The organism is Williamsia herbipolensis (assembly GCF_036153515.1).
GTDB classification, from domain to species: domain Bacteria; phylum Actinomycetota; class Actinomycetes; order Mycobacteriales; family Mycobacteriaceae; genus Williamsia_A; species Williamsia_A herbipolensis.
Map to the genome: position 1 here is coordinate 1,153,253 of NZ_CP108021.1, position 57,134 is coordinate 1,210,386.

General features: G+C 69.6%; 55 protein-coding genes, 2 tRNA genes and 1 pseudogene (1 of these 58 cut by a window edge). 16 read left to right on the forward strand and 42 right to left on the reverse strand.

The features are described 5' to 3' along the window. The 5 genes in view from OG579_RS05225 to OG579_RS05245 are tightly spaced (at most 26 nt apart) and all read right to left on the reverse strand, a layout consistent with a single transcriptional unit that may run on beyond the window. A protein-coding gene (locus tag OG579_RS05225) for an MCE family protein (RefSeq protein ID WP_408068751.1) crosses the window boundary here: on the reverse strand, positions 1 to 162 show its start. Its footprint begins 861 nt before the window's first position; the window shows 162 of its 1,023 coding nt (coding positions 1-162); it begins with the start codon at positions 160 to 162; its stop codon lies beyond the left edge, outside the window. Then, positions 159 to 1,361: an MCE family protein gene (locus OG579_RS05230; RefSeq protein WP_328858336.1), complete on the reverse strand. Its 1,203-nt coding sequence runs from the start codon at positions 1,359 to 1,361 to the stop codon at positions 159 to 161. Before OG579_RS05230 ends, OG579_RS05225 begins: the two co-directional genes overlap by 4 nt. A gap of 4 nt (positions 1,362 to 1,365) precedes the next feature. Then, on the reverse strand, positions 1,366 to 2,187 hold the full coding sequence (locus tag OG579_RS05235) for an MlaE family ABC transporter permease (RefSeq protein ID WP_055790905.1): 822 nt from the start codon (positions 2,185 to 2,187) through the stop codon (positions 1,366 to 1,368). A 26-nt stretch (positions 2,188 to 2,213) separates the two neighbouring features. Further along, on the reverse strand, positions 2,214 to 3,005 hold the full coding sequence (locus tag OG579_RS05240; protein ID WP_328858337.1) for an MlaE family ABC transporter permease: 792 nt from the start codon (positions 3,003 to 3,005) through the stop codon (positions 2,214 to 2,216). After that, entirely contained in the window at positions 3,005 to 4,954 is a 1,950-nt protein-coding gene (locus tag OG579_RS05245) for a multicopper oxidase family protein (protein ID WP_328858338.1), read from the reverse strand. The genes OG579_RS05240 and OG579_RS05245 overlap by 1 nt, the downstream gene beginning before the upstream one ends. Before the next feature lie 126 nt (positions 4,955 to 5,080). On the opposite strand from OG579_RS05245, the gene OG579_RS05250 reads away from it, so the two are divergent. Both OG579_RS05250 and OG579_RS05255 read left to right on the forward strand, forming a co-directional pair. Beyond that, positions 5,081 to 5,866, forward strand: a complete 786-nt coding sequence (locus OG579_RS05250; protein ID WP_328858339.1) for an esterase/lipase family protein — start codon at positions 5,081 to 5,083, stop codon at positions 5,864 to 5,866. Positions 5,867 to 5,897: 31 nt separating this feature from the next. Continuing rightward, positions 5,898 to 6,464, forward strand: coding sequence for a TetR/AcrR family transcriptional regulator (locus tag OG579_RS05255; RefSeq protein WP_328858340.1), 567 nt, complete (start codon positions 5,898 to 5,900; stop codon positions 6,462 to 6,464). A 39-nt stretch (positions 6,465 to 6,503) separates the two neighbouring features. Here OG579_RS05255 and OG579_RS05260 read toward each other — a convergent pair whose 3' ends face one another. The 4 genes from OG579_RS05260 to OG579_RS05275 form a co-directional block, all read right to left on the reverse strand. Beyond that, complete coding sequence (locus OG579_RS05260; protein ID WP_055790214.1) at positions 6,504 to 7,352, reverse strand: transglutaminase family protein; 849 nt, start codon at positions 7,350 to 7,352, stop codon at positions 6,504 to 6,506. After that, complete coding sequence (locus OG579_RS05265; protein WP_045823200.1) at positions 7,349 to 8,335, reverse strand: alpha-E domain-containing protein; 987 nt, start codon at positions 8,333 to 8,335, stop codon at positions 7,349 to 7,351. Before OG579_RS05265 ends, OG579_RS05260 begins: the two co-directional genes overlap by 4 nt. Next, positions 8,332 to 10,176 carry a circularly permuted type 2 ATP-grasp protein gene (locus tag OG579_RS05270; RefSeq protein ID WP_328858341.1) on the reverse strand — a complete coding sequence of 615 codons (1,845 nt, stop codon included), beginning with the start codon at positions 10,174 to 10,176 and terminating at the stop codon, positions 8,332 to 8,334. Before OG579_RS05270 ends, OG579_RS05265 begins: the two co-directional genes overlap by 4 nt. Before the next feature lie 94 nt (positions 10,177 to 10,270). Continuing rightward, the gene (locus OG579_RS05275) at positions 10,271 to 11,392 is read right to left on the reverse strand and encodes a sulfotransferase family protein (RefSeq protein WP_328858342.1); all 1,122 of its coding nucleotides are present in this window, start codon (positions 11,390 to 11,392) and stop codon (positions 10,271 to 10,273) included. Between the two features lie 323 nt (positions 11,393 to 11,715). Between OG579_RS05275 and rpsT the strand changes: the two genes are divergently transcribed. Then, positions 11,716 to 11,976: a 30S ribosomal protein S20 gene (gene rpsT / locus OG579_RS05280; RefSeq protein ID WP_328858343.1), complete on the forward strand. Its 261-nt coding sequence runs from the start codon at positions 11,716 to 11,718 to the stop codon at positions 11,974 to 11,976. A gap of 105 nt (positions 11,977 to 12,081) precedes the next feature. Here the strand turns inward: rpsT and holA are convergent, their stop codons facing one another. From holA to OG579_RS05350, 14 genes are all read right to left on the reverse strand, one after another. Beyond that, positions 12,082 to 13,032: a DNA polymerase III subunit delta gene (gene holA / locus OG579_RS05285; protein WP_328859164.1), complete on the reverse strand. Its 951-nt coding sequence runs from the start codon at positions 13,030 to 13,032 to the stop codon at positions 12,082 to 12,084. Next, complete coding sequence (locus tag OG579_RS05290; protein ID WP_328858344.1) at positions 12,917 to 14,659, reverse strand: ComEC/Rec2 family competence protein; 1,743 nt, start codon at positions 14,657 to 14,659, stop codon at positions 12,917 to 12,919. Before OG579_RS05290 ends, holA begins: the two co-directional genes overlap by 116 nt. Beyond that, positions 14,656 to 15,744: a ComEA family DNA-binding protein gene (locus tag OG579_RS05295; RefSeq protein ID WP_328858345.1), complete on the reverse strand. Its 1,089-nt coding sequence runs from the start codon at positions 15,742 to 15,744 to the stop codon at positions 14,656 to 14,658. The genes OG579_RS05290 and OG579_RS05295 overlap by 4 nt, the downstream gene beginning before the upstream one ends. A 95-nt stretch (positions 15,745 to 15,839) precedes the next feature. Then, entirely contained in the window at positions 15,840 to 16,700 is an 861-nt protein-coding gene (locus OG579_RS05300) for a DegV family protein (protein WP_328858346.1), read from the reverse strand. A 24-nt stretch (positions 16,701 to 16,724) separates the two neighbouring features. Then, the gene (gene octT / locus OG579_RS05305) at positions 16,725 to 17,492 is read right to left on the reverse strand and encodes a diglucosylglycerate octanoyltransferase (protein WP_328859165.1); all 768 of its coding nucleotides are present in this window, start codon (positions 17,490 to 17,492) and stop codon (positions 16,725 to 16,727) included. Between the two features lie 40 nt (positions 17,493 to 17,532). Next, positions 17,533 to 18,195 carry a histidine phosphatase family protein gene (locus tag OG579_RS05310; protein WP_328858347.1) on the reverse strand — a complete coding sequence of 221 codons (663 nt, stop codon included), beginning with the start codon at positions 18,193 to 18,195 and terminating at the stop codon, positions 17,533 to 17,535. A 35-nt stretch (positions 18,196 to 18,230) separates the two neighbouring features. Further along, complete coding sequence (rsfS, locus tag OG579_RS05315; protein WP_045823206.1) at positions 18,231 to 18,593, reverse strand: ribosome silencing factor; 363 nt, start codon at positions 18,591 to 18,593, stop codon at positions 18,231 to 18,233. Beyond that, entirely contained in the window at positions 18,590 to 19,498 is a 909-nt protein-coding gene (gene nadD / locus OG579_RS05320) for a nicotinate-nucleotide adenylyltransferase (RefSeq protein WP_328858348.1), read from the reverse strand. The genes rsfS and nadD overlap by 4 nt, the downstream gene beginning before the upstream one ends. A 44-nt stretch (positions 19,499 to 19,542) precedes the next feature. Further along, positions 19,543 to 20,991, reverse strand: coding sequence for a vWA domain-containing protein (locus OG579_RS05325; protein ID WP_328858349.1), 1,449 nt, complete (start codon positions 20,989 to 20,991; stop codon positions 19,543 to 19,545). Further along, a complete protein-coding gene (locus OG579_RS05330; RefSeq protein ID WP_328858350.1) occupies positions 20,988 to 21,917 on the reverse strand; it encodes an AAA family ATPase in 930 nt (309 codons plus the stop codon). Before OG579_RS05330 ends, OG579_RS05325 begins: the two co-directional genes overlap by 4 nt. Continuing rightward, positions 21,914 to 23,227, reverse strand: a complete 1,314-nt coding sequence (locus tag OG579_RS05335; protein ID WP_328858351.1) for a glutamate-5-semialdehyde dehydrogenase — start codon at positions 23,225 to 23,227, stop codon at positions 21,914 to 21,916. The genes OG579_RS05330 and OG579_RS05335 overlap by 4 nt, the downstream gene beginning before the upstream one ends. A 33-nt stretch (positions 23,228 to 23,260) precedes the next feature. Then, positions 23,261 to 23,959: an HNH endonuclease family protein gene (locus OG579_RS05340; RefSeq protein ID WP_328858352.1), complete on the reverse strand. Its 699-nt coding sequence runs from the start codon at positions 23,957 to 23,959 to the stop codon at positions 23,261 to 23,263. A 45-nt stretch (positions 23,960 to 24,004) separates the two neighbouring features. Further along, positions 24,005 to 26,257 (reverse strand): ATP-dependent DNA helicase RecG, encoded by a 2,253-nt coding sequence (recG, locus tag OG579_RS05345; protein WP_328858353.1) that lies wholly within the window; start codon positions 26,255 to 26,257, stop codon positions 24,005 to 24,007. Beyond that, positions 26,254 to 27,897 carry a DAK2 domain-containing protein gene (locus tag OG579_RS05350; RefSeq protein ID WP_045823362.1) on the reverse strand — a complete coding sequence of 548 codons (1,644 nt, stop codon included), beginning with the start codon at positions 27,895 to 27,897 and terminating at the stop codon, positions 26,254 to 26,256. The genes recG and OG579_RS05350 overlap by 4 nt, the downstream gene beginning before the upstream one ends. A gap of 205 nt (positions 27,898 to 28,102) precedes the next feature. Here OG579_RS05350 and rpmB point away from each other — a divergent pair, with 205 nt between their 5' ends. Next, a complete protein-coding gene (rpmB, locus tag OG579_RS05355; protein ID WP_045823212.1) occupies positions 28,103 to 28,294 on the forward strand; it encodes a 50S ribosomal protein L28 in 192 nt (63 codons plus the stop codon). Between the two features lie 13 nt (positions 28,295 to 28,307). Next, a complete protein-coding gene (locus OG579_RS05360; protein WP_328858354.1) occupies positions 28,308 to 29,117 on the forward strand; it encodes an enoyl-CoA hydratase/isomerase family protein in 810 nt (269 codons plus the stop codon). 18 nt (positions 29,118 to 29,135) lie between these two features. Here the strand turns inward: OG579_RS05360 and OG579_RS05365 are convergent, their stop codons facing one another. Genes OG579_RS05365 through OG579_RS05375 form a run of 3 tightly spaced genes read right to left on the reverse strand, consistent with a single transcriptional unit; the run spans position 29,136 to position 31,433 of the window. Further along, positions 29,136 to 29,828, reverse strand: a complete 693-nt coding sequence (locus tag OG579_RS05365) for a uracil-DNA glycosylase (RefSeq protein ID WP_045823214.1) — start codon at positions 29,826 to 29,828, stop codon at positions 29,136 to 29,138. Further along, entirely contained in the window at positions 29,828 to 30,349 is a 522-nt protein-coding gene (locus tag OG579_RS05370; RefSeq protein ID WP_045823215.1) for a gamma carbonic anhydrase family protein, read from the reverse strand. The genes OG579_RS05365 and OG579_RS05370 overlap by 1 nt, the downstream gene beginning before the upstream one ends. A gap of 34 nt (positions 30,350 to 30,383) precedes the next feature. After that, entirely contained in the window at positions 30,384 to 31,433 is a 1,050-nt protein-coding gene (locus OG579_RS05375) for a thiamine-phosphate kinase (RefSeq protein ID WP_328858355.1), read from the reverse strand. Between the two features lie 139 nt (positions 31,434 to 31,572). Between OG579_RS05375 and OG579_RS05380 the strand changes: the two genes are divergently transcribed. After that, a complete protein-coding gene (locus tag OG579_RS05380; RefSeq protein WP_045823364.1) occupies positions 31,573 to 31,818 on the forward strand; it encodes an Lrp/AsnC ligand binding domain-containing protein in 246 nt (81 codons plus the stop codon). Beyond that, positions 31,815 to 32,345: a DUF3515 domain-containing protein gene (locus OG579_RS05385; protein ID WP_238981281.1), complete on the forward strand. Its 531-nt coding sequence runs from the start codon at positions 31,815 to 31,817 to the stop codon at positions 32,343 to 32,345. The genes OG579_RS05380 and OG579_RS05385 overlap by 4 nt, the downstream gene beginning before the upstream one ends. A 44-nt stretch (positions 32,346 to 32,389) precedes the next feature. On the opposite strand, the gene OG579_RS05390 is transcribed toward OG579_RS05385, so the two are convergent. Then, positions 32,390 to 33,385: an NAD(P)H-dependent glycerol-3-phosphate dehydrogenase gene (locus tag OG579_RS05390; protein WP_328858356.1), complete on the reverse strand. Its 996-nt coding sequence runs from the start codon at positions 33,383 to 33,385 to the stop codon at positions 32,390 to 32,392. A gap of 101 nt (positions 33,386 to 33,486) precedes the next feature. Here OG579_RS05390 and cofC point away from each other — a divergent pair, with 101 nt between their 5' ends. The 3 genes from cofC to OG579_RS05405 are packed head-to-tail and all read left to right on the forward strand — an operon-like array spanning position 33,487 to position 37,511. Next, the gene (gene cofC / locus OG579_RS05395; RefSeq protein WP_328858357.1) at positions 33,487 to 34,263 is read left to right on the forward strand and encodes a 2-phospho-L-lactate guanylyltransferase; all 777 of its coding nucleotides are present in this window, start codon (positions 33,487 to 33,489) and stop codon (positions 34,261 to 34,263) included. Between the two features lie 25 nt (positions 34,264 to 34,288). After that, on the forward strand, positions 34,289 to 36,547 hold the full coding sequence (locus tag OG579_RS05400) for an RNA degradosome polyphosphate kinase (RefSeq protein ID WP_408068800.1): 2,259 nt from the start codon (positions 34,289 to 34,291) through the stop codon (positions 36,545 to 36,547). Positions 36,548 to 36,587: 40 nt separating this feature from the next. Continuing rightward, on the forward strand, positions 36,588 to 37,511 hold the full coding sequence (locus OG579_RS05405) for an NUDIX hydrolase (RefSeq protein ID WP_328858359.1): 924 nt from the start codon (positions 36,588 to 36,590) through the stop codon (positions 37,509 to 37,511). An 85-nt stretch (positions 37,512 to 37,596) separates the two neighbouring features. Here the strand turns inward: OG579_RS05405 and OG579_RS05410 are convergent, their stop codons facing one another. The 3 genes from OG579_RS05410 to leuC all read right to left on the reverse strand — a co-directional run bounded on the left by OG579_RS05410 (position 37,597) and on the right by leuC (position 40,455). Beyond that, positions 37,597 to 38,214: an HU family DNA-binding protein gene (locus tag OG579_RS05410; RefSeq protein WP_045823218.1), complete on the reverse strand. Its 618-nt coding sequence runs from the start codon at positions 38,212 to 38,214 to the stop codon at positions 37,597 to 37,599. A gap of 158 nt (positions 38,215 to 38,372) precedes the next feature. Continuing rightward, positions 38,373 to 38,960: a 3-isopropylmalate dehydratase small subunit gene (gene leuD, locus OG579_RS05415; protein WP_045823219.1), complete on the reverse strand. Its 588-nt coding sequence runs from the start codon at positions 38,958 to 38,960 to the stop codon at positions 38,373 to 38,375. A 49-nt stretch (positions 38,961 to 39,009) separates the two neighbouring features. Beyond that, a complete protein-coding gene (gene leuC, locus OG579_RS05420; protein WP_328858360.1) occupies positions 39,010 to 40,455 on the reverse strand; it encodes a 3-isopropylmalate dehydratase large subunit in 1,446 nt (481 codons plus the stop codon). Positions 40,456 to 40,573: 118 nt separating this feature from the next. On the opposite strand from leuC, the gene OG579_RS05425 reads away from it, so the two are divergent. Further along, positions 40,574 to 41,281, forward strand: a complete 708-nt coding sequence (locus OG579_RS05425; RefSeq protein ID WP_045823220.1) for an IclR family transcriptional regulator — start codon at positions 40,574 to 40,576, stop codon at positions 41,279 to 41,281. A 91-nt stretch (positions 41,282 to 41,372) separates the two neighbouring features. Then, the gene (locus OG579_RS05430; protein WP_328858361.1) at positions 41,373 to 41,870 is read left to right on the forward strand and encodes a pyridoxamine 5'-phosphate oxidase family protein; all 498 of its coding nucleotides are present in this window, start codon (positions 41,373 to 41,375) and stop codon (positions 41,868 to 41,870) included. 42 nt (positions 41,871 to 41,912) lie between these two features. Here OG579_RS05430 and OG579_RS05435 read toward each other — a convergent pair whose 3' ends face one another. Beyond that, a complete protein-coding gene (locus OG579_RS05435) occupies positions 41,913 to 42,845 on the reverse strand; it encodes a class I SAM-dependent methyltransferase (protein ID WP_328858362.1) in 933 nt (310 codons plus the stop codon). A gap of 38 nt (positions 42,846 to 42,883) precedes the next feature. Between OG579_RS05435 and OG579_RS21950 the strand changes: the two are divergent. Together OG579_RS21950 and OG579_RS21955 are read left to right on the forward strand one after the other, a co-directional pair. Beyond that, a pseudogene (locus tag OG579_RS21950) lies at positions 42,884 to 43,504 on the forward strand (hypothetical protein); the annotation flags it as partial. Between the two features lie 66 nt (positions 43,505 to 43,570). Next, positions 43,571 to 44,038 carry an LGFP repeat-containing protein gene (locus OG579_RS21955; protein ID WP_408068801.1) on the forward strand — a complete coding sequence of 156 codons (468 nt, stop codon included), beginning with the start codon at positions 43,571 to 43,573 and terminating at the stop codon, positions 44,036 to 44,038. 39 nt (positions 44,039 to 44,077) lie between these two features. Here the strand turns inward: OG579_RS21955 and OG579_RS05445 are convergent. From OG579_RS05445 to OG579_RS05465, 5 genes are all read right to left on the reverse strand, one after another. After that, positions 44,078 to 44,150 (reverse strand) — tRNA-Glu (locus OG579_RS05445). 108 nt (positions 44,151 to 44,258) lie between these two features. Then, positions 44,259 to 44,330, reverse strand: a tRNA-Gln gene (locus OG579_RS05450). 101 nt (positions 44,331 to 44,431) lie between these two features. Next, on the reverse strand, positions 44,432 to 45,916 hold the full coding sequence (gltX, locus tag OG579_RS05455; RefSeq protein ID WP_328858364.1) for a glutamate--tRNA ligase: 1,485 nt from the start codon (positions 45,914 to 45,916) through the stop codon (positions 44,432 to 44,434). Positions 45,917 to 45,921: 5 nt separating this feature from the next. Beyond that, positions 45,922 to 46,722, reverse strand: coding sequence for an alpha/beta fold hydrolase (locus OG579_RS05460; RefSeq protein WP_328858365.1), 801 nt, complete (start codon positions 46,720 to 46,722; stop codon positions 45,922 to 45,924). A 32-nt stretch (positions 46,723 to 46,754) separates the two neighbouring features. Next, positions 46,755 to 47,534 carry a fumarylacetoacetate hydrolase family protein gene (locus OG579_RS05465; protein WP_328858366.1) on the reverse strand — a complete coding sequence of 260 codons (780 nt, stop codon included), beginning with the start codon at positions 47,532 to 47,534 and terminating at the stop codon, positions 46,755 to 46,757. 131 nt (positions 47,535 to 47,665) lie between these two features. Here OG579_RS05465 and OG579_RS05470 point away from each other — a divergent pair, with 131 nt between their 5' ends. Next, positions 47,666 to 48,889 carry an MFS transporter gene (locus tag OG579_RS05470; protein WP_328858367.1) on the forward strand — a complete coding sequence of 408 codons (1,224 nt, stop codon included), beginning with the start codon at positions 47,666 to 47,668 and terminating at the stop codon, positions 48,887 to 48,889. On the opposite strand, the gene OG579_RS05475 is transcribed toward OG579_RS05470, so the two are convergent. The 3 genes from OG579_RS05475 to serA are packed head-to-tail and all read right to left on the reverse strand — an operon-like array spanning position 48,870 to position 52,363. Further along, positions 48,870 to 49,721, reverse strand: coding sequence for a class I SAM-dependent methyltransferase (locus OG579_RS05475; protein WP_328858368.1), 852 nt, complete (start codon positions 49,719 to 49,721; stop codon positions 48,870 to 48,872). The genes OG579_RS05470 and OG579_RS05475 overlap by 20 nt on opposite strands. A gap of 39 nt (positions 49,722 to 49,760) precedes the next feature. Then, positions 49,761 to 50,771: a 3-isopropylmalate dehydrogenase gene (locus OG579_RS05480; RefSeq protein ID WP_328858369.1), complete on the reverse strand. Its 1,011-nt coding sequence runs from the start codon at positions 50,769 to 50,771 to the stop codon at positions 49,761 to 49,763. After that, entirely contained in the window at positions 50,768 to 52,363 is a 1,596-nt protein-coding gene (serA, locus tag OG579_RS05485) for a phosphoglycerate dehydrogenase (protein WP_055790267.1), read from the reverse strand. Before serA ends, OG579_RS05480 begins: the two co-directional genes overlap by 4 nt. A gap of 239 nt (positions 52,364 to 52,602) precedes the next feature. Between serA and OG579_RS05490 the strand changes: the two genes are divergently transcribed. Further along, positions 52,603 to 53,265, forward strand: a complete 663-nt coding sequence (locus tag OG579_RS05490; protein WP_055790269.1) for a chymotrypsin family serine protease — start codon at positions 52,603 to 52,605, stop codon at positions 53,263 to 53,265. Between the two features lie 290 nt (positions 53,266 to 53,555). Here OG579_RS05490 and ilvC read toward each other — a convergent pair whose 3' ends face one another. From ilvC to OG579_RS05505, 3 genes are all read right to left on the reverse strand, one after another. Beyond that, positions 53,556 to 54,557, reverse strand: coding sequence for a ketol-acid reductoisomerase (ilvC, locus tag OG579_RS05495; protein ID WP_200932790.1), 1,002 nt, complete (start codon positions 54,555 to 54,557; stop codon positions 53,556 to 53,558). A gap of 98 nt (positions 54,558 to 54,655) precedes the next feature. Next, a complete protein-coding gene (gene ilvN, locus OG579_RS05500) occupies positions 54,656 to 55,159 on the reverse strand; it encodes an acetolactate synthase small subunit (RefSeq protein ID WP_045823234.1) in 504 nt (167 codons plus the stop codon). Next, entirely contained in the window at positions 55,156 to 57,054 is a 1,899-nt protein-coding gene (locus tag OG579_RS05505) for an acetolactate synthase large subunit (protein ID WP_408068752.1), read from the reverse strand. The genes ilvN and OG579_RS05505 overlap by 4 nt, the downstream gene beginning before the upstream one ends. Positions 57,055 to 57,134: the final 80 nt, after the last annotated feature.

The following is a 57,134-nucleotide window of genomic DNA, read 5'->3' on the forward strand; positions in this document are numbered from 1 at the left end:
CCGGTCGCTCGATCGCAGCCCGGACACGTCGGAGAACTCGGCGTGGAATCCGCGGGTGCTGATGAACCGGACGTCACCGAACACCACGAACAGACCGCCGAGGACGAGGGTCGTGACCGTCACGAACACACCGAGCCGCAGCCACCGCCACCGCGTCATCATCGCCGACCCGCCCAGTCGCTGCCCAGGAGCAGCTGCAGGATCGGACCGTTGACCAGGCGCGGGGAGGTCGGCCGGTCGGCGTACGGGTTCGCGCCGGTGTCGGCCACGACGTACGGCGCCGGGATGTCGCCGGCACCGAGCCGCGGCAGGGCCCCGCAGCGTGGTCCTCCCCCGGCCGAGACCTTCGGCAGGTTGCCGGGATAGGTGTACGGCGCGGCACCCAGGACGATGGTCGAGTTGAGCAACATGGTCGAACCGTTTCCCCCACTCACCTTCTCGGCGTTCTCCGAGGCGAGGTCGGCGCCCTTGAGGAAGCAGCTGAACTCCGGCGAGTACCGCGCCAGGAGTTCGGCGGTGGGTTGCAGCAACTGGATGGCCGAGACCAGCGCACCCGAGTTCGGCGAGAGCACGCGGTTGCCGCTGTCGCCGAGGCCGATCGCCGACATCAGCACCGCGTCGAGATCGCCGGATCGTTCGTCGAGGGTGCGGGCGGTCGGTGTGAGGTTGCGCAGCGACGCCATGAGGTCGTCGGCCGAGCCGGCGTAGATCTGCGCGGTCGTCGCCCCCGACCGCAGGTCCCGGTTCAGCGCGGGCAGTCGTGCGTTCACCGACCGGACCACCGCGTCGGTGTCGTCGATCGCGGCACCGATGCGTGCGCCGTTGCCCCGCAACGCCCCGGCCAGCGCGCCGAGCACGGAGTTCAGCTTGGCGGGCTCCACCGCGCCGAGAACCCGGGTGAGCGACTCGAAGACGGTGTCGACCTCGACGCTCACGGAATCGGCGTCGATCGTCTGGCCACGGGTCAGTCCCCGGGCCCGGGTGACGGGAGGATCAATCAGCGCAACGGCTTTCGCGCCGAAGACCGTCGGCGAGGAGATGTCGACCCCGGTGTCGACGGGGACCGAGCGCGCGGCGTCGGCGGCCACCGCGATCCGCACGACGGCGCCGTCACCGGTGTCGTCGACGGAGGTGACGCGACCGACGGCCACCCCGTGGCGCGTGACGAGCGAACCCGGACTCATCGCGAGGCCCGCTCGCGGGGTGTGGACCGACACGGTGACGGTGTCGGCGAGATCGCCGCGGAACGAGGCGACGGTGACGTAGCCGACGGCGGCGAGCAGACATGCCGCGGCGAGTGCGCAGGCCCTGGTGATCAGGGTGTCGGAGACCCTGGTTCTCGAGGTCGTGGCGGTGGTCATGGCGTCATCCGGCGAGACGCAGTTGACGTGCACTGCCGTACAGGGCGAGCGCGATGACGAGGGTGACCGTGACGACCGCGAGCAACGACAGCCGCACCGCACGCCCGGTGGCCATGCCGACCCCCTCGGGTCCGCCGGTTGCGTGGAACCCGTAGTAGGTGTGGATGATCATGACGATCGCGGCCATCACCAGTGCCTGCAGGAACGACCACATCACGTCGGTCGGGATGAGGAACGTCGCGAAGTAGTGGTCGTAGACGCCGGGCGACTGGCCCATCACGACGACGGTCACCACCCGGCTGGCGAGGAACGACGTGATGAGGCCCAGTGCGTAGAGCGGGATGATCGTCACCATCCCGGCGACGATGCGGGTGCCCACGAGGTAGGGCACCGACGAGATGGCCATCACCTCCAGGGCGTCGATCTCTTCGCTGATCCGCATCGCACCGAGTTGGGCGGTGGTGCCGGCGCCGATGGTCGCGGCGAGACCCACGCCCGCGGTGACCGGGACGACGACACGGACGTTGACGTAGGCGGCGAGGAACCCGGTGAGCGCGTCGACGCCGACGTCGCCGAGTGTGCTGAACCCCTGTACGGCGACCGTCGCGCCGGCGAAGAGGGTGAGGAACCCGATGATGACGACGGTGCCGCCGATCATCGCGAGAACCCCTGTCCCGAGGCTCAGTTCGGAGATGATGCGCAGGGTCTCGACGCGGTGGCGGCGGACGGCGCGCCCGGTCGAGGCGACCGACACCACGGTGAACCGCGCGAGCGCGCCGAACCGGTCGATCGAATCCCCCACGCGTCGTAGCTGTGTGGTCATCATGCGTGCGGACGGCCGCTGTGCGAGCGTCACAGCACCGTCCCGCCGAGGGCGACGCCGATCGCGGTGAGGACGAGATTGAGGACGAACAGGGCGGCGAAGGCGAACACCACGGTCTCGTTGACCGCGTTGCCGACGCCCTTGGGGCCACCCGACACCGAGAGTCCGCGGTAGCAGGCGATGAGCGCCGCCACCAGACCGAACAGAGCGGCCTTCACCTCCGACAGCACCAGCTCGGGGAGCCCGACCAGCAGCGTGACCCCCGACGCATAGGCGCCGGCCCCCACGTGTTGGACGTAGACGGAGAAGACGAACCCGCCGACGATGCCGATCGCGCAGACGGTTCCGTTGAGCAGCACCGCGACCACCGTCGAGGCGAGCACGCGAGGCACCACGAGGCGGGCGACGGGATCGATGCCGAGCACCTCCATCGCGTCGATCTCCTCGCGGATGGTCCGTGACCCGAGGTCGGCGGTCATCGCGGTCGCCCCGGCACCGGCGACGACGAGAACGGTGACGAGCGGGCCGATCTGGGTGATCGCGCCGAACCCGGCTCCCGCACCGGCGAGGTCCTTCGCACCGATCTCGCCCAGCAGCGAGTTGAGGGTGAACACCACGAGGACGGTGAACGGGATGGACATGAGGATGGTGGGGATCAGCGACACCCGCACGAGGAACAGCGCCTGCGCACCGAACTCGTCGACCTGCACCGGTCGCCGGAAGATCGCCCTCGCGGTGTCGGCGGACAGGGCGTAGAACTCTCCGATCGCACCGAAGGCGCCCCGTGTCGCCGCCACGACCGACGTCGAGGATGCGGCCATCAGGCCCTCACGCGGTAGCGCAGCATCATGTCGTGGTCCTCGTGGTCGAGGATGTGGCAGTGCCACACGTAGCCCTGCAAGGTGGACGGGTGCATGTGCGGTCCGGAGGCGGGATGCATGCCGTCGTGCATCGAGTGGTCGGATGGTGGGGTCACCGATGGTGCCGGCGCGGAGGGCATCTCGGCCGGCGTGGTGCCGGGAGCCATGGGGGCCGGCGGCGCGGACACGGGTGCCGCGGGCGAACGCCCGCCCGTGGTGTCGAGGGTGCCCGCGAGGGGGTCGGCGGCGAAGGTGGCGTCGGGGTCGAAGCCGAGTTCGTCGGCGGCCGGGAAACGGACCACCACCTGGGTCACCGTCCCGCCGTCGGTGCGCACGGTGTCCTTCCAGCCGGCCTCCCACGGTGCGGGGCCCAGACTCGGCCCTGCGTAGAACCTGTCGGGGGCCGGCGCCCAGCGGGTTCCGATCGCCGGTTGTGGATGTGCGGCCTGGTATTCCACGGTGCGCAGAGGTCGCCGCCCGAGGATGCGGAACGTCACGAGGTGGATGTGGATGGGGTGCGGATCCGGGGTGACGTTGATGATGTTCCAGATCTCGGTGGTCCCCTGTCTCGGCATCTCCAGCTGGGGATCGGAGTAGCGGAGATTGTTGAGCGACATGATCGCCGGCGGCAATCGCAGTGCGTAGGGCTGGCTGACCGTCACGTTGCGGACCGACGTCGCGGTCGCGATGGGCGGCAACACATCCGGCAGCCCGGGACGGCCACGGAGACGGCTCGGCACCCGCCCGCGGAAACCGGTGCGCGACGACGCCACGAACCGCCCGAAGACCGGCATGCGGACCTCGCCGAGCATCGCCGCCTGGAACGGCGGGTCCTCGCGGTTGCAGAGGTCGACGGTGTCGCCGGGGCGCAGTCCGGAGAAGTCGACGAGGACGTCGTACCGCTCCCCCGGTGCGATGCGGAACGATCGCACGCGGACCGGTGCGTCGAGCACCCCGCCCTCGTTGCCGATGACCCACATCGGGGTTGCGTCCGAGAGGTGTAGGGTCCACACGCTGTACGACCCCGCGTTGAGGATGCGGAACCGGTAGAGCCCGCGGTCGACGGTGATCTTCGGCCACACGGTCCCGTTGATCATGCCGACGTCGCCGACGGCCCCGCCCTCCCAACGGCCCTGTGGCACCACCGGTGTCGAGCGCAGGCTCATGTGGCCGTCGGCGGTGAAGATCTTCTCCTGCAGGATCAATGGGTACTCGTACTCGCCGGACGGCAGTCCGAGCCGGTTCGAGGCGTCGCCGGTGTCGTGGTCGTCGCGCAGGAGGAAGTTGCCCGCGAGTCCGGCGTAGACGTTCGTGCGGGTGATGCCCATCGCATGGTCGTGGTACCAGAGGTGTCCGGCCTCCTGCCGGTTCGGATAGTGATGCACGGCGGTTCCGACCCGCGGCATCAGCAGCCGTTCGGGGTTGCCGTCGCTGTCGGGTGCGGTGACCGCGCCGTGCAGATGCAGGCTGTTCGGCGGGCGGTCCCGGTAGCTCTCGCTGACGCCGTGCAGCGTGGTGTCGATGTCGGCGGCGAAGGGGTGGCGCAGGAGTTCGTTGCGGTAGCGGAAGGTGGTCGGTTCGCCGATACGACCGTCGATCGTGGCGCCGAGATAGGGCATGTCGGAGTAGCCGAACGACGGCACCGACGGCAGGTCACGGTGCATGCGCGCGCGCCCGGATCGAGCGGTCACCGACAGGTCGCCGACCCCGGATCGCACCGGTGGCGGGACCATCTCGTCGACGAACTTCGCCAGCGGCGGCGAATGGAAGATCGTGGGCAGCGGGAACGGGTACGCCGGCGGATAGTCGGGACGGGCGGCGGCTCGAGGTGCGAGTCCACCGACGGCGGCGAGGCCTCCGATGGCCGCGGTTGTCCGAAACAGCTTCCGTCGACTGATCTCCTGTGACACCGAATCCTCATCTCGTCGGTCCGAACTCCGGTGACAGTACCATTCGGTATGGTCTGGTCCGTGACGTATCGAGAACTCCTCCGAGACCTTCGACGATCCCGCCGGCGTGCAGGCCGGTGGTTGGTGATGCTCCCGATCGCGATCGTGGCCATCGTCTCGAGCCCATCGGGGTACGGACCGGCGGCCGCCCGCCCGTCGTCGTGCGACCGCCCGGTGGTCCTCGTCGGCGAGGTCACCTCCGACACCGCATCCCTGGCGGGCCTGCGCCGCGATCTCGACCGAGCCGGTATGTGCGTGACCGTCCTCGACTACGGGAGAACTCCTCTCGCAACAGATCTCGCACGCGCCGGCGGGCCGCGGTTGAACGGCCTGAGGTCACTGGAGGACTCGGGCCGCGAGCTGGTCGGCCCCCTGCGATCGACGAGTCCCGACCGACCACTGACCGTCGTCGCGCACGGCGGTGGCGCGCTCGCCGTGCAGTACGCGCTGACCCATGGAGTCCCCGCCGGACGCGTGGCCCGGCTCATCACCCTCGGCCCACTCTGGAACGGCACCGGGATCGCCGGGCTGGCCGACATCGAACAGATCAGTCGCCGCCTGGGCACCTACGACACCGTCCTGCGACTCGAGCGCCCGATCGTCGACCCGATCTGCGCGAGCTGCCGACAACTCGTCACCGGCTCGGACTTCCTCGTCGCGATGCGACGCACCGCGTTCCCCACACCCGGCGTGGCCTACGTCGACATCGTCTCCCGCACCGACGGTCTCGCCGGCGACCCCCGCACCTCCACCGCACCGGGGTCGCGCGTCATCGTCCTGCAGTCGATCGACCCACGGGCGAACGTCGATCATTTCCGACTCCCGGCCGATACCCTGGTGCGATCGCTCGTCGTCGACAACACACGCGGGTGATCCCATGTGACCGCGAGCGAAAGCGAGAGATGTGACCACCGCCGGGTCGACAGGGCGCAAGACCCCACGGCTCAGCGCCGACGACTGGATCGCGGCCGCATTCGACCTGCTGACCGACGAGGGTGTCGCGGCGGTCAAGATCGTCACCCTCTGTAAGCGGTTGCGGGTCACCAAGGGCAGCTTCTACTGGCATTTCGCCGACATCAACGGATTGTTCGAGGCCATGTCGGCGGCGTGGACCGCCGAGTCCGACGCCTATCTGCGCGGCCTCACCGAACTCGGCGCCGCACCGCCCGCCGAACGTATCGAACAGATGACGCGACGCCTCGTCGACCACCAGACGTGGGCGCGGGAATCGGCCGTGCGCGAATGGGCTCGCACCCACCCGGTCGTCGCCGACGCGGTCGCGCAACTCGACAACCGGATCTTCGAGGTCGTGCAACAGACCCTCACCGAACTCGGGCTGACCCCCGAGGACGCCCGCATCCGTGCGGGACTCCTCGTCTACGCCGGCATCGGCTTCGTCGAGAGCAGGGGAAGTCTTCCCACCCCCACCCCCGAGGACATCCACAAGATGATCGAGGTCATCTTCACCTGACCCGGCGCTGAGCCCCTACGCCAGTCGGATACCCGGCCCTCACGCCAAGCGGGTGATCTCCACCACGACATCGAGGTCGGTGGCACCGCCACCGGTGTAGATCCCCTTGAGCGGCGGCACATCCGAATAGTCGCGGCCGATTCCGACCGACACGTGCTGCTCGTTGATCGGGACGTCGTTGGTCGGGTCGTACCCCCACCACGCGCCGGTCCACGCCTCGATCCACGCGTGGCTCTGGCCCTCCACGACGTCATCGATCTCCGCGTCACGGTTCGGGTGCAGATACCCCGAGACGTAGCGGGCCGGGATGCCCAGGCTGCGCAACATCAGCAGCGTCAGGTGCGCGTAGTCCTGACACACACCCTTGCGCTCACTCCAGGCGTCGACCGCGCTCGTGTGCACGCCGGTGGTACCGGGTACGTACTGCATCTCGGCGTTCACCCAGCTGCAGATCGCGACCACCGCCGCCTCGGGATCGAGTCCCTTGGCGAGCTTGCGGGCGGTCGCGGCGAGCGGACGGTTGCGCGGGACGTAGTCGGTCTTGCCCAACACCTCGTCGAAACGGTCGATCACGTACTCCGACTTGAGATCGTCCCAATCGGTCTGCTCGGACTCGTTCGGGCGTTGCCCGGCCTCGGTCTCGACCACCGATGACCCCGACACCTCCAGCTCCTCGTGCGGCGCATGGAGATCGAACGCCGTCACCGCGGTGCCCCAGTAGTCGGTGTAGCGGTAGGAACGGGTGGCCGGGACGGTCTCGACGCGGTTGACGATGACGTTCTGTCGGTTGTCGCTGCGCGGGGTCAACCGCGCCTCGTTGTACGACGACGTCACCGGCGCGTTGTAGGCGAATCCGGTGGAATGGACGACCCGCAGACGCCAGCTCACAGTTCACTCTCCTCGATGAAGTGCTCCTCGGCGGAGCTCGCGCGCACGTCGGCCCACGCCACATAGGGCGAGACGTGGAAATACTGCAGCGTGACAGCCTCGTTCAGGTCGCGGCACGCCTCCTGCAGGGCCAGCAGTCGATCCTGCAGATCGTCGAGCAACAGGCCCGGCTGCATGAACTCCAGTGAGCTGCGGGCACGTCCGAGGACGCGCTGGGCCTCCGCGCGCGCACCCACACGACTGTTCGGGCGGTTGTCGAGTTCCATCAACGACTGCTCGGCGAGCGTGATCGCGTGGAACACCGACCGCGGGAAGAGCCGGTCCAGCAACATGAACTCGACGACGCGACTCGCGTCGAGAGCGCCGCGATAGGTGCGCAGATACGTGTCGTGCGCCCCGGCGGACCGCAGGACCGTGACCCACGCCGGCGAACCCGACCGGTCCCCCGCTCGCGACAGCAGCATCCGGACGGTCATGTCGACCCGCTCCACAGAGCGCCCCAGCAGCAGGTAGCGGTACCCGTCGTCGCGGCTCAGCGTCGCGTCCGCCAGCCCGGCGAACATCGCCGCACGGTTCTTCACGTACGAGAGGAACTCGTACGGACCCAGTTTGCGTGCCGAGCGCTCGGCCTCCGACAGGCCGTTGTAGGTGGTGTTGAGGCACTCCCACATCTCACTGGAGGTGACCTCGCGTGCGCCGCGGGCGTTCTCGCGCCCGGCGGCGATGCAGTCGACGATCGAGCCGTGGCCCTTCTTGTCGTAGGCCACCCGCTCGGTCAGCGACCACACGTCGAGTTCGACGTCGTCGTCGGGAGCCTCCATGCCCAACACCTGCAGCACCAGCCGACAGGTGCGGTCGGGGTTGACCGTGGCGTCCTCGAGCAACTGGTGCACGGCCACGTCGAGGATGCGCGCGGTGTCGTCGGCACGCTCCACGTATCGACCGATCCAGTACAGCGACTCGGCATTGCGCGCCAACATCATTCGGAGACCCCCTGCGAACCGAACCGGGTCTGCGACCGGCCCTGTTGCTGTTGCTGTTGTTGCTGTTCCATCGGATTGGCCGTCGCCTCGGGACCCTGCTCGGTCTGCTGAGCGGGCGGGAGGTCCTTGCCGCTCACCAATTCGTCGCCGCCGAGTTCGCGTTCGGACTCCGACGCACGCGACGCGAGCACCCAGGTGTCCTTCGATCCACCACCCTGGCTCGAGTTGACGACCAGCGACCCCTCCGGCAGCGCGACACGCGTCAACCCGCCGGGCAGGACCCACACCGACTCACCGTCGTTGACCGCGAAGGGCCGCAGGTCCACGTGGCGCGGCTGCAGCCGGTCGCCGATCTTGGTCGGCACGGTCGACAACTGCACCACCGGCTGCGCGATCCAGCCGCGCGGATCGGCCCGCACCTTGCGGGCCAGCACGTCGAGTTCGTCGCGCGTGGCGTCGGGTCCGAACACGATGCCGTAACCACCGGAGCCCTCAACGGGTTTCACGACGAGTTCGTCGATCCGGTCGAGGACCTCCTCGCGCTCGTCGTCGAGCCAGCACCGCAGTGTGTCGACGTTGCCGAGGCTGGGCTTCTCGCCCAGGTAGTACTCGATGATCTCCGGCACGTAGGTGTAGACCAGCTTGTCGTCGCCGACACCGTTGCCCACCGCGCTCGAGATCACCACGTTGCCCGCGCGGGCGGCGTTGAGCAGTCCCGCCACCCCCAGCATGGAGTCGGGCCGGAACTGCATGGGGTCGAGGAAGTCGTCGTCGATGCGTCGGTAGATGACGTCGACGCGCTGCTCGCCCTGGGTCGTGCGCATGTAGACGACGTTGTCGCGGCAGAACAGGTCGCGACCCTCGACGAGTTCGACGCCCATCTGCCGGGCGAGCAGTGAGTGCTCGAAGTAGGCCGAGTTCGCGACACCCGGTGTCAGCACCACTACGTTGGGATCGGCCTCGTTGAACGCGGCCGAGGCGCGTAGCGCCTTGAGCAACTGGCTCGAGTAGTCCGCGACGGCCCGCACCCGATGGCTCGAGAACAGGTCGGGGAACACGCGCGCCATGGTGCGGCGGTTCTCCATCACGTACGAGACGCCCGACGGCGACCGCAGATTGTCCTCGAGCACACGGAAATCGCCCTGCTCGTCGCGGATCAGGTCGATCCCGGCGACGTGGATCCGGACGCCGTTGGGGGGCTTGATGCCGACGGCCTGCCGGTGGAAGTGCTCACACGAGGTGACCAGACGCTTGGGGACGACACCGTCGCGCAGGATCTCCTGCTCGCCGTAGATGTCGTCGAGGAACATCTCCAGCGCCTTCACACGCTGGGTGATCCCCCGCTCCAACTTGGCCCACTCGGTGGCCGAGATGACCCGTGGCACAACGTCCAACGGGAACGGCCGCTCCTGGCCCGAGAGCGAGAAGGTGATGCCCTGATCGACGAACGCGCGCCCGAGGGCGTCGACACGGTTGTTCAGGTCGGCGCGGTCCGACGGCGCCAGCGCCTTGTGGATGCCCTTGTACGGTGCGCGCACCTCGCTGTTCGCATCGAACATCTCGTCGAAGGCGTTCTCGTACGGGCCCTTGGAGTAGCCGGAGAAGATACCGGTCGCACCGTTCGCGGTCTTCGCACCCGACTTCTCGATACGGCCGTTCTTCGGGCCGACCGACCGACGCGCCGCCGGGGCGCTGCTCGGCTTGCGGTCGGGGGCGGCGATCTTGCCGCCCTTGGCGGCCGGCGACGCCTTCCTTGCGCCGGACGCCGATGCCTTGGTGGGACGCTGTCGTCCGTCCGAGGACCGTGTGTCGGTGTTCTCGGAGGAGGTTCCGGGGCTCATAACCAACCATGTTGCCCCACATGGGCCGAGTCGGCAGGAGGTTGCCGCCGACGCGGGGGTCGCGTCGCAGGTGGACACACTGTTCGCGGTGCCGTCACCGGGCGCGGCGGCGCAGCGCGAGTGCCGCGGCCCGTCGCCGACCGCCGCGGACGACGGCCCCCAGCCGGGAGCGCGCACCGCGACGGTGTGCCGGCATCGGCATCGTCGCGAGGATGCGCGCCAGGGCGGCGGTCGCCACCTCGAGGGTCTCCTCCGGTGTCGGTTCACCCGTCGCGCCGGTGTCGGTGGTGGGTGCGACCCGGAGATCGCCGGTGTCACCGACGATGTCGAATCCGGCATCTGCGACGGCGGCGATCATCGCCTCGGAACGCTCCGCCGCCCACCGGGACTGGTCGGCGGTGAGGGTCCGGCCGTGCCGGTCGACGCTGTCGAACAGGATGTCACCGATGAGGTGCCGTTTGACGGCCCACTCGTACCGGTCCCACGCGACGGTGTCGGGTTGTAGGTGGGTGTTGAGTCGGCGCAGCAGTTCCACCTGTGCCGGGGTGAGAGCGGCATTGCTCGGCGGCACCGGGACGTCGAGGTCCGCGCCGTCCACCCCGAGAACCGAGGTGAACCGATCCCACAGCGACGCCGCCGGGCCGGACCCGGATGGCGGCACCGTGACCAGATGGACCCGTTCGGCCGGCAGTCCGTCACCCCACGTGCGCAGGATGCGCACGAAATCCTGGAACTCCCAGAACGGTTCCTGCTCGTCGACCGGGTCGTGGCGCAGCGATCCGATGAACTCGTCGAGAGAGCTGGTGTGCTGGTTCTTGACGTTCTCCTGCCACACCGACGGCAGCTGTCGCGCGAGATCACGCACGGTCGCGACGACGTGGACGTCGGCGAAGTCGAGATCGGCGAGAACACTTCGCACCTGATCGGACGTGGCCGTGGAGAACAGCTCGTGCGACACCAGCGACGTACCCGGCCAGGCCCGCATCTGGGCGACCATGCGCCCCCAGGCGTCGGCGTGCGCCGGGTCGACCCAGTCGAGGTAGCGCTCCGGCTGCAGGTGCACCGCGGCGTGGAAGTGATCGCTCATCTCCACCCCGGGGTAGAGCAGACCACCGACCCGCAGGGCGGTGTCGCGGTTGCGCCACAGTCGGTCCTGAAGATAGGTCGTGCCCGTCTTGGGCAGGCCCACATGGATGACGACGGTGGGACGGCTCATCGGGGCGCGACCCACAGGGTCCGCACGGCGTGGTCACCCGACACGGCGAAAGCGGTCGAACCCGGGGAAAAGGACATCGCCCTCGACTGTATCGGACACTCCGGGCCCCTCCCGGGGGCTGCGCGGACGCCGCGCGGATTTGGGTGGTCACCGCGGCGTGCGGTAAAGTCCATCGCTGGTGCTCACGACGTGTCCGGCTGGTCCGGAGAGGTCGGCGAGAGCAGGTGAGGGATCACCACATTCTTCGCAGTACGACACAGAGATTTCCGTAACTGATGCGCATCCCGTGGGGCGCCGCATCGAAGATCAAGAGGTAGTGACGCGTGGCAAACATCAAGTCGCAGGTGAAGCGCAACAAGACCAACGAGGTCGCCCGTCGGCGTAACCAGTCGGTCCGGTCGGCGCTGCGTACCGCGCTCCGTAACTTCCGCGCGGCCGTCGACGCCGGCGAGAAGGAGAAGGCGACCGAGCTCCTCGCCGCCACCGGCCGCCAGCTCGACAAGGCCGCCAGCAAGGGTGTCATCCACGCCAACCAGGCCGCCAACAAGAAGTCGGCCATGGCGCTCTCGCTCAACAAGCTCTGACGCGCCGCGACGCACCCTCGCCGGGTGCGTCGTCGGCGGGTACGACCCCGGATGGTGCAGGTCCGACCGTCCGGGGTTTTTCGTGTCCGGACGGCGCGGTGACACCTAGCGGCGGGCTCCCGACGGCTTGAGCTCGGCCACCTCGACGACCGCGCGCTGCAACGCGTAGTCGGCGTTGGCGGCCTGCCCTTTCACGTCACCGTTGAGGACCGCGACCACCGACATCGCCCGCGCGATCGACGGCGCATCCCAGGCCTGGGCCTGCGACTGCACCTTCCGCACCCGCCACGGCGGCATGCCGAGTTCGGCGGCGGCGGAGTTCGCGTCGCGACCGCCCACACTCTTCACCCGGGCGATGCTGTGCACGGCCTCCGCGAGCGCATCGGCGAGCAGCACGTGCGGGACGCCGTGATGGCCGGCCCACGCCAACGCCTCCAGCGCCCCGGCTCGATCACCGGTGACCGCGCAGTCCGCGATCTCGAACCCCGTGACCTCCGGACGACCCGAGTAGTAGGTGGCGACCGCGGCGGCGTCGACCTTGCCACCGGTGTCGGACACCAGCTGACTGCATGCGGCGGCGAGCTCCCGCAGATCGGCGCGAACGGCCTCGACGACCTGGGTGACGACGTCGCCCGAGACCCGCACCCCGTGGGACGCGAACTCCTTCTTCACGAAGTCGATGCGGTCGCCGACGCGGGTCGAGCCCACGCAGTCATGGGTGCGTGCACCGGCCTTGCGCAGCGCCGCGACCATCGACTTCGCCCGGCCACCACCGGAGTGCACCACCACCAGGGTGATGCCCTCGGGGAGCTCCTCGGCCGCCGAGGTGACCGCCGCCGCGGGTTCCTTGCCGGCGTCGCCGGCCGCCTCGACGACCACCATCCGTTCGTCGGCGAACAACGACGGGCTGAGCAGCTCGGCCAGTTCGTGTTCGCTGACGTCACCGGCGCGCACGCGGGTCACCGGCAGGTCGGCGCCCCCGGCCGCGGCGATCGCCTCGGCGCGGACGGCGGCCGTCGCGCGTTCGACCAGGAAGTCGTCGTCGCCCAGCAGCAGGTGCAGTCGGTCGCTCACGCCGGTCATGCTGCCAGACCGCTGTGACATGAGACCAACAGCGGACAGGAGACCATCGACGCTCCCCCGGCGGCGACCCCCGTGCCGACCGCGAGACCGCGCGGGCGACGGACCGCACCGCAAACACGACGACCAGGACGACCACGGCCGCCAGGGCGGCTCCCCCGACACCGTCGGGCACGGCGATCGTCGCCCCGGGGACGCGCGCGGCGACGTCGGCGACCCGGACCATCCACCACAGCGACGGCTCGCACAGACGGACCAGGACCGCCGCGGTGACGGTCGACACCCCGGCCACCGCCGCGGCGAGGGTCCCCAGGACGGTGATGAGCGGAACCGCCGGGGCGACGGCGATGTTGGCGAGCACGCCGACCGGCCCGAGCGAACCCGCGATCATCACCACCAGCGGGATGGTGACGATCTGGGCGGCCACCGCGACCGCGAGGAGTTCGGCGAGTACACGGGGACATCCGCGGTCGCACAACCAGGTTCGTATCGGCGGAGCGAGCGCGATGAGACCCGCCGTGGCCGCGACCGACAACGCGAAGCCGGGATCGACGGCCATCGCGGGCCAGATGATCAGAACGCCCAGGACCGCCACGGCGAGGGCAGGCACGGCGGCCGTTCGCCGCTCGGCGACGAGCGCGATCAGACCGACGAGCCCCATCAACGCCGCACGCACCACACTCGGCGACGGACGCACCACCACGACGAAACAGCCGAGCACCACCATCGTGAGGAGCGCCGCGGGTGTCCGCGGCGTTCCGCAGACCCGCAACACGAGCAGCACCGCACCGGCGATGATCGCGAAGTTCGCTCCGGACACGGCGAGAAGGTGCGTCAGTCCTGCGGTGCGGAACTCGTCGACGACGTCGTCCGGGAGGCCCTCGGTGTCCCCCACCACAAGACCGGGCAGCAGTCCCGACTCGGCGGCGGGCAGCTGCCGTCGGGCGAGTTCCGCCAATCGCGTGCGGACCGCGGTCGCCCAGATCTGGTGGCGCGGTGGCGGGGCCACGGCCCGGGGCGGCGTGGTGGTGCGCAACGCGGCGGCGGTGAGGTCGGACCGATAGGGACGGTCGACCGCGACGACGGCGACCGCACGCTGGCCCGGGACCAGATCGGCCCATCCGTCCTGCGGCGCGGTGAGTGTCGCGGCGACCGGGGCTCCACCGGAACGCACGGGAGCCGCCCGCACGGCGATCCGCACCCGGGGTGGTCCCGGACCACGCAGGGTCCGGGCGTCGTCGACGACGGTCACCGCGGCGGTCACCTTGTGGCCGACGAGTTCCGGTGCAGCCATGGGGCTTGCCGCGACGTACGCCGCACGGATCGTGATCGCCGTCCCGAATCCGGCGGTGATGCCCGCGGTGGCGACGAGGATCAGCACCACCTCCGCCACCGCCGGTCGCAGACCGCCTCGGCGCACGGCCATCGCACCGACACCCGCGACGACCCCCGTCATCGCGGTGACCGATCCGGTGACCGTCGGTGGAGCGACGACCCCGACCACCGTGACGGCCCAGCACCCCACGGCCGGGGCGATCAACCGGAGGTCGGTGACCGCGGGCGCGGTCTCCGGAGACGACGCTTCGGCGGCGACGGTCGTCACCCCGCACCGACGGTGACTCGGTCACGCAGCTTGGCGAGACGTCCCGGACCGATGCCGTCGACCTCGGCGAGCTGGTCGACAGAGGTGAATCGTCCGTTGCGCGTTCGCCATTCGATGATCGACGCCGCGGTGACCGGCCCGACGCCGGGCAGGGTGTCCAGCGCCGCCTCGTCGGCGGTGTTGAGGTCTACGGTTCCCGCCGATGCGCCCGTCCCGGCCGCGCCCGTCGACGGCGCCGTTCCCGCCGTGGCCTTCGGCGACCGATCACCGGGCGTCGCGGGTGACGACGCACCACCGCCCGACACCACCGCACTGCGCAGTCGCGTGCCGCCCGACGGGTCGGCGAACCCGACGAGGATCTGGTCTCCGTCGCGCACCGGTTGCGCCATGTTCAGGCTCAGGAGGTCGGCTCCCGGGCGGCCACCACCGGCCGCGGCGATGGCGTCGGCGATGCGGGCGGTCGTCGACAGGTGCACCAGACCCGGCGTCCGCACGAGGCCCACGACACTCACCACCATGGCCGCGCCGCCGGCGGTGGGCGCGTCGGTCGGAGAGGATCGTGCTGTGCGCGAGGGATTCTGGGCGGCGTCACCCGCGGTGGTCCGACCGGACGGTGCGGCCGCCCCCGCACTCGACGGGAACGCGACGACCGTCGGGACGTCGTCCGACGAGCCGGAGACGACCGTGTAGACGGTGACCACGCACGCGAGCACTCCGACGACCACGAGCGCGATCGCCGCCGGCGGCGCCATCAGCAACCCACGGCGACGCCGACCTCGGGGCCGGGACCGTGGTGTGGCGTGCGAGGTGTCGGCGTCGAGGTCCAGGGCCGGGTCGAGCCACCGCGGCGTCGCCGGCTGATCCCAGCGGGGTGATCGCCCGTGGTCGGGCGTGTCGAACTCGCCATCGGGGTGCCGCGTCGGGTCGTCGGGTCCGGCCGGCCATTCGGTGACGCGATCAGGGTCGTCGAGGTCGAGATCGGGGCCCGACACGACGTCGTCGCCCAACCTCGCCCACGGCGCCGCGGGAGACTGCAGGCGCGCGAGACCATCGCCGCGACGCGGTGACCGGGAGCTGAGTGCCATGGCACGACGCTAGGACCGGCGCATGCACCCAGAACGTTCGCGACGCGACGCGACCGCCACAGCTGTGGATGACCGCGCAGCTGTGGACGGAGCCGTCAGGCCGGGGTCTCGTACCCCTCGACCGGATCGAGCTCGGTGCTGATCACCACGCCCACCGCGCCGCTGCCGACGTGGCTGCTGAGCACCGGACCCATGTCGGAGGTGATGACGGAGACGGTGCGCACCCGTTCACTGATCCGGGCCACGATGTCGGCGGCGGCCTCGGGTGCCTCACAATGCAACACGCCGATCGTGGCGGGGCGACGGTGGGTCGCGGCGACGGCGGCGTCGACGAGTTTGGTGACCGCCTTGCTCAGGGTGCGTTGACGTTCGGCGACCACGAGCGTGCCGTCGACCACCCGCAGCACCGGCTTGATCGACAGCGCCGACCCGAAGAGCTTCGTCGCCGCACCGATCCGACCGCTCGCGCGCAGGTTGTCGAGCTGCGCGACGCAGAGCAGGGTCTCGCTCGTGGACCCGGCGCGGATGGCCGCCTCGTACACGCGATCGAGGTCCGCGCCCGCGGCGGCGGCCTGCGCCGCGGCGATGGCCGCGAACCCGACGGCGAGACCCACCGACCGTGAATCGACCACGCGAACCCGGCCGGGGAACTGTTCCGCGGCCACCCGCGCCGAACCCCACGTACCGCTCAGTCGCCTGCTCATCAGCACCGCCACGACACCGTCGTCACCGCTGTCGGCGACCGCTTGTTCGAACGCGGCGGCCAGATCCGCGGGCACGGCACCGGAGGTGGTGGTGGTCGGGTCGTTGTAGATCTCGGGACCGATGTCGTCGATGTCCTCGGACAGATTGAGGTCGCCGTTCATCACGTGCAGCGGGACCTGACGGATGTCGTAGTGCTGACGGATCGGCGCGGGTAACCGCGCCGAGGAATCGGTCACCACCACCACGGTCACGCCGCCCAGCGTAGGGGGCCCGCGTCAGCGGGGTGTCGGCGGTGCCGAGACCGTTCGATCGTCCCCCGTCGCATCGCGCACGGCGTCGGTCACGAGGGCACCGATCGCGGTATGGCACGCGAAGCCCCAGTGGATGCCGTCGGGGTTGTGGTCGGCGGCGATCATCGCCACCGGTCCGGCGTCGCGGTCCTCGGCGGCGAAGTGCGCCGCCGTCACCGGATAGAAGTCGACCGTGGGCAGTGCGTGGTCGGCCGCCCACCGTCGCATGGCGCTGGTGTGACGGGCGCGCGCGCTGTGCACGAACCCGTAGTACGGGCTGCTGTGCGTCGAGGGCAGACACAGGATGATCGGCAGATCGGGTCGCACCATCGCCAACGCCGACCGGATCTTCTCGAGGTACTCCACGGTCACCGGCGCCGGCAACGCCACCGGCCACCCGAGAGGAGACAGCAGCGGCTGCAGCCGGCCGTACGCGGCACGCACCGCCTGCCGCAGCCACGCCGGTCGCAGGTACCGGATCTGCTCGCGCACCGCGGTCGGCAGCGGCGAGGGCAGCGTGTCCATGCCGCCGATCGCGATCACCACGACACGGGCCGTCGGGATCGCCGCCCAGATCCGCGGATCCTGGGTGATCGCCCACCACACGTCACGGGTGGTCCACCCGATCCGACCGAAGAGCTCCGACCGCAGCCCGACGCCCTCGGCGGCGATGGTCGGCCAGATGCGTGGATCATCGGCGGGCAACCCGCCCTCGGGTCCGTAGTAGGCGAGTGAATCCGACAGCACCAGCATGCTGTCGCCGCCGCTGGCCTGGGCCGTCACCGCACGGCCGTCACTGCACGGCGGCGTCGGCGATCTCCGCCGAGGCGTTCCACACGTCCAGGCGCCAGACCGGTGCGTCACCGTGACCGCTGAGCTGTACCCAGCTGGTGTTGGCGAGACCACCGAAAACCGGCCATGACCGCTGCGGGAGGCCCAGGAGGCCTGCCGTCATGGCCGCGATGACCCCACCGTGTGCGACGAGCACCACCGGGTTGTCCGCATCGGGACCGCTGCCCCAGTCGGGTAGGTCCTCGACGAGTTCGGTCACCACCGGGATGGAGCGTTCGGCGACGTCGACCCGGCTCTCGCCCTGCGGCGGACGCCACGTCGAGTCGTCACGCCAGTCGCGTCGGGCGCCGGGCATCGCGTCGTCGACCTCGTGATGGGTGAGGCCCTGCCAGTCGCCCAGATGCGTCTCCCGCAGCCGCTGGTCGGTGGTGATCGGGAGGCCGACGACGTCGGCCAGGGCCTGCGCGGTGTCGTGGGCGCGCCGCAGGTCCGAGGAGATGATCAGACGCGGGGAGCGTCGGGCCAGCACCCGGGCCGCCGCCCGCGCCTGGGCGACGCCGACCGCCGACAGGTCGGTGTCGAGCTGACCCTGCATCCGGCTCGCGGCGTTGTAGTCGGTCTGTCCGTGCCGCAACAGGATCAACCGACGGACCACGGGGGTCATCCGCTCGACAGAACTGTCCCCGGTGTCGGGTCCGCTCACGCGAGGGTCTCGGGGTCGACCACCGGGCAGTCCTTCCACAGGCTGTCGAGGGCGTAGAACTCGCGCTCCTCGCTGTGCTGGATGTGGACGACGATCTCGGAGTAGTCGAGCAGCGTCCAGCGGCCCTCACGGGCACCCTCGCGACGCAGCGGCTTGTGCCCGACCTCGCGGAGCTTCTCCTCGACCGCGTCGACGATGGCGCCCACCTGACGTTCGTTGCCCGCCGAGGCGATCACGAACAGGTCGGTGATGACGAGCTGCTCGGAGACGTCGATGATCGTGACGTTCTCGGCGAGTTTGTCGGAGGCGGCGTCGGCGGCGACCTTCGCCATCGCGAGCGCCTCGGGTGTGGCTGTCACAGGTGTCCTCTCGAAGACGTTTGTTCGGTGCCCGGCGATGCCGGTTGTTCGGGTTCCGGGGACGCCGAGGTGAGCGTGGCGGGGGACGTGTCCCCGACCCGGGATGCATCGGTGGGGTCGGCCGTCGCGGGGTGCACGGCCGAGGGGTGGACGGCCCCGTCGGGATCGGCCGAGGGGCCCGACACCCCGCGCGACTCGGGGCGCGGCACGCGATAGAGACGCCGCTTGTTGATGTATTGCACGACACCGTCGGGCACGAGGTACCAGACGGGGCGCCCCTGCGCCGCGCGGTCGCGGCAGTCGGTGGACGAGATCGCCAACGCCGGCACCTCGATGAGGTGCAGAGCATCGGGCGACAACGTCTCGAGGTGGGTGCCCAGATGCGCGGCACCGAGCTCGTACCCCGGGCGGCTGACGCCGACGAAGCGTGCCAGCGCGAACAGTTCCTCCCAGTCGTGCCAGGTCAGGATCGAGCTGAGCGCGTCGGCGCCGGTGATGAAGTAGAGGTCGGAGTCGGGGTGCAGTCGACTGAGGTCGCGCAGGGTGTCGACGGTGTAGGTGTCGCCCTGGCGTTCGATGTCGACACGGCTCACCGAGAACCGCGGATTGGCCGCGGTCGCGATGACGGTCATCAGGTAGCGGTCCTCGGCCGGGCTGACCACGGGGACCACCGTGCTCCCGCCCTGGCGGACCCCCTGCTCGTCGGACAACTTCTGCCACGGACGGCCGGTCGGGACGAAGATGACCTCGTCGAGATCGAACCGGTCGGCGACCTCGTTCGCGGCGACGAGGTGCCCGTTGTGGATGGGATCGAAAGTGCCGCCCATCACGCCGACCCGTCGTCGTCGGAGCGCGCCGACCGGTGCGGTCGACTCGACCGGTGCGGTCGGACGGATCTCGGGCATGTCTGCGGAGTCTACGTGCCCGCCCATCGCGGGAACCGACACGCTCAGACCGGCAACAGGTCGGCGATGACCTGCGCCAACTGGCGCGCGTTGCGGCATTCGTGCATCTCGATGATGGTCGAGTAGTCCTGGGCGACCGAATCACCGGTGTCCCAGAGAGACTCGGATTCCGGGTTGAGCCAGTAGGCGTGGCGTGCGCGGTCGACCAGCGTGCGCAGCACCGCGAACCGGGGGTCGTGGTAGTTGTTGCGACCGTCGCCGAGGACGAGCAGTGCGCCGCGGTGGGTGAGCGACTCGATGTGGTCGTCGACGAACCCGGCCAGGGCGTGCCCGTAGTCGGAATGACCGTCGCGGGTGATCAGCCGGGCGTTGTGCAGCATCTCGGTGACGGCGGTGGAGATGTCGATGTCGTCGGGACGCCGACTGAAGTAGTCGGTCACCTCGTCGACGGTGTCGACGAACGCGAACACCCGCACCGCGGAGAAGTGCTGACGCAGCGCGTGGACCAGCTGCAGAGTGAACTGCGAGAAACCCGAGACCGAGCCCGACACGTCGCACAGGATGACCAGCTCGGGTCGGCCCGGACGGGGGCGGCGGTAGGTGAGGTCGATGGGGACACCGCCGGTCGACATCGAGGCCCGCAGGGTCTTGCGGATGTCGACGACTCCACGCCGTGCCCGGCGGCGCCGCACCTCGAGCTTCGCGGCGAGCAGCCGGGCGAGCGGGTCGACGGTGCGGCGCAGTTCGATCATCTCCGCGCGACCGGCCGAGAGGAACGCGATGTTTTCCGGCAGGGTCGGTACGGCGTACTCCCCCACCCGCTCCCGGCCCGACCGCTCGGTCATGCGGCGTCGGGTCTCCTCGGACACCAGGTCGCCGAAGCGCCCCACCCGGTCGGCCGCCGAACGCCGATAGCGTGGTCCGACACCGCCATCGTCGTCGTCACCGGACGCCGCCGCCATGGCCGCCGCGATACGCGCGATGAGGGTCTGCGGCCGGATCGACGACATCGCCTGATAGGTCGAGAACGCGTCGCCCCGCGTGGATCGGTAGCCGCCGATCTGATCGACGATCAGCGAGATCAACTGCGCCAGACGACCATCGTTCTCCGCGTCGCCGTCGGCGAGCATCTCGGCGACCATCTCGCGCACCGCGTCGATGTCGACCGCGCCGGTGTCGTCGGTGGGAAGTTCGAGATCGGTGGTGCGGGTGCCGGTCCCGAGGGGGAACCAGAGGTCGAACACCGCGTCGAACACCGGCCGTTGGGTGTGGTCGGTGACGAGCGTGCACGCCAGTCCCTCGCGGAACCCGCTGCGGTCGAGCAGGTCGAGCACCTCGGTGGCACACGCGGCGTCGATCAGCGACGCCGGACCCACCACGATCCCCCGGTCGCGCAGGTCGTCGACGAACCCGGTCAGGTGGTCGACGAGATGGGCCCCCGCGTCACCGCGACGCGGTCCACCGCGGCGGCGACCGACGAGGGGGGACGTCATCGGTCGAGCTTCAACTCCGCCGCCGCGGCCTTGAGGTCGGGGCGGTGCTTGAGGACGACCCCCAGGGTGCGACTGAGGATCTCGTCGTCGAGCCGCCCGCGCGGCTTCTCCCCGATCCCCAACGCCAACAACGTGTTGCCCCAGTCGATGGTCTCGGCCACCGACGGCTTCTTGCGGAGATCGAGTGACCGCAGCACACCGATCACGCGGATCATCTCCCGCGCGATCGAGTCCGACAGCGCCGGCACCCGCGAGGCCAGGATCTCCCGCTCACGCGCGGGGTCCGGGAAGTCGATGTAGAGGTACAGGCACCGACGCTTGAGCGCCTCGGAGAGTTCGCGGGTCGCGTTAGAGGTCAACAGCACGATCGGACGGCGCACCGCGGCAACGGTTCCCATCTCGGGGATCGTCACCGCGAAGTCGCTGAGCACCTCGAGGAGCAGGCCCTCGACGTCGACGTCGGCCTTGTCGACCTCGTCGATCAAGAGCACAGTGGGGTCGGTGCGGGAGATGGCCCGCAACAACGGTCGCGGCAGCAGGAACTCCGCGGAGAAGATGTCGGCCTTGGTCTCGTCCCAGCCGCGTTGCCCCGTCGACTGGATGTGCAGGATCTGCTTGGCGTGGTTCCACTCGTAGAGCGCGCGGGCCTCGTCGATGCCCTCGTAGCACTGCAGTCGGACGAGCTCGGCAGCCGACGTCTGCGAGATCGCCCGCGCCAGTTCGGTCTTGCCGACGCCGGCCGGGCCCTCCACGAGCAGCGGCTTGCCGAGACGGTCGGCGAGGAACACCGCGGTCGCCGTGGCGGTGTCGGCGAGATATCCCGTCGCGGCGAGTCGGGTGCGGACGTCGTCGGTGTCGGTGAAGACCGGCGAGACGGCCGGACCGCCGAGCCCGGGCGGGGTCGTGGGGGCTGATGTGTCGGTCACGGGCGCGTCTGTCCCTGGCCCCACACGATCCACTTGGTGGAGGTGAGTTCGGGCAGACCCATCGGGCCCCGTGCGTGCAGTTTCTGTGTGGAGATGCCGATCTCGGCGCCGAAGCCGAACTGCTCGCCGTCGGTGAACGCCGTCGACGCGTTCACCATCACCGCCGCGGCGTCGACCCGCTCGGTGAACTCGGAGGCCACGGCGAGATCGGTGGTGACCACGGCCTCGGTGTGGCCGGTGCCGTAGCGATCGATGTGCGCGATCGCCTCGTCGATCCCGGCGACGACCTTGACGGCGATGTCGAGGGAGAGGTATTCGTCGGACCAGTCGGCGTCGCCGGCCGGTTCCATGCCCGGTTCGTCGCCGTGGATCACCACACCGTGCGCCTGCAGCGCAGAGACGAGCCGCGGCAGTGCGACATCGGCGACGGCGGCGTCGATCAGCACGGTCTCGGCGGTGTTGCAGACGCTGGGCCGCCGGGTCTTGGAGTTCACGACGATGCTCTCGGCGACGTCGAGATCGGCCGACGCCGCGACGTAGACGTGGCAGTTGCCGGTCCCGGTCTCGATGGTGGGGACGGTCGCGTCGCGGACGACGGCCTCGATGAGACCTGCTCCGCCACGGGGGATCACGACGTCGACGAGCCCGCGGGCCCGGATGAGGGCGGTCACGCTGGCGCGGTCGTCGGACGACAGGAGCGACACGACGTCGGCGGGAAGGCCTGCGCGGGTGAGCACCTCGCGCAGGATGCCCACCAGGGCGGCGTTGGACAGCGCGGCCGACGACGATCCGCGCAGCACCACGGCGTTCCCCGATTTCAGGGCGATGCCGAAGGCGTCGACGGTCACGTTCGGGCGCGCCTCGTAGACCATGCCGATGACCCCGAGCGGCACCCGGACCTGTCGCAGCATCAGCCCGTTCGGCAGCGTCTTGCCCGTCACGACGTCGCCGACGGGGTCGGGCAGTGTCGCGACCTGACGCAGACCGTCGGCGATGGCCCCCACCCGCGCCTCGGTCAGTCGGAGTCGGTCGAGCAGGCTGTCGGCGGTCCCGCTCGCGCGGGCACGGTCGATGTCCTCGGCGTTCGCGGCGAGGATCTCCGCGGTCCGCGCGAGCAGTTCGTCGGCCGCGGCGAGCAGCACGCCGTTCTTCGTGGTGGTGGTCTGGCGGGCGAGCACCCGCGCGGCCGCCTTCGCCGCGCCGGCCGCGGCGTGGACCGCGGCGGTGATCGGATCCCCGGCCGCCGACGGGGTCGTCGCGGACGGACTCGTCGGGCGGGCGACCGCGGCGTCGGCGGTGGGTGCGCTCATCGGACCAGCCTAACGCGGGGCCATCACCCCCGGTCAGCAGCGGTCGAGTGACCGACGCAGCACCGGGACCGACCCCGCGTCGACCGACAGCCGGTAGGTCGCGAGGACGGTCACGAACTGCACCGCGTACTGGCAGGCGAACGACGTCCGCCGCGGCATCCACACGGACGGCGGCGAGTCGCTCTTGTCCTGGTTCGAGTCCCCGTCGACCGCGACGAGGTTGGCGGGGTCGTTGGCGAACCGCAGGCGGGTCGACGCGTCCCAGCCTGCGGCGCCCATGTCCCAGGCGTAGGAGAGCGGGACGATGTGGTCGATCTGGACGTCGGCACCGCTGCCGCGTCCGCGCCGGAAGTCGATCCACTCGCCGGTGTACGGGCTGCGCAGTTCACCGCTGCCGACCGCCCGGGGACACGACGCGACCTCGACGTAGGTCTTGTCGCGGAGATCGCGGTCGAGGATGTCGTTGCGGGTGTCGCAGCCGTTGCCGGCGTCCTGGGCATCGGATCCGTCGGCCCAGGCCGTCCCGAACGCCGCGCGGTCGTAGTGCTCCGGGCGGGCCCGGTGTGCGACCACCGGAACCGCGGCCAGGGCAGTCCGCACCGCGGCGACGTCGCGGTGCGGCATCGGTGGCCGCGTGGGCCACACCGCGATGACGGCGACGGTCACCGTGATGGCCACCCACGCGATGAGGGTCGTCCATGCCCGCACCGACAGCACCATCGGGCCGGTCACCGCGTCGCCTGCGCACGCCGGGACCGGATGTGCCGGGAAGCGCCGTCAGGGTTTGGCGAGGAACGCCGCGCGTGACGGTCCGAGGACCGATTCGACGAGCAGGGCCAGCGGACGGTGGCGGGCCAACGTGATGTCGCCGGGCACGATCTCCGCGGCCAACACCCGCGCATCGGCGATGACGTCGACGTCGTCGATGAGCGAGAGGAACCGCAGCGAGGACGACTCTCCGGACTGCAGGGCACCGAGGACGTCTCCTTCCCTGCGTGCGATCAGATCGATCCGAGCGAGTTCGAATCCGTCATTGGACGCCTCGACGGCCCTCAACCGTTCCATCGCCGGCGAACCCGCTTTCGTGGCGGTCCGCAGGAAGCACCGACCGGGCAGCCCGCCGCGGCCCACGCGACCGCGGAGCTGGTGGAGCTGGCTCACCCCGAACCGCTCGGCGTCGACGATCACCATCGTGGTCGCGTTCGCCACGTCGACACCGACCTCGACGACCGTGGTCGAGACGAGGATGTCGATCTCGCCACGGGTGAACGCGTCCATCACCGCGGTCTTCTCGTCGGCGGGGAGTCGACCGTGCAGGAGTTCGACGCGGTGGCGGCCCAGGGGTCCGGAGGTGATCTCGGCGAACATCTCCACCGCCGAGCGGGTGGGCATCCCCTGTCCCCGCTGTTCGCGTTCCTCCGACTTCGCGCCCGCCGCGGTGCCGTCGTCGCCGATCCGCGAACAGACGACGTAGACCTGTCGGCCCGCGGTGACCTCCTCGTCGACGACCTCCCAGAGTCGGCTCTCGAACTTCGGCAGGTACTGCGGCACCACGTTGGTGGTGATCGCACGGCGCCCCGCCGGCAGTTCGCGCAGTGTCGAGGTGTCGAGATCGCCGTAGACCGTCATGGCGACCGTCCGGGGGATCGGGGTCGCGGTCATCACCAGCATGTGCGGGACGAGGTCGTCGCGGCGGCGCGAGCGCAGGGTATCGCGCTGCTCCACGCCGAAGCGATGCTGCTCGTCGACGACGACGAGGCCGAGGTTGAAGAAGTCCACCCGGTCCTCGAGCAGTGCGTGGGTGCCGATGACGATGCCGGCGGTGCCCGTGACGGCCTCGAGCAGGGCCGCGCGTTTGCCGGCGGTCTTCATCGAGCCGGTCAGCAGGGTCACACGCGTCGCGGGATCCTCGGCGTCGAGTTCGCCGGCCCGCGCGAGACCACCCAGCATCGTCGTCAGCGTCCGATGATGTTGGGCGGCAAGTACTTCGGTCGGCGCCAGCAGCGCGCACTGGTAGCCGTTGTCGATCATGCGGAGCATGCACAGCAGCGCGACCAGGGTCTTGCCCGACCCCACCTCGCCCTGCAGCAGCCGACTCATCGGCTCCCCCGACCCCAGTTGATCGCAGATCTCACCGATGACGGTCTGCTGGCCGTCGGTGAGGGTGAACGGCAGCCGCGCCCGCAGCGCGTCCTCGAGCCCGTGCTCGACGTGGTCGCAGGTGGGACCGGTACGTCCGGAGTCGGCGAAACGCCGCCGCGCCAACGCCACCTGCAGGGCCAGCGCCTCGTCGAACGTCAGACGTGTTCGGGCGGAATCAATCTCGTCGGAGGTCTCGGGTAGATGGATAGCCCGTAACGCCGCGTCGGCGGCGATGAGGCCGCGCGCGTCGCGCTCGGCGTCCGACAGCGGGTCCTCGACGGCGTCGACGGCGTCGAGCGCGGTGCGGACCGCCCGCCAGATGTCCCATGTCTGCAGGGCTTTCGTGGCCGGATAGACCGGGATGAACGGGCGGTCGAACTCCCCGAGGTCGGCGGCTTCGGTCGGCGAGGACGTCGCGGCGTCGCCCGCCATCGACAGCATCATCGCCGATCCGACCGAGTCGACACCGCCGGCCTCGTCGGGCAGCACCATCCAGTTCGGATGGGTCAGCTGCATGGTGTTGTTGAAGTAGCCGACCGTGCCGGCGACCATCATCCGCACACCGGGGGTCAACGCGCGGGCGATCGCATAGGGATTGAAGAAGGTGACGCTGAACGACTGTGATCCGTCGGTCGCCTTGACCACCAGCATCTTTCCCTTGCGAGACTTCATCGACCGCATGTCCGCCTTCTCCACGCGTGCCACCAAGGTGACCCATTCACCCGCCTCGGGTCGCGACTGCGCGGAGAGCTGACCCTGTTTGACGTAGCGGTGCGGGATGTAGCGGATCAGCTCACCGACGGTGTGCACGCCGATCTCCTCGGCGAAGGTCGCGGCTTTCGCGTCCCCGAGCAGGCCGCCCAGCGGATCGTCGGTACGCGCTCTCATTCGACCCCCACCTGCAGCACCTCACCGGCCTGTCCCGAGGCGTAGGAGACGAACTCGACACCCGGATGTGCAGTGGCGACATGGCGTTCGAGGCCGTCGAGCACATCGGTGCCGATGTCGGCGCCGGCCAGCACGGTGACGAGTTCACCACCGGTACCGAGCATGAGGTCGACCAGGGCGGTGGCGGCGGCGAGCTGGTCGGGCCCGATCACGAGCACGTCGACCCCGATGAGCCCCAACAGATCTCCCGGTTCACACGTTCCCGCGAGCGTCAGCGCCGATTCGGTGGCCGTGGTCACCGAGCCGCGTCGGGTCGAGGCCGCCGCCTCGGCCATCGCGTACGCGTCGGCGTCGGCGTCGGCCGACAGGTCGTGCACGGCCAGCGCCGAGAGACACTGCACCATCGACAGCGTCGGCAGGAACACCACCGCCCGATGCGCCGATCGCGCGTCGGCGGCGACGGTCACGAGGTCCTGTGCCGGGATCGCGCCGTTGGCCATCACGACCACGTGGGCGGCGTCGAGATCGACGATCGCGCGGGCGAGCGTCGCGGCGTCGAGGCCGTCGTCGGCACGCACCACGCGCGCTCCCGCGTCGGCGAACAGTTCCGCGGCACCGTCGCCGGTGACCACCGCGACGACCCCGCGATGGCGGCTCGGCAGTCGGTCGTCGGGACCGGTGGCCGCCCGGTGGGCGTCGAGCACGAAGCAGCTGATCCGGATGTCGGCGACGTCGCCGGCGTCGAGACCGGCCTCCACGGCGGCGCCGGGGTCGTCGGTGTGGACGTGCACCGAGAACCGTTCGCCGGTCGACTGCGAGCTGTCGCCGACGATGACGACCGCGTCGCCGAGCGTCTCCAACGTCGACCGCAGCACGGGGATCCGGTCGGCGGTGGCGCGGGCGAGGATGTACATGACCTCGTAGTCCATGTCGGACCCGACGGCGTCGCACCCGTCGCCCGCCGGCGCGTGGCCGATCGGATCGCCGCCGCCGGCGAGCACCCCCTGGTACCGCCGGCGCTGCGCCGAGACCCCGGTGAGCACCTTCACCATCGCGTCGAAGAGCACCAGCAGACCGCGGCCGCCCGCGTCGACGACACCGGCGCGGGCCAGCTCGGGCAGTTGTTCGGTGGTCCGTTCCAGGTCGTCGGCGCAGGTGTCGGCGACGGCGCGGGCCAGATCGGCGGGTGTCGAGTCGGCCACCGCGACCGCGGCCGCCGCGGCCGTCCGCAGCAGCGTCAGGACGGTGCCCTCGCGGGGTTCGCTCACCGCGCGGGTCGCGGCCAGCGCGGCGAGACCGAGCCCTGAGGTCCACAGCCGGTTGAAGGACACGTGACCGTCGACGGCGTCGATGCCGGCCGCGTCGGCGAGACCCAGCAGCACCTGCGACAGGATGATCCCGGAGTTGCCGCGGGCCTGCCCGACGGCGCCGTCGGCGGCCCGACGCAGGACCTCCGGCGCGTCGGCGTCGGCCGGTGCGTCCGCGCAGGCCGCCGCGGCCGCGGTCATGGTGTGCAGCATGTTGCTGCCGGTGTCGGAATCGGGGATCGGGAACACGTTGAGGTCGTTGATCTCACCGCGCACCGCGGTGAGGCCCCGCACGCATTCGTCGGTCCAGTCGCGCAGCAACCGCGGGTCCATCGGGGTCGACCGGCCACCGGACGCGCCGGCCGCCGAGTCGGCGGGGGCGTCGGTCGGCGCCGCACCGCGCGGTGCGCGTGCCTCGGCGTCATTTGGCCCGATCGCGTTCATGCGGCTATCCTTGCAGGGTTGTCGTGAGGCCGTTTCGACGCATGTCGCCGCGCACCGACACCACCCTTTGTTCCCACACTTGAGGAGTTCGACGATGGCTGCCGTCTGTGACGTCTGCGCCAAGGGCCCCGGCTTCGGCAAGTCGGTCTCCCACTCGCACCGCCGTACCAACCGACGCTGGAATCCCAACATCCAGACCGTGCGCGCACAGGTCGCCCCGGGTAACCGGAAGCGTCTGAACGTCTGCACCTCGTGCCTGAAGGCCGGCAAGGTCGTGCGCGGCTGACCGAGGTCATCCCATGACCTCCCCGGACAGCGACCCCGTCGACCGCGACCTCGTGCGCGTCGTCGACGGGGTTCTGCATGTCCGGATCTCGACTGAGCGCGGCGGCAACGCCCTCGACCCCGACGGACTCGACCAGGGCACCACCGCACTGCGGCAGGTGGCCGCCGGGTCGCTCGATGTCGGCGCCGTCCTCCTGTACGGACCGGGCGCCAACTTCTGTGCCGGCGGTGACGTGCGGTCGTTCGCCGCGGCACCCGACCGGTCCACGTTCATCGCGGCGCTCGCCGATCGATTCCACGGTCTCCTCCTCGCACTCGCCGACGCCGACACCCCGGTCGTCGCCGCCGTGCGCGGCTGGGCAGCCGGTGCGGGCATGAGCATCGTCTGCCACTCCGACATCGCCATCGGCGGTCCCGGGACCTCGCTGCGCGCGGCCTACCCCGGTATCGGTCTGTCGCCCGACGGCGGCATGACGTGGGCGCTGCCCCGCATCGTCGGCGCGGCCCGTGCGCGTCACCTGATCCTCACCAACGCGGTCATCACCGCGCCCGACGCGCTCGAGATGGGCCTCCTGTCGCAGGTCGTCGGCTCCGACGACGACGTCGTGCCGACCGCTGTCGAGGTCGCCACCCGCCTCGCCGCCGGTCCCCGATCGGCTCTGCGCGCCGCGCGACGACTGCTCGCCGACGGCGCCACCGCGCAGCTCGTCGATCAGCTCGCGGCCGAGGCCGCGTCGATCTCCGTCCTCGCCGGCGGTCGTGAGGGCATCGAAGGAGTGGACGCGTTCGTGCAGAAGCGCCGCCCCGATTTCACCGCACGCTGAGCGACACCGCACACCGTCTCAGGGCAGTCGCCAGTCCACCGGATCGGCCCCCAGTTCGGCCAACGCGGCGTTCGCCCGGGAGAACGGTTTCGACCCGAAGAACCCTCGGCTCGCCGACATCGGCGACGGGTGCGCCGAGGTGATCGCGGGCACTCCGGGCATCCACTGCTGCAGCGATGCCGCGTCTTTGCCCCACAGGATCGCGACGAGTGGTGCATCCCGCTCGACCAGTGCGGTGATCGCGCGTTCGGTGACCGTCTCCCACCCCTTCCCGCGATGCGAGGCCGGTGAGCCGGGCGCCACGGTGAGCACGCGGTTCAGCAGCAACACCCCGGAGCGACTCCAGGGCGACAGATCGCCGGAGGTGGGACGCGGGAACCCGAGGTCGTCGCAGTACTCGGTGAAGATGTTGTTCAACGAGCGCGGAACGGGTTTCGTCTCGGGTGACACCGAGAAGCTCAGTCCCACAGCGTGTCCCGGGGTCGGGTACGGGTCCTGACCCACGATCAACACGCGGATGTCGTCCATCGGGGCGGTGAACGCGCGCAACACCTGATCGCCCGGCGGGAGGTAGCGGCGACCGGCGGCGAGCTCGTCGCGCAGGAACCGCCCCATGTCGGTGATGGTGTCGGCCACCGGCGCGAGTGCCTGCGCCCATCCGGGGTCGACGAGCTCGGCCAGGGGCCGACCCGACGACGACTCCGGCGCCATCAGTCGATCCGCCGAAGATGCTCGCGGAAGTGTTGCGCGTTGTGGTGATACATCTCCACGTTGAGATCGACGTGATTCTCGGCGACCTCGAATCCGGCGCGGATCTTCGCCGGGACACCGAGCGCCATCGCCCGCGACGGCACCGCGAAATCGAACGGCACCACCGCACCCGCGCCGACGATCGCACCGTCGCCGACCGTGGCGCCGTTGAGGACCACCGATCCCGAGGCGATCAGGCAGTTGTCGCCCACCGTCGCGCCTTCGACGTGCGCGTTGTGCCCCACGACGCAGCGCTCCCCGATCACCGTCGGATGGATGGGTGTGCAGTGGATGACGGTGCCGTCCTGGATGTTCGTCATCGCGCCGATGGTGATGGTGCCGTAGTCGCCGCGCAACACCGCTCCCGGCCACACCGACACCCCGGGTCCGAGCGTCACCGCACCGATCACGGTCGCGTCGGGATGGACGTAGGCGTCGTCGGCGAGTTCGGGTACTCGGTCGTCGAGTGCGTAGATGGCCACCGGGCCAATCTATCCGGCCCGTCGCGGGAACCGGTCAGAAGCTCTGCCATCCGCGGACCCCTGAGGGTGCGCCGTCGACCCGGACACGGGGTCCGTCGCCGGGGGCGACCACCGCACCGATCGCCGTCCATCCGGCCGGGGGTTGGCCGTCGAAGGTGGCGAGCAGCTGATGGTCCTCTCCCCCGCCGAGCTGCCATCCGATCGGATCGGCCCCGACCGCATCGGCGGCGGCGCGCAGCAGCGGGTGCGAGGGGATGGTGGCCGTGTCGATCTCGACGGCGACACCGCTCGCCGCCGCCATCGTCTCCAGCTCGTCGACGAGGCCGTCGGACACATCGGTCATCGCCCGCGCACCGGCGTCCGCGGCGACCGGACCCTGCCGGAGGTCGACAACCGGTATACGGTGCGCGGCAACCAGTTCCGCGAAATCGGTGATGCCGGCGTCGAGGAGCGCCAGCCCTGCCGCCGACGATCCCAGGGGGCCGCTGACCGCGACGGTCTGCCCCACCGCGGCACCGGCGAGTCGCACGGGCGCACGTCCGTCGGTCGTACCGAAGACGGTGACGGTCACCACCATCTCCGCGGCGGCCACGAGGTCGCCGCCGACGACACGTGCGCCGAACTCCGCGGCGATGTCGTTCATCCCCTGATCGATACCGAGGACCACGGCGGCGGGGGTCGTCGGCGGACATGCGATGGACACGACGATGCCCACGCTGCGCGCACCCATAGCGGCGATGTCGGCGCAGCTCTGGACCGCCGCACGGGCCCCGATCTGCTCGGGCGTCGACCATTCGAGCCGAAAATGCCTGTCCTGCACCAGGCTGTCGGTACTGACGACCAGGGAGCCGGCGAGGTCGAGCACCGCCGCGTCGTCACCCGGCCCCACGACGACCACGTCACCGTGACCGGGATGGGAGGGCACGGCCCGCCGGGCGACCGCGGTCAACCGGTCGATGAGTGCGCGTTCGCCGAGGTCGGCCACGGTCGGCCCGACACCGCCGTCGGCGCCGGCGACAGCCCGTTGCGCAGCGGTTTCACCCGATCCCACCACCGCGTGCCCTCCGGTCTGCGATTCGCGCACCGGCCGGGTTGTCGGTGACAATGGGCCAGTCTATTCAGCGCCCGCGAGGGTGGGTGACCCGCGACCGCGGTTCGATCCACCCCACGCGGGGTGGTCGATCGGCCGCCGAGCGGGCATCGACACCGACGAAGGGAAGGTCATGGTCGCGGCGTTCATCCTGATCCAGACCGAGGTGGGCCGGGCCGCCCAGGCCGCCAAGGCCATCGCCGAGATCGACGGTGTCGCATCCTCGGAGGAGGTGTCGGGTCCCTACGACGTGATCGTCCGCGTCGACACCGACGACGCCGCACACCTCGCGACCGCGGTGATCCCGCAGATCCAACAGGTCGACGGCATCACCCGCACCCTGACCTGCCCGGTGGTCACCGACGCGCGGCCCTCGTGAGCGACGCCACCGGTCGCCGTAGCCCCGCCCTCATCGCGACCCTCGTCACCATCCCGGTGATGGTGATCGTGCTGTTCATCGCCATCGCGGCATTCCGTACCGATTCCTCGGGCGATTCACTGCCGTTGGCGTCGGCCGCCGCGCCGCAGTCCGCCGATGCGAACTGCACGAAGCTCATCGCCGCCCTGCCGGCGACCTTCGCCGGTTTCGACGACCGCTCCGAATCCGGCGGCCTCGTGCAGTGGCAGCCGACCGGCGACGCCGCCGGTCCCGTGCAGCTGCGATGCGGGGTCGACCGCCCGGCCGATCTCGCGCCGACCTCGGCCCTGCAGGTCGTCGACCCGGTCCAGTGGTTCGCCACCGGCAGCGGCGATCCCGACGCGACGGGGACGCTGTGGGTGGCGGTCGACCACCGCCCGTATGTGGCGCTGTGGCTTCCCAGCAACTCCGGCAACGGCCCTATCGCCGACACGTCGCGCATCCTCGACCGGATCCTGCCCCGCGCGTCGATCGACCTCGGGTCCTGACCCGACTCGGGGGCCGTCCCGCGTCGAGGACGGACGCCCGTCGACTATTCGGGCTTGGTCGATCGACTGAGCAGCGCGACGATCGCGTCGCGGACACCGAGACCGTCGTGGCACACGCGATGCACCGCATCTGTGAGCGGCATCTCCACGTCGTGGGCCGCGGCGAGCGCGCGCACCGACGAGCACGACTTCACGCCCTCGGCGACCTGACCGTTCGTCGCCTCCTGCGCTTCGACGAGGCTGCGACCCTCACCGAGTCGGGAACCGAACGATCGGTTGCGCGACAGCGGTGAGGAGCAGGTGGCGACGAGATCGCCGACACCGGCGAGACCGGCGAAGGTCTCGGCGCGTGCGCCGAGCGCCTCACCGAGTCGGATGGTCTCGGCCAGCCCGCGCGTGATGATCGAGGCGAGGGTGTTCTCACCCAGTCCGGCTCCCGACGCCATCCCGCAGGCGAGGGCGATCACGTTCTTGACCGCGCCACCGATCTCGCAGCCGATGACGTCGATGTTGGTGTACGGCCGGAAGTAGGCGGTGCTGCAGGCGTCCTGAACCCGCTGCGCCCGCTGCTCGTCGGTGCACGCGATCACCGTCGCGGCGGGTTGACGTTGCGCGACCTCGCGCGCCAGGTTCGGGCCGCTCAGCACCGCGACGCGATCGTCGCCGGCGCCGGTCACCTCGGCGATCACCTCGGTCATCCGCTTGAGCGTGTCGCTCTCCACGCCCTTGGCCAGCGACAGCAGGGTGGCGTCGGGGCCGATCTGGTCCCGCCACCCGGCCAGGTTGGCGCGCAACGACTGTGACGGGACGGCGCACACCACCAGATCGGCGCCGTCGAGCGCGTCGCGGGCCGAGCTGACCGCGGACAACGATGCGGGCAGATCTATCCCGGGCAGGTAGTCGGGGTTGACGTGGTCGTCGGTGATCCTCGCGGCCAACTCGGGGCGGCGTGCCCACAGCACGGTCGGTGTGCCCGCGTCGCACAGCACCGCGGCCATCGCCGTGCCCCACGACCCCGAACCCATCACCGCTGCACGCACGTCGCGACCTCCTCGTCTGCCGACCCCGCGCCCGCGGTGCCGCGCCACTCGCGCACCACCCTAGTGCTCGCCGCACACCGCCGACGTCGCATCATGGGCGGATGCAGGATCGGCGCTCGGCCACACGGCCCGACCCGCTCGGCGCGTCAGCCGGTGCGGGCGCGGGCGGTCGCGGCCTGGCCGCGGTACTGGCGGTGAAGGACCTCACCGATGCGAAGTCGCGGTTGTCGCCGGTGCTGTCGGCGGGGGCGCGACGCGACCTCGTGCTCGCGATGATGACCGACACCGTGGTCGCGGCGCGCGCGGCCGGTGTCGACGACGTCGTCGTGGTGACGCCGGATGCGGCCGTGGCCGCCGCCGCCGCCGAACTCGGGGCCCGCGCCGTCGCCGACGACGACGAGCACCCCTCGACACATGATTCGTGGGCGCGCGACGGGGGGCCCCTGAACCGTGCGTACGCCCGCGGTATCGCCGCCGCATCGGACCGTTCGCCCGGCACTCGGGTCGTCGTCCTGCAGGCCGACCTGCCGACAGCGCGCCACGATCATCTCCGTGAGGTGCTGACGATGTCGGCCGCACACTCCCGTTCGTTCGTCCCCGACCGGTCGGGGGCGGGCACCGCCATGCTGATCCTGTCCGACACCGCCGACGTGGCGACGCGATTCGGTCTCGACTCCGCGGCCGCCCACCGCGCCGGGGGTGCGGTCGACCTGACCGACGGCGACCCGGATCGGTGGCCGGACCTCCGCGCCGACGTCGACACCGTCGACGACCTCCGTGTGGCCCGCGCCCTGGGCGTCGGGACGGCCACCGCACGAGTCCTCGACGACGGATCGCTGTCGTCCCTGGGCGCGACACCGACCCCGCATGCGTCATGATGGTCGCGTGAGTTCCCCGGAAAGCATGCACACCGCCAGCACGCACACCGACAGCACGCACACTGACGGGGCGCCGGGCGCCGACGTCTCGCCCCCACCCCCCGCACCGACCGACGACGTCACCGAGGAGTCGATCGAGGCGTCGACACTTCCCGCGGCGCCGCCGGCGGCGACCCTGCTGCCCGACGAGGCGGCCGACCTCCCCGACGACCGCTACCTCAACCGCGAACTGAGTTGGCTCGACTTCAACTCGCGTGTCCTGGCTCTGGCCGAGGACACCTCGCTGCCCCTGCTCGACCGGGCGAAGTTCCTCGCGATCTTCGCCTCGAATCTCGACGAGTTCTTCATGGTGCGCGTCGCCGGGCTCAAACGACGTGACGAGACTGGACTGTCGGTCCGGTCGGCCGACGGGTTGTCGCCGCGCGAACAGCTGTCGAAGATCGCCCGGCGTACCCAGACCATCGCCGAGCGCCACGCGCGTGTGTTCCTCGATTCGGTACGTCCGGCGTTGGCGGACAACAACATCCACGTCATGTCGTGGGACGAGCTGACCGCCGACGAGCGGGCGCGGATGTCGGAGTACTTCCACGAGGAGGTGTTCCCGGTCCTGACCCCGCTCGCGGTCGACCCCGCGCACCCCTTCCCGTACATCAGCGGCCTGAGCCTGAACCTCGCCGTGACCGTCAAAGACGTCACCGAGGGCGGCGAACACTTCGCCCGTGTGAAGGTGCCCGACAACGTGAGTCGCTTCGTCGAGGTCGGCAAACTGATGCCGCCGCAGGACGACAACGGCACACCGCGCACCATCCTGCTGCCGATGGAGACGCTCATCGCAGCGAACCTCGAGCACCTGTTCCCCGGGATGGAGATCGTCGAGCACCACGTCTTCCGCATCACCCGCAACGCCGATTTCGAGGTCGAGGAGGACCGCGACGAGGACCTGCTGCAGGCCCTCGAACGTGAACTGGCCCGGCGCCGCTTCGGGTCCCCGGTGCGTCTCGAGGTCGCCGACGACATGAGCGAGCACATGCTCGACCTGTTGCTGCGTGAGCTCGACGTCGACCCCGCCGACGTCATCGAGGTGCCCGGCCTGCTGGATCTGTCGTGTCTGTTCCAGGTGTTCGGCCTCGACCGTCCCGCGCTCAAGGACCGCCCGTTCGTCCCCGCGACTCACCCGGCCTTCGGCGAGCGCGAGACGCCCAAGAGCGTGTTCTCCACCCTGCGCGAGGGGGATGTCCTCGTGCACCACCCGTACGACTCGTTCTCGACCAGCGTGCAGCGGTTCATCGAGCAGGCGGCGTCGGATCCGCAGGTGCTGGCCATCAAGCAGACCCTCTACCGCACGTCGGGTGATTCCCCGATCGTCAATGCACTCATCGACGCGGCCGAGGCGGGCAAGCAGGTCGTGGCGCTCGTGGAGATCAAGGCGCGCTTCGACGAACAGGCCAACATCAAGTGGGCCCGACAGCTCGAGCAGGCCGGTGTGCACGTCGTGTACGGACTCGTGGGTCTCAAGACCCACTGCAAGACATGCCTCGTGGTCCGGCGGGAGGGATCGACGATCCGCCGCTACTGCCACATCGGCACGGGAAACTACAACCCCAAGACCGCGCGGCTGTACGAGGACGTGGGCCTGTTCACCGCCGCCCCCGACATCGGCGCCGATCTCACCGACCTGTTCAACACGTTGACCGGCTACTCACGCAAGCACGAGTACCGCAACCTGTTGGTGGCGCCGCACGGCGTGCGCCGCGGCATCATCGCGCGCATCAACCTCGAGATCGAGCGTCATCTCGCGGGCGACGAGCGGGCGCGGATCCAGTTGAAGGCCAACGCCCTCGTCGACGAGCAGGTCATCGACGCGCTCTACCGGGCGTCGCAGGCGGGTGTGCCCGTCGATGTCGTGGTGCGCGGGATCTGCGCGCTGCGACCGGGAATGCCCGGTGTCAGCGAGACGATCACCGTGCGGTCGATCCTCGGGCAGTTCCTCGAACACTCCCGGATCCTGCACTTCGGGGCTCTCGAGGAGTACTGGATCGGCAGCGCCGACATGATGCACCGCAACCTCGACCGTCGCATCGAGGTGATGGCCCAGGTCCGCGATCAGCGCCTGACCCGCGAACTCGGCGAGATCTTCTCCTCCGCACTGGATCCGACCACCCGATGCTGGGTGCTGGAGTCCAACGGGCGGTGGACGGCCTCGCCGGCGGCCGGGGAGGACGTGCGCGATCATCAGCAGCAGCTGACGCGTCGTCACCACAACCGGGCCGACACCGCGTCCTAGCACCGTCGCCCACGCGAGCCACGAGCGGACAACCGAGACGATGACATCGCAGAAGAAGTTGGTCTACGCCGCCGGAGGGGTGGTGTGGCGACACACCGGATCCGGCAACGGGAAAACCGCGAACGACGCCGGACTCGAGGTGGCGGTCATCCACCGCCCCCGTTACGACGACTGGACCCTGCCCAAGGGCAAGCTCGAACCAGGTGAGACGTTCGTCGCCGCGGCGGTCCGCGAGATCGCCGAGGAGACCGGGTACACCGTCACCCTCGGGCGACGGTTGGCGAAGGTCGACTACGACCTCACGTCGTCGGGACGCAAGCATGTCCACTACTGGTCGGCGAGATGCGTCGCAGGCGAATTCGCCGTCAACGACGAGGTCGACGCCGTCGAGTGGTTGTCGGTCCCGCGCGCCCGCGACCGGTGCAGTTTCCGGGCCGACCGAAAGGTGCTGTCGGAGTTCAGTCGCCTCCCCGCCGATCTGCACACCGTGCTCGTCGTGCGCCACGCGAAGGCCGGCCGCTCGGCCCGCTACCGGGGCGACGACCGGTTGCGCCCGCTCGAACCCGTGGGGCGCACGCAGGCGCAACGCCTCGTCGACCAGTTCCTGATGTTCGGCGCCGACGACATCCACGCCGCCGACCGCACCCGGTGCCTGCAGACGGTCGAGCCGTTGGCCCGTCGTCTCGACGCCCCGATCCGCCTGGAGCCGACGCTGTCGGAGGAGGCCTACCGCGACGACCCCGACGCGGCGCTGACGCGCCTTCGGGAGATCGCGACGGACCGTTCGACGGTGCCGGTGATCTGTAGCCAGGGCAAGGTGATTCCGCCTCTGCTCGCGGCATGGACGGACGGCCACGACGTCTCGCTCCCCCGCACACGCAACCGCAAGGCGAGCATGTGGGCCATCTCGATGTCCGGTGACGCCATCGTCGCGGTCGACCACGTGGACAGCCCTCTGCGCTGAACCGAACCCCCACACAGACGACACGACCCCCGACGGTGGGAAGTCCGTCGGGGGTCGTGTGCGTCGTGCGTCGCGCAGCGAGAGATCAGCGTGCGCGGGCCTTGCGGGCCGGAGCCTTCTTCGCGGCGGCCTTCTTGACCGGAGCGGTCTTCTTCGCGACGGCCTTCTTCACCGGAGCGGTCTTCTTCGCGACCGTCTTCTTGACCGGAGCGGTCTTCTTCGCGACGGCCTTCTTCACCGGAGCGGTCTTCTTCGCGACGGCCTTCTTCACCGGAGCGGTCTTCTTCGCGACCGTCTTCTTCGCGGGGGCAGCCTTCTTCGCGGGCGCGGCCTTCTTGGCCGGGGCCTTCTTCGCGGCGGTCTTGGTCGCGGTGGTGGTCGCACCACTGCCGCGCTTGACCGCGGGACCGGTCGCGCTCAGCTTCTGCTTGCCGGCGACGACGGCCTTGAACTGGGCTCCGGGACGGAACGCCGGCACCGAGGTGGGACGCACCTTCACGGTCTCTCCGGTGCGCGGGTTGCGGGCGACGCGAGCGGCGCGCTTGCGCTTCTCGAAGACACCGAAACCGGTGATCGTCACGCTCTCACCCTTGTTCACCGCACGAACGATGGTGTCGACCACGTGCTCGACGGCGTCGGTGGCCGTCTTCCGATCGGTGCCCAACTTGTCCGTCAGCACCTCGATGAGTTCTGCCTTGTTCATTGAATCAACCTCCGCAAGCTGGATGGCTCACGTTGAGCCAGCTACAGCACACGGTAAACGTCGAGAACGAAAAGTTCCACGTCCTGGCCACAATGAATTTCGGCGTGGCGAGGCGCAATGTCGTTAGACGACATACGATACGCGGTCCTGCGACCCTGTCAGAGGGTCGCAGGTTTCCAATGGGGCCTTACCTTTTCGTACTCGGAAATGGCCTCTACCTGGCGTAATGTCAATCCGATGTCGTCGAGACCCTCCATCAGACGCCACCGCGTGTAGTCGTCAATCCCGAAGCGCACCACCAGGTCACCAACGGCCACGGTTCGATCCTCAAGGCTGACCGTGATTTCCGTCCCGGGCGTTTCTTCGAGCCTTTTCCAGATCAATTCGACATCGGATTGCTCGACCTGGGCGGCGAGAAGACCCGCTTTTCCGGCGTTCCCCCGGAAGATGTCGGCGAATCGCGACGAGATGACGACTCGGAATCCGAAGTCCGAGAGTGCCCACACGGCATGCTCACGGGACGAGCCGGTACCGAAATCCGGACCCGCCACGAGGACCGAGCCGTGCGACCACGGCTCGTTGTTCAGGATGAAATCCGGATCGTTGCGCCAGGCGGCGAACAGGCCGTCCTCGAAACCCGTTCGGGTCACGCGCTTGAGGTAGACCGCCGGGATGATCTGGTCGGTGTCGACATTGCTGCGGCGCAGCGGCACACCGATTCCGGTGTGGGTGGTGAAGGCGTCCATCTGTTACCTCGCTTCTGGGGGCGTGCGCGGTGCGCAGCGCGGGAATTGGTCAGGCGTTCAGATCGGCAGGGGCCGAGAGGCGCCCGCGGATCGCGGTCGCGGCGGCGACGGCCGGCGACACCAGGTGGGTGCGACCGCCCTTGCCCTGCCTGCCCTCGAAGTTGCGGTTGGAGGTCGATGCGCACCGCTCACCCGGGGCCAGCTGGTCGGGGTTCATACCCAGACACATCGAGCAGCCGGCCTGCCGCCACTCGGCGCCGGCGGCGGTGAAGATGTCACCGAGGCCCTCGGATTCGGCCTGCGCCCGCACCTGCATCGAGCCCGGCACCACCAGCATCCGCATGCCCTCGGCGATGGTGTGGCCCTCGAGGATCCCGGCGACCTCGCGGAGGTCCTCGATGCGGCCGTTCGTGCACGACCCCACGAAGACGGTGTCGATGGCGATGTCGCGCAACGGTGTCCCGGGGGTCAGGTCCATGTAGGCCAGCGCCTTCTCCGCCGAGGACGCCGCGGACTCGTCGGCGATCTCGGCCGGGTCGGGCACCGACGCCCCCAGGGGCAGACCCTGTCCGGGGTTGGTCCCCCAGGTGACGAAGGGGGTCAGCGTGGACGCATCGATGTGTACCTCGGCGTCGTACGTCGCGCCCGGATCGGTCCGCAGCGAATCCCAGTGCGCGACTGCGGCGTCCCAGTCGTCGCCCTGCGGGGCGTGCGGACGGCCCTTCAGGTACTCGTAGGTGGTCTCGTCGGGCGCGATCATCCCCGCCCGCGCACCGGCCTCGATCGACATGTTGCAGATGGTCATCCGCGCCTCCATCGACAGTTTCTCGATGGCGGGACCGCGGTACTCCAGGACGTGTCCCTGCCCGCCGCCGGTACCGATGGTCGCGATGATGGCGAGGATCAGGTCCTTGCTCGTCACCCCGACCGGCAGCTCACCGTCGATGGTGATGGCCATGGTCTTGAAGGGGCGCAACGACAGGGTCTGCGTGGCGAGCACGTGCTCGACCTCGGAGGTGCCGATGCCCATGGCCAGCGCGCCGAACGCGCCGTGGGTCGAGGTGTGGCTGTCACCGCACACCACGGTCATGCCCGGCTGGGTCAACCCGAGCTGCGGGCCGATGATGTGGACGATCCCCTGGGAGGCATCGCCCATGGGGTGCAGCCGGATACCGAACTCCTCGCAGTTGCTGCGCAGCGTGTCGACCTGGGTGCGCGAGACGAGATCGGCGATGGGCTTGTCGATGTCGAGGGTCGGGACGTTGTGGTCCTCGGTGGCGATGGTCAGGTCGGGACGACGCACCGGCCGGCCCGCGAGGCGCAGACCCTCGAACGCCTGGGGGCTCGTCACCTCGTGCACGAGATGGAGGTCGATGTAGATGAGGTCGGGGTCGCGCTGCCCGCTCTCGTCGGCCTCGCCGGCCTTCACCACGTGTTCGGCCCATACCTTCTCGGCCAGGGTGCGCGGTCCGCTCGTCTGCGTCTCGGTGCTCATCGGGTGATCTCCACGTTCTGTGCCGTACACATATTCGCCATACCAATATTCGGGAGTCTAGTATCGACCTGTGAGACATCCTAGCCCATCCGACGAGGCCGTAGAAGCGGGTCCCGCCATGGTCGTCAGCGGGGTCGGCGTACTCGACAAATCGGTCGCCGTGCTCCGCACCTGCGCCGAGAGTCCCTGCAACCTCAACGAGCTCTGTGCGCGCACCGCGCTCCCCCGGGCCACCGCGCACCGACTGGCGATGGGACTCGAGACCCATCGTCTGCTCGTCCGCGATCCCTCGGGACGGTGGTGTCCCGGGCCGGCGCTCGCCGAACTCGCCGCCGATGCCGGCGATGCGGTGCGCGAGGCCGCGCTGATGGTGCTGCCGCGGCTCCGCGAGATCACCGGCGAATCGGTGCAGCTCTACCGTCGGGAGGGCACGCAGAGGGTGTGCGTCGCCGCGATGGAGCCGCCCACCGGTCTGCGCGACACCGTCCCGGTCGGTGCCCACCTGCCCATGACAGCGGGGTCGGGGGCGAAGGTCTTGCTCGCGTGGGCGGATCCGGCCACCCAGCGGGCGCTCGTGCCCGACAGCGCCTTCAGCGAGCGGGGCCTGCTCGAGATCCGCCGACGCGGATGGGCGCAGAGTGCCGGCGAACGCGAGGCCGGGGTCGCGAGTGTCTCGGCACCGGTACGCGACGCGACCGGCGAGGTGGTCGCCGCGATCTCGGTGTCGGGACCCATCGACCGGATGGGGCGCCGCCCGGGATCACGCTGGGCCGCCGACCTGCTCGCCGCCGCCGAGGCCATCCACAAACGCCTCACCCACGCCTGACCGAACAGTCGCTCGGCTCGACGGTTTAGGGTCGGGACACCGACCGCGACGGGCCACGAGGGCACGCCGACCGACGAGCAGGAGTCATCACGTGGGAAGCAATCAGCGCGGACAGATCGTGATGGGAGACGACGAGGTCGCCGACTTCCTGAGCCGTAGTCGTACCGCCACCCTGGCGACCCGCTCCGCGTCGGGATCGATCCATCTCGTCGCGATGTGGTACGCGTTGCTCGACGGTGAGATCTGGTTCGAGACCAAGGCCAAGTCGCAGAAGGCGGTCAACATCCGGCGTGACCCCGCGGTGTCGGTGATGGTGGAGGCCGGCGACACCTACGACACCCTGCGGGGCGTGGCCATCGAGGGACACGCCGAGATCGTCGACGATCCCGACACCCTGCTGCGCGTGGGGATCAGCGTGTGGGAGCGCTACACCGGTGAGTACACCGACGAGATGCGGCCGTTCGTCGATCAGATGATGAACAAGCGCGTCGCGGTCCGCGTCGTCGGCACCCGCACCCGCAGCTGGGATCACCGCAAACTCGGCATCCCCGAGATGCCGGTCGGCGGCAGCACCGCCCAGTTCCTCTGAGCCGCACGACCGACCGTCACGCCGCGTGCGCGACCCCGGGCATCACGCCGCGTGCGCGATGACCGTGAAGTTGTCGGCGGAGCAGTCCTGGGCCCCCATGTCCACAGGCCGGCCGCGTTCGTCGAACACCGCCTCCGGCACCAAACCGGCCTCGGCGAGGGTGTCGCGCAGATCGGGCACCGAGGTGAAGTGCACCACCGGGGCGAAGCCGTGTGCGGCGAGCGGTCCCACCGCCCACCGGCCGTGATCGATCGTGAGTCCACGGTGCGCGCGTAAGTTCCGTACCGACCGGACGGCGCTACGCGGGTCGATCAACCACCGCAGGGTGCGAACGGCCAACGCCCGCAGCGACACCGACTGCTGCGTCGGGCGGCGTAGCTGGAACGGCGTCTCCCCGAACGACGGACCGGATTTGTTGAGCGTGGAGAACACGATCACGCCGTCGGCCGCCACGACACGACGGAACTCTTCGAGCACCCCCACCCGATCCTCGTGGGCCAGTGCGTCGATGCCGTTGTTGCTGAACAGGATCAGGCCGTGCCGCCCGGCGTCGACATCGACGAGGTCGCGGGCGTCGGCCACCCGGCAGTCCAGACCCGGGTGGTGGCGGCGGAACGCCGCCACCATGCGCGGCGAGTAGTCGATCGCCTGATAGTCGTCACTGATCAGCTGGAGCAACGCCGTGGTGCGACCCGCCCCGACGCCGACATCGAGGACCGAGGTGCCTCGGCATCGCGGTGCGACGGTCACCAGCGCCCGCTGTTCCCCGGCATCGAGGAATCGCGTGGCACCGGCATTGAGCCGTTCGTAGCCCGCCGCGATGCGTTCGTCGTCGAACACGGCGTGATTGTGTCGGTATGTGTCCACCCCGGTACCCCAGCCTTGCTGCGAGTGCAGCTCGTCGAACTCCCCCACCCAGTGTACAAATCTCGACGCCGAAACGAACCCGTCGACCGCGATCACCAGCAGGTTCACAGGTCCGGCACAGACGGTGCCTACCATCGGCGGCAGTCATGACCGACACACTCTTCGCCGACGTCTCCTACTTCCAGGTCCCGGTCGACGACAGCTACCCGTATCCGATCCTGTCGATCCGATCGAACGACGGCACGTTCCGCGATCCCCATTTCGCGCAGAACCACGCTTGGGTGCGCCGTTCCCTCGACAGCGGTCGTCTCCGGGTCGGCATCGTCTACTGCTACGTACGCCCGAACTGGCTCGAGACCGCGAACACCCTGCGCGACATGATCGATTCCTCCGGCGGGCTGCATCCGCGGGTGGTGTTGATGCTCGACGTCGAGTCGGGCGGCAACCCGCCCGGCGACGGATCCGACTGGATCAACCGGACATACGCCAATCTCGTCGAGTACGCCGGCGGCAACGCCCGCCGCGTCATCGGATACGCCAATGCCGCCGACTTCTTCGGCCTGTGGCGGACCCAGCCGCCGGGACTGCAGGTGATCGGCGCGGGGTACGGCCGCAATCCGAACCTGCCGGGCCAGATCGCCCATCAGTACACCGACGGCAGCGGATACGGCGGCGGGCTGCCCGAGGGCGCTCCCCCGTTCGGCAACTGCGACATGAACTCCGCCGACGGTCTGTCGGCCGATCAGTTCGCGGCGCGGTGCGGCATAGCGCCGGCGGTCGTCAACGAGATCGACGCGGCGGCGCGGATCGCCGCGAACTGGCTCGGGCGGCGGATCACCGTCGGTGAACGCACCACCCCCGACGGTCGGGGCCGGTTCGCGGAATTCGAGCACGCGCACATCTACTGGTCGCCGACGATGCCGAGGTCTGCCGACGGCCGCATCCACGCGATCCCGATCCCGCACGGCGGACTCTTCGAGTCGTGGGCCGGTGACTACGACTTCGAACGCGGTCCGCTCGGGTATCCCGTGTGGCCGCACCTCGTGCTCCCCGGCGGCGGCGTGCAGGCGTTCGCCGGTGGCGTCCTGTTCCGCCAGAACGGATCGCCGCACGGCTACTACGTCCACGGGCTCATCGGCGATCACTATGCGGCGGCCGGCTGGCAGGACAGCGCCCTGGGCTACCCGACGTCGAACGAGTACCCCTGGGCCGACGGTCGCCGCCAGGACTTCGAACACGGGTCGCTGCTGTGGACCGCCCCGACCGGCGTGACGAGCATCGACACCCCGACAACGAGATGACCCCCTCACCCGGATGCGGGTGAGGGGGTCATCTCTGTGTAGCCCCGATGGGATTCGAACCCACGCTACCGCCGTGAGAGGGCGGCGTCCTAGGCCGCTAAACGACGGGGCCAGGATCTTCATTTGTCGCACCGACATCTGTCGTTCCCGACAGTGTCGCCGCTATTTTACCGAAGCGACCGTCGAGAACCAAAATCGATTCTCGCCGATCTGCTCGACGCTGGGGTACCAGGACTCGAACCTAGAATGGCGGTACCAGAAACCGCTGTGTTGCCAATTACACCATACCCCAAGGTAGGGCCACTCGAAGCTGCCGCAGAACCCTGCGGTGGCCGCGAAAAGCGCCGAGAAGGAGGGTATCAAAGGCGGGCACCCGAACCACAAACCGGCTGCTCAGGCCCCACTGCAGAAGGTGTCACGGGCCGAACGCAGGCGCGCGAGTGTGCTCTCGCGACCCAGCAGCTCGATCGACTCGAACAGCGGCGGGCTGATGTGCGATCCGGAGATCGCGACCCGCACCGGACCGAAGGCCTTGCGGGGCTTCAACTCCAGACCCTCCACCAGTGCCGCCTTGAGGGCCTCCTCGATGGCCGACGTCGACCACTCCGACACACCCTCGACGGCGGCGATCGACGCGTCGAGAACCGGCGCGGCGTCGGGTCCGAGGTTCTTCGCCGCCGACCCCTCGTCGATGGTGAGGTCGGCGTCGGCGGTGAAGAGGAACGACATCAGCGGCCAGGCATCCCCCAGCACCTGGATGCGCGTCTGCACCAGCTCGGCGATGACGGGGAACGACGAGGTGTCGGCGGTGGCCGACAGCAACCCCCGGTCGACGAGGTAGCCGAGCAGCCGTGCGGCGAAGTCCTCGGGCGTGAGTCGACGGATGTGCTCGGCGTTGATCGCCTCGGCCTTCTTGAGATCGAAGCGGGCCGGGTTCGAGTTCACCTGTCGCACATCGAATGCGGCGATCATCTCGTCGAGGGAGAACAGGTCGTGGTCGTCGGCGATGCCCCAACCGAGCAGCGCCAGATAGTTCAGTAGGCCTTCGGGGATGAACCCACGATCACGATGATGGAACAGGCTCGACTGCGGATCACGCTTGGAGAGCTTCTTGTTGCCGTCGCCCATCACGAACGGCAGGTGCCCGAACTGCGGGACCGCCTCCGCGACACCGACGCGGATGAGCGCCTCGTACAGCGCGATCTGCCGCGGCGTCGACGACAACAGGTCCTCGCCGCGCAGGACATGGGTGATCTTCATCGCGGCGTCGTCGACCGGGTTCACCAGGGTGTACAGCGGGTCACCCGAGGCGCGGGTGAGCGCGAAGTCCGGTACCGACCCGGCGCGAGCGGTGATGGTGCCGCGCACGAGGTCGTCGAACACGATGTCGTGGCCGGGCATCCGCAGCCGCACCACCGAGGGGCGTCCGTCGGCCCGGTACGCCTCGCGCTGCTCGTCGGTCAGATCGCGATCGTGGTTGTCGTAACCGAGCTTCGGGTCACGACCGGCGGCCCGGTGCCGCGCCTCGACCTCGTCGGCCGTGGAGAACGCCTCGTACGCCTCACCCGCGTCGAGCAGGCGCGCGACGACGTCGCGATGGAGGTCGGCGCGCAACGACTGCCGGTAGGGCTCGTAGGGTCCACCGACCTCCGGGCCCTCGTCCCAGTTCAGGCCGAGCCACCGCAGCGCGTCGAGCAGCGCCGCGTAGGACTCCTCGGAGTCGCGGGCGGCATCGGTGTCCTCGATGCGGAACACGAAGGCGCCGTCGGTGTGTCGGGCGTGGGCGTAGTTGAACAGAGCCGTGCGGATCAGTCCGACGTGCGGGGTCCCGGTGGGCGACGGACAGAAGCGGACGCGGACCGAACTCGGAGTCGACATGCTCGCTAGGCTAGCGCCCGCCCCAAGAAGTCGATCAGCAGCCGGTTCACCTCGTCGGGCTGCTCGAGATATCCGTAGTGGCCCGCCCGGGCGACCTCCTGGTACTCCGCCCCGTCGATCGCGTCGGCGACCTCGCGGGCGAGATGCGGCGGCAGGGTGCGATCGTCGGCGAATCCGATGACCAACACCGGACAACGGACAGCGCGGTAGGCCTCGAGACGGTCGGCCTCGCCGTCGTGGAGCTGCAGCTGCGCCCGCACTCCGGGACTGCGCGCCTGCCCGGAGAACTCGATGATGTCGAGCCAGTCGCGGGCCTGCGCGTCGTCGACGAGGGTGTGCGGCGAGAGGTTCAGATGCGCGGTGATCGCGGCGTGGTAGGCATCGGGCAGGGTGATGTCGCGGTCGATCAGTTCACGCTCGCCGGCGGAGATCGCGGTCTGCATCGTCCCGCTGCGTCCGTAGGTCGCGATCATGGCCGCGCATCGCACGAGATCGGGCCGCGCGAGGGCGAGTTCCTGCACGATGCGCGCGCCCAGCGACGTGCCGATCACCGCGACGGGCCCGACGCCGAGGTAGTCGATGAGCGCGGCGGTGTCGGCGACCATGTCGTCGAGGGTGAATCCCTCGGCGCACTCACTCGACGGCGCTATGCCGCGGTTGTCGAAGGTGATGACCCGATGGCCGGCCCGGATGAGCGCGGGTTGCTGGTGGGCCTTCCACACGCGCCCCGGGCTTCCGGTCCCCATCACCATCACGACCACGGGTCCGGTGCCGGCGTCCTCGTAGGAGATCGAGATCCCGTTCACGCGAGCGGTTCTCGGCGGTGTCGGTGGCACGCTCAGCCCCGATCGGTGACGGGGTTGGTGAGCGTCCCGATCCCCTCGACGCTGACCGAGACCTCCTGGCCGGCGACCATCGGACCGATGCCCTCCGGGGTGCCGGTGAGGATCACGTCGCCCGGCAGGAGCGTCATGACCGCCGAGATCCATTCCACGATCGCACCGATGTCGTGCACCATCAGGCTCGTACGGCTGCGCTGCACGACCTTCCCGTCGAGCTCGGTGCGGATCTCGAGGTCGGCGGGGTCGAGTTCGGTCTCGATCCAGGGTCCGAGCGGACAGAAGGTGTCGTATCCCTTGCCGCGGGTCCACTGCCCGTCGGCCTGCTGTTGATCGCGCGCGGTGACGTCGTTGGCCACGGTGTAGCCGAGGATGGCCCCCGCGGCGTCGCGGGCCGCCACGTCCCGACACGGACGTCCGATGACGATCGCGAGCTCGCCCTCGTAGTCGACGCGCTGCGAGCTCGCCGGACGCGCGATCGCCACACGCGGACCGATGATGGAGGTGTTCGGTTTGATGAAGATCACCGGGTCCTCCGGCGCGGTCCCACCCATCTCGGCGGCGTGCGCTGCGTAGTTCTTGCCGATGCAGACCACCTTGCTGGCGAGGATCGGTGCGAGCAGACGCACATCGGACAGGGGCCACGATCGTCCGGTGAAGGTGGGGACACCGAACGGGTGTTCGGCGATCTCTCGGCACCGGGCGTCCCCGCCCTCGACGTCACCCTCCACGGAGACGAATGCCACACCATCGGGACTCGCGATTCGACCTAGACGCATGACGCCCAGGCTATCCCACCGCCCGCGTCCGACCGGCCCGCGGGCGACGCGTCGCCTGTATTAGAATGTGGGCAGTGATTCCCACAATATGAGAACCACGACGATTGCCGCAGGACAGGAGGCCGATCACGATGGACACCGAACCGTCGACCAACCGCAGGTGGGCCATGCTCGTCGCGTCGATCCTCGGCGCGATGGCCACGACCTGCACCGTGAGCGGTGTCGGATTCCTCATCCCGGAACTGCACACCGGCGAGGGGATGTCGATCGCCGCGGCGTCGACGCTGGCCACCGTGCCCACGATCGGTCTGATGCTCACGATCATCCCGTGGGGTGCGGCTCTCGATCGGTTCGGTGAACGCAGGATCCTGCTGATCTCGTTGGGCCTCACCGTCGTCGCGACCACCGGCGCGGCGGTGTCGTCGGCCACCGATCTCGGACGCGGGGTGCTCGCGGCGTGGCTCCTGATCGGCGGCATGGCCTCGGCCGCGACGAACGGTGCGAGTGGTCGGATCGTCGTCGGCTGGTTCCCCCCGCGCGGCCGCGGTACGGCCATGGGGGTGCGTCAGACCGCGCAGCCACTCGGGATCGGACTGTGCGCGTTGACCATCCCGGTGCTCTCGGCGGCTCATGGCGTGACAGCAGGCCTGTGGGTCCCGGTGGGGATGTCACTGGCGGGGTTGGTCGCGGTGGCGGTCACAGTCGTCGATCCACCCCGGACGAGTACGGCGACCGACGTCGGTGCGGGCGTGAACCCGTATCGCGCCTCGTCGTTCCTGCCGCGCGTGCACGCGGTGAGCGTGCTGCTCGTGATCCCGCAATCGACGCTGTGGACCTTCGTCCCCGCGTGGCTGATCGTCGCCCATCACTGGGCTCCCGGTACGGCGGGCGTGCTGGTGACCGTGAGCCAGGTGCTCGGCGCGGCCGGTCGGATCGCCGCGGGTCGGTGGTCGGATGTGTGGGGATCGCGGATGAAACCGATCCGCGTCATCGCCCTGGGCGCCGCGGTGTCGAGTGCCGTTCTGGCCCTCACCGACTGGGTGTCGAGTCCCGTCGCCGCCGCGGTCATGGTGGTGGCGACGGTGATCACCGTCGCCGACAACGGTCTCGCCTTCACCGGTATCGCCGAATACGCCGGACCGTCGTGGAGCGGTCGCGCGTTGGCGGTACAGAACACCGGTCAGTTCCTCGCGACCTCGGCCACCACACCGGTGTTCGGCGCTCTCATCGGTGCGGCGGGGTTCCCGCTCGCGTTCGCCGTGATGTCGCTCGCCCCGCTGGTCGCCCTGCCGCTGGTACCGCGCGATCCCGCACCGCGACCGAAAGAGGCCGGCGTCACGGTCGTCTCGCGCTGACCTCACCGGTGCGGGCCGAGATGATGTGGCCACCACCGGATCCGCCGAGCGGTTCGAGCCCGAGGATGCGGCGACGGATCGCCGGCCGGTCGAGATCGTCGATCACCGTGAAACCTGCCGTGCGCAACACCCCGTGGAGCTCGGCCGGGGCGACCGGCTTCGACAGTGGCTCACCGACACTCGCGGTGCGTGCGCGCAGATCGGACGCGGCGGCGAGTGCCGCGGCATCGGGGTCGGTGATGGGCGCGCGGTAGTCGAAGACGATCTCGCAGTCGGCCATGGCACCGAACGCCCTGAGCGTCGTCGCGACCGCAGCGGGCGTGAGATAGGGCATGACACCGAGCCACATGACCACGGCCGCATCGTCGGGTGCGAATCCGCCCGCGGTCATCGCCGCGATCAGGTCGTCGCGCTCGAAATCCACCGCGATCGTGCGCACCGACTCCGGGATCGCGATCCCCGCCTGCAGCAGTCGTTCGCGCTTCCACTCCCCCGTCGCCGGGTGGTCGACCTCGAAGACCGTGACCGCCGGGTCGGGTTGCCGGTAGGCGAACGTGTCGAGTCCGGCGCCCAGGACCACGACCTGTCGGACGCCGCGGGTCGTCGCGGTGCGCACCCGATCCTCGGCGAATCGATGGCGCGCGGCGATGAACCATCGCAGGCCGTGTCGCGACCCACCCCGTGCGGACTCGACGATCCGCGCACTGTCGTCGACACCCAGGATCGCCCACGCGAGGGGGTCGCTGAACACGACACCGCCGTCGAGATCCTGGTGCACCGCGCGGTGTTGCGCTGCGCCGAAGGCCGTCGCGCTCGGTTGCCCGTCCCGCATCGCGTGCCCCGGCGCCTGGAGATGTCGAGAGTGCTCGCGCTAGAGGCGGGCACGGATGCGGGCGGCGGTCTCCGACGTCGACGACACGGTGTCGCCGCGGGTGGCGAGGTCCGCGGCGACCGCCTGCTCGACCCGGTCGGCGGCGGCGGTGTCACCGAGGTGGCGCAACAGGAGCGCGACCGACAGGATGGCCGCGGTCGGATCGGCCTTGCCCTGACCGGCGATGTCGGGCGCACTGCCGTGCACCGGCTCGAACATCGACGGGTTGGTGCGCGTGGCGTCGATGTTGCCCGATGCCGCCAGACCGATTCCACCGCTGACCGCCGCGGCGATGTCGGTGATGATGTCGCCGAACAGGTTGTCGGTGACGATGACGTCGAACCGCGCCGGGTTGGTGACCATGTAGATGGTCGCGGCGTCGACGTGACAGTAATCGGTTGTCACATCGGGGTATTCGGCGCCGACCTCGTCGACGGTGCGCTGCCACATCGACCCGGCGAACGACAACACGTTGGTCTTGTGGACCAGCGTCAGATGGTTGCGGCGGGTACGTGCGAGCTCGAAAGCGTGGCGGACCACGCGTTCGATCCCGAAGCGGGTGTTGACGCTGACCTCGGTGGCCACCTCGTGCGGCGTTCCCACGCGGATGGCGCCACCGTTGCCGGTGTACGGGCCCTCGGTGCCCTCGCGCACCACCACGAAGTCGATGTCGGGATCGCCTGCGAGCGGCGAGGTGACACCGTCGTAGCGGTGACTCGGGCGCAGGTTGACGTGGTGGTCCAGTGCGAAACGCATCGTCAGCAGCAGGCCCCGCTCGAGGATGCCCGGCGGCACCGACGGATCGCCGATGGCACCCAACAGGATCGCGTCGTGGGAGCGGATCGAGGCGAGGTCGTCGTCGGTGAGCAGTTCACCGGTGCGGTGGTAGCGGCGGGCGCCGAGGTCGTACTCGGTCGTCGACACCCCGTCGACGACGGCCTCGAGGACGGTCAACGCCTCGCCGACGACCTCGGGGCCGATCCCGTCGCCGGCGATGACGGCGAGCTTCACGACAGGTCCACCTGCTCGATGAGGGTGGCCGACACCGATTCACCGATGGCGGAGACGACGTCGGACGGGATCTCACGGTCGACGCGCAGGAGCACGGTCGCGCCCTTGCCGTCGGCGTCCTGCGACAGGCCCGCGGCGGCGATGTCGATGCCGGCGTTGCCGAGCAGCGTGCCGATCTTGCCCAGCGAGCCGGGCTGATCGCCGTAGCTGACGACGAGGTTGCGGCCCTCGGCGCGCAGATCGAAGTTGCGCCCGTTGATGTTGACGATCTTCTCGACCTCGCTGGGCCCGCTGAGCGTGCCGGCGACGTTGACCGTGGACCCGTCACCGAACACGGCCTTGAGGTCGACGAGGCTGCGGTGGTTGGGGCTCTCGGTCGCGGTGGTGACCTCGCTGGTCACGCCGCGGTCGGCGGCGACACCGGGAGCGTTGACGAAGGTGATCGGGTCCTCGAGCACCGCCGAGAACAATCCGCGCAGCGCGGACAGGCCGAGGATGTCGACCGAGCTCGCGGCGAGCTCACCGCGCACATCGACGGTGATGGCCGTGGGCACCTGGCCCGAGATGGCGCCGACGAGAACGCCGAGCTTGCGGGAGAGCTCCAACCACGGCGCGACGACCTCGTCGACGGCGCCGCCGGTGATGTTGACCGCGTCGGGCACGAAGTGACCGGCGAGCGCCAGGCGCACGCTCTTGGCGACGTCGGTGCCCGCGCGATCCTGGGCCTCGGAGGTGGAGGCACCCAGGTGCGGGGTCACGACGACCTCGGGGAGCTCGAACAGCGGGCTGTCGGTGCACGGTTCGGTGGCGAACACGTCGAGCCCGGCGCCGCGTACGTGGCCGGACTTGATGGCCTCGGCCAGTGCGGCCTCGTCGATCAGGCCGCCGCGGGCGGCGTTGACGACGATGACACCGGGCTTGGTGCGGGCCAGTTCGGCGGTGCCGATCATGCCCAGTGTCTCGGGCGTCTTGGGCAGGTGGACGGTGAACAGATCGGCTCGGGAGAGCAATTCGTCCAGCGACACCAATTCGATACCCAATTGTGCTGCGCGCGCGGGGGACACGTAGGGGTCGTAGGCGATGATCTCGGTCTCGAATGCGGCGAGTCGGGCGGCGACCAGCTGGCCGATACGGCCCAGGCCGACCACACCGATGGTCTTGCCGAAGATCTCGACGCCGTTGAAGCTCGACCGCTTCCACTGGTGCTCGCGCAGCGTCGCGTCGGCCGCGGGGATCTGACGGGCGACGGCGAACATGAGGCTGATCGCGTGCTCGGCGGCGGTGTGGATGTTGGAGGTGGGCGCGTTGACCACCATCACCCCGCGCTCCGTTGCCGCAGGTACATCGACGTTGTCGAGGCCGACACCGGCGCGGGCGATGATCTTCACCTTCGGGGCCGCGGCGAGTACCTCGGCGTCGATGGTGGTGGCCGAGCGCACCAGGATGGCGTCGGCGTCGGTCACCGCCTCGAGCAGCTTCGGACGGTCCGGGCCGTCGACCCACCGCACCTCCACGTCATCCCCGAGTGCCTCGACGGTGGACGGTGCGAGCTTGTCGGCGATCACGACGATCGGACGACCGGTTGTACTCACGCGAGATATCTCCTGTGTGGTCGGGAACGACTTCAGCGATCAGCTTAGAGGGCTCTGCAACCGGCAAAACACCGGAGTCCACGCCCTGTACGGGTGTCACGGAGTGGCGGTGTGACAGGCGTTACGGATACATTGCGCTTGGCTCGGGATTACTCGAGTGCATCGGTGGGGTCTGGTCGGCAACGGCCACGGATCGGCGTCGGTCCACGGATCGGGCGAACTGAGGAACTGGAGTACCAATGGTGAAGAAACTGGCGGCCCTGCTCGCGGTCGCGGCAGCAGCGACGATGTTGATGGTCGCCGGTGCCGGCACCGCCTCGGCCAAGCCCGACATCTTCCTCGGCGGCGGCTCGGGCATCGTCATCCTCAAGGGAGGCAACGACGGCGCCGCCTGCACGCTGACCACCATCGGACGCGACTCCGCCGGACGCCTCGTCGGTCTCACCGCCGGCCACTGCGGCACCGTCGGACAGCCCGTCTACTCCGAGGCCTTCCCGAGTCGCGGACAGGCCGGCCGGATCATCGTCTCGAACACCCCGCTCGACTTCGACGTGATCCAGTTCGACGCCAACCGCGTCGTCCCCCTGCGCTCGGTCGGCGGTGTCACCATCCGGTCGATCTCGACCGCGGCCCCCCAGTTCCCGTCGGTGCTGTGCAAGACCGGTCGCACCACCGGCCGCACCTGCGGTGTGACGTTCTTCTCCGACAACCAGTCGCACTTCAGCGCCGTGTGCGTCGCCGAGGGTGACTCGGGCAGCCCCGTCGTCGTCGGTGACCGCCTCATCGGCATGGTCAACGCCTACTACTTCACCGCCTGCATCGGACCCGAGACCGGCTCGAACATCGGCCCCATCCTCAACGCCATGGCGCGGTCGGGCGTGAACAACTACCGACCGATCTGACCTGACCCGCCCCGCGAGGGGTGACAGACCGACCGAGGCCCCCGACGGACATCCGTTGGGGGCCTTCGTCATCTCCGCCGGTTGGGCACGTGAGGCCGCCAGTTGGGCACGTAAAGCCGCCAGTTGGGCACGTCCCGTCGGGCCCGAGCCGGACTGGTGCCCAACTGCGGTCGCTAGGTGCCCAACTGCGGTCGCTTGGTGCCCAACTGCGGTCGCTAGGTGTCCAACTGCGGGAACGGCGAAGGCCCCCACTCCCGTTCGGGAATGGGGGCCTTCGTGGAGCAGGTGGATCAGGCGGTCTCGGTGATCGGCCGGTCGACCCAGCTCATGAGGTCGCGCAGCTTCTTGCCGGTGACCTCGATGGGGTGCTCGGCGTTGCGCTGGCGCAGGTTCTCGAGCTCGGAGTTGCCGTTCTCGACGTTGGCGACGAGGCGCTTGACGAACGTGCCGTCCTGGATGTCCTTGAGGATTCCGCGCATACGGTCCTTGGTGCCGTCGTCGATGACGCGCGGGCCCGAGAGGTACCCACCGAACTCCGCGGTGTCCGACACCGAGTAGTTCATGCGGGCGATGCCGCCCTCGTACATGAGGTCGACGATGAGCTTGAGCTCGTGGAGCACCTCGAAGTAGGCCATCTCGGGGGCGTATCCGGCCTCCACCATGACCTCGAAGCCGGTCTTGACGAGCTCCTCGGTGCCGCCGCAGAGCACGGCCTGCTCACCGAAGAGGTCGGTCTCGGTCTCCTCCTTGAAGGTGGTCTTGATGACGCCGGCGCGCGCGCCACCGATGGCCGCGGCGTAGCTCAGCGCCAGCGCCTCGCCCTCGCCCTTCGGGTCCTGGTCGACCGCGATGAGGCAGGGCACGCCCTTGCCGTCGACGAACTGACGACGCACGAGGTGACCGGGGCCCTTCGGCGCCACCATCGCCACGGTGATCGAGGCATCCGGCTTGATCAGGTCGAAGTGGATGTTGAGTCCGTGACCGAAGAACAGCGCGTTGCCGTCGACGAGGTTCGGGGCGATGTCGTCGGTGAAGATCTTCGCCTGCGAGGTGTCGGGCGCCAGCAGCATGATGACGTCGGCCCACTTGGCCGCCTCGGCCGCGGTCATCACCTTGAGACCCTGCTCGGAGGCCTTGTCGCGGGACTTGCTGTCCTCGCGGAGACCGATCGCCACGTCGACGCCCGAGTCACGCAGGCTCAGCGAGTGCGCGTGTCCCTGGCTGCCGTATCCGATCACAGCGACCTTGCGGCCCTGGATGATCGACAGGTCGGCGTCATCGTCGTAGAACATCTCGACTGCCACTGAAAACTTCCCTTCGGTTTCGATCGGCATCGCCTACCGATGCTCGTTCGGTTGTGCCGTGCGGTGTCACCGCACGGTCGAGAAACTCAGCGCGTGGCCGAGATGCTCTTGGGTCCTCGGCCGAGCGCGACCGCGCCCGACTGGGCGATCTCGCGGATACCGTACGGGTCGAGCATCCGCAGCAGCGCCTCGAGCTTGTCCGACGTGCCGGTGGCCTCGATGGTCACCGATTCGGTCGACACGTCGATGACCTTGGCGCGGAACAGATCCACGACGCCGATGACGTCGGCACGGCTCGAGGAGTCGGCGCGCACCTTGATCATCATCAGCTCCCGCGACACCGACGTGTCGGGATCCTGCTCGACGATCTTGATGACGTTGATCAGCTTGTTGAGCTGCTTGGTCACCTGCTCGAGCGGGAAGTCCTCGACGGAGACCAGGATGGTCATCCGCGAGATCCCCTTGAGCTCGGTCGGTCCGACGGCGAGTGACTCGATGTTGAACCCGCGACGCGAGAACAGCGACGAGACGCGTGCGAGAACACCGGGACGGTCCTCGACGAGCACGCTCAGGGTGTGGGTGGTCCTCACAGCGACTCTCCTCCGGACTTCGTGCGGGCTCCCCCGGTGGTCGGGGTGGCCGGGTCGGCGACGGCGTTGACGTCGATCGACTCCGAGGCGGACTCGTCGTCGTCGAACAGCGGGCGAATTCCCTTGGCGGCCATGATCTCGTCGTTGCCGGTACCGGCGGCCACCATCGGCCACACCTGCGCGTCGGCACCGACGATGAAGTCGATGACCACGGGTCGGTCGTTGATGGCCCGCGCCTGGGCGATGATGTCGTCGACGTCGGCCTCGTTCTCGCACCGGAATGCCGCACAGCCCAACGCCTCCGCCAGCTTCACGAAGTCGGGGATGCGACGGGAGTGGGTGGCGAGATCGGTGCTCGAGTAGCGCTGGTCGTAGAACAGGGTCTGCCACTGACGGACCATGCCCAGGTTGCCGTTGTTGATCAGCGCGACCTTGATGGGGATGCCCTCGATCGCGCAGGTCGCCAACTCCTGGTTGGTCATCTGGAAGCACCCGTCACCGTCGACCGCCCACACCTCTTTCTCCGGTGCGGCCATCTTGGCGCCCATCGCGGCGGGCACCGCGTAACCCATGGTGCCCAGCCCGCCGGAGTTGAGCCACGTGCGCGGCTTCTCGTAGGAGATGAACTGCGCGGCCCACATCTGGTGCTGGCCGACGCCTGCGCAGTAGACCGCGTCGGGCCCGGCGGCCTTGCCGACCGAGGAGATGACGAACTCCGGCGACATCGATCCGTCGGCGGGTCGGTCGTAGCTCAGCGGATAGGTCCGACGGATGCCGTCGAGGTAGCTCCACCACTCGGTGAGGTCGGCGGCGCCGTTGCTGGTGACCTGCTCGTCGCGGATCGCCTCGATCAGTTCGCTGATGACCGCGCGGCAGTCACCGACGATCGGCACGTCGGCGAACCGGTTCTTGCCGATCTCGGCGGGATCGATGTCGGCGTGGATGACCTTCGCGTCGGGCGCGAACGAGTCGAGCTGACCGGTGACGCGGTCGTCGAACCGCGCACCGAGGGTGATCAGCAGGTCGCTGCGCTGCAGACCGGCCACCGCCGCGACGGTGCCGTGCATGCCGGGCATGCCCAGGTGCAGGTTGTGGCTGTCGGGGAACGCGCCCCGGGCCATCAGCGTGGTGACGACCGGGATACCCGTCATCTCCGCGAGCGTCAGGAGTTCCTCCGACGCGTCGGCCTTGATCACGCCACCGCCGACATAGAGGACCGGGTGCTTGGCCGCCGCGATCATGCGGGCGGCCTCACGGACCTGCTTGCCGTGCGGCTTGGTGACCGGCCGGTATCCGGGCAGGTCGATCTGCGGCGGCCACGAGAAGGTGGTCTGCGCCTGCAGGACGTCCTTGGGGATGTCGACGAGGACCGCACCGGGACGACCGCTCTCGGCGAGGTAGAACGCCTCGGCCATGGTCTTGGCGATGTCGGCGCCGGAGGTGACGAGGAAGTTGTGCTTGGTGACCGGCATCGTGATGCCGGTGATGTCGGCCTCCTGGAAGGCGTCGGTCCCGATCAGCGAGCGACCCACCTGACCGGTGATCGCGACGACGGGCACCGAGTCCATCTGGGCGTCGGCGAGCGGCGTGATGAGGTTGGTGGCACCGGGACCCGACGTCGCGATGCAGACGCCGGCACGGCCGGTGACCTGCGCGTATCCGGTCGCGGCGTGTCCGGCTCCCTGCTCGTGGCGGACGAGGACGTGGCGGACCTTCGTCGAGTCGAGCAGCGGGTCGTAGACGGGCAGGACAGCGCCACCGGGCAGGCCGAACACCACGTCGACGCCGAGTTCCTCGAGGGAACGCACCACGGCCTTGGCGCCGCTGACACGTTCGGGTGCGACGGTCGCGGCACCGACGGTGCGGGGCCGGGCCGACAAGGGGGTGGGAGCCACGCGAGTCCCGGGCCCGGTGTCCCCGGAGGGGGAGACGCCGTCCTGGGAACGTGCTGCTGGTGCGCTCACTGCACTTTCCT

Bases quoted from the DNA above. Each gene is read 5' to 3' on its own strand.
- OG579_RS05490 (WP_055790269.1), top strand. From the start codon at position 52,603: ATGGTGAAGAAACTGGCGGCCCTGCTCGCGGTCGCGGCAGCAGCGACG.
- leuD (WP_045823219.1), bottom strand. From the start codon at position 38,960: ATGGACGCCTTCACCACCCACACCGGAATCGGTGTGCCGCTGCGCCGC.
- OG579_RS05470 (WP_328858367.1), top strand. From the start codon at position 47,666: ATGGACACCGAACCGTCGACCAACCGCAGGTGGGCCATGCTCGTCGCG.
- OG579_RS05380 (WP_045823364.1), top strand. From the start codon at position 31,573: ATGGTCGCGGCGTTCATCCTGATCCAGACCGAGGTGGGCCGGGCCGCC.
- OG579_RS05275 (WP_328858342.1), bottom strand. From the start codon at position 11,392: ATGAGCCGTCCCACCGTCGTCATCCATGTGGGCCTGCCCAAGACGGGC.
- OG579_RS05270 (WP_328858341.1), bottom strand. From the start codon at position 10,176: ATGAGCCCCGGAACCTCCTCCGAGAACACCGACACACGGTCCTCGGAC.
- OG579_RS05240 (WP_328858337.1), bottom strand. From the start codon at position 3,005: ATGGCCGCATCCTCGACGTCGGTCGTGGCGGCGACACGGGGCGCCTTC.
- OG579_RS05250 (WP_328858339.1), top strand. From the start codon at position 5,081: ATGCTCCCGATCGCGATCGTGGCCATCGTCTCGAGCCCATCGGGGTAC.
- rpmB (WP_045823212.1), top strand. From the start codon at position 28,103: ATGGCTGCCGTCTGTGACGTCTGCGCCAAGGGCCCCGGCTTCGGCAAG.
- OG579_RS05350 (WP_045823362.1), bottom strand. From the start codon at position 27,897: ATGGACCCGCGGTTGCTGCGCGACTGGACCGACGAATGCGTGCGGGGC.
- OG579_RS05360 (WP_328858354.1), top strand. From the start codon at position 28,308: ATGACCTCCCCGGACAGCGACCCCGTCGACCGCGACCTCGTGCGCGTC.
- recG (WP_328858353.1), bottom strand. From the start codon at position 26,257: ATGAGAGCGCGTACCGACGATCCGCTGGGCGGCCTGCTCGGGGACGCG.
- nadD (WP_328858348.1), bottom strand. From the start codon at position 19,498: ATGCCCGAGATCCGTCCGACCGCACCGGTCGAGTCGACCGCACCGGTC.
- OG579_RS05335 (WP_328858351.1), bottom strand. From the start codon at position 23,227: ATGAGCGCACCCACCGCCGACGCCGCGGTCGCCCGCCCGACGAGTCCG.
- OG579_RS05425 (WP_045823220.1), top strand. From the start codon at position 40,574: ATGGTCGTCAGCGGGGTCGGCGTACTCGACAAATCGGTCGCCGTGCTC.
- OG579_RS05265 (WP_045823200.1), bottom strand. From the start codon at position 8,335: ATGATGTTGGCGCGCAATGCCGAGTCGCTGTACTGGATCGGTCGATAC.
- OG579_RS05325 (WP_328858349.1), bottom strand. From the start codon at position 20,991: ATGACGTCCCCCCTCGTCGGTCGCCGCCGCGGTGGACCGCGTCGCGGT.
- OG579_RS05365 (WP_045823214.1), bottom strand. From the start codon at position 29,828: ATGGCGCCGGAGTCGTCGTCGGGTCGGCCCCTGGCCGAGCTCGTCGAC.
- OG579_RS05475 (WP_328858368.1), bottom strand. From the start codon at position 49,721: ATGCGGGACGGGCAACCGAGCGCGACGGCCTTCGGCGCAGCGCAACAC.
- OG579_RS05400 (WP_408068800.1), top strand. From the start codon at position 34,289: ATGCACACCGCCAGCACGCACACCGACAGCACGCACACTGACGGGGCG.
- gltX (WP_328858364.1), bottom strand. From the start codon at position 45,916: ATGTCGACTCCGAGTTCGGTCCGCGTCCGCTTCTGTCCGTCGCCCACC.
- OG579_RS05465 (WP_328858366.1), bottom strand. From the start codon at position 47,534: ATGCGTCTAGGTCGAATCGCGAGTCCCGATGGTGTGGCATTCGTCTCC.
- OG579_RS05235 (WP_055790905.1), bottom strand. From the start codon at position 2,187: ATGATGACCACACAGCTACGACGCGTGGGGGATTCGATCGACCGGTTC.
- OG579_RS05410 (WP_045823218.1), bottom strand. From the start codon at position 38,214: ATGAACAAGGCAGAACTCATCGAGGTGCTGACGGACAAGTTGGGCACC.
- octT (WP_328859165.1), bottom strand. From the start codon at position 17,492: ATGCTGGTGCTGTCGGATTCACTCGCCTACTACGGACCCGAGGGCGGG.
- OG579_RS05230 (WP_328858336.1), bottom strand. From the start codon at position 1,361: ATGACCACCGCCACGACCTCGAGAACCAGGGTCTCCGACACCCTGATC.
- OG579_RS05310 (WP_328858347.1), bottom strand. From the start codon at position 18,195: ATGACCCCCGTGGTCCGTCGGTTGATCCTGTTGCGGCACGGACAGACC.
- ilvC (WP_200932790.1), bottom strand. From the start codon at position 54,557: ATGTTCTACGACGATGACGCCGACCTGTCGATCATCCAGGGCCGCAAG.
- leuC (WP_328858360.1), bottom strand. From the start codon at position 40,455: ATGAGCACCGAGACGCAGACGAGCGGACCGCGCACCCTGGCCGAGAAG.
- cofC (WP_328858357.1), top strand. From the start codon at position 33,487: ATGCAGGATCGGCGCTCGGCCACACGGCCCGACCCGCTCGGCGCGTCA.
- OG579_RS05295 (WP_328858345.1), bottom strand. From the start codon at position 15,744: ATGGCACTCAGCTCCCGGTCACCGCGTCGCGGCGATGGTCTCGCGCGC.
- OG579_RS05405 (WP_328858359.1), top strand. From the start codon at position 36,588: ATGACATCGCAGAAGAAGTTGGTCTACGCCGCCGGAGGGGTGGTGTGG.